Source organism: Pantoea sp. EEL5, from assembly GCF_049892805.1.
Classification (GTDB): Bacteria; Pseudomonadota; Gammaproteobacteria; order Enterobacterales; family Enterobacteriaceae; genus Pantoea; species Pantoea ananatis.
In genome coordinates this window covers 2,111,821-2,169,241 of sequence record NZ_JBNDNJ010000001.1, presented here as the reverse complement: position 1 = coordinate 2,169,241, position 57,421 = coordinate 2,111,821, and the positions used below count along the sequence as shown (strand labels likewise).

General features: G+C 55.5%; 52 protein-coding genes (2 of these 52 running past the window's edge). 40 read left to right on the top strand and 12 right to left on the bottom strand.

The features are described 5' to 3' along the window. On the bottom strand, positions 1-752 hold the 5' portion of the coding sequence (locus ACPXSQ_RS10120; protein ID WP_014594190.1) for a DMT family transporter. The gene continues 148 nt to the left of window position 1, outside the view; 752 of the gene's 900 nt are visible here — the first part of the coding sequence; the start codon lies at positions 750-752; its stop codon lies beyond the left edge, outside the window. A gap of 149 nt (positions 753-901) precedes the next feature. On the opposite strand from ACPXSQ_RS10120, the gene pdxB reads away from it, so the two are divergent. The 14 genes from pdxB (at position 902) to hisP (ending at position 14,226) form a co-directional block, all read left to right on the top strand. After that, a complete protein-coding gene (gene pdxB / locus ACPXSQ_RS10115) occupies positions 902-2,035 on the top strand; it encodes a 4-phosphoerythronate dehydrogenase PdxB (RefSeq protein WP_033775293.1) in 1,134 nt (377 codons plus the stop codon). 106 nt (positions 2,036-2,141) lie between these two features. Next, positions 2,142-3,152, top strand: a complete 1,011-nt coding sequence (locus tag ACPXSQ_RS10110; protein WP_014594188.1) for an aspartate-semialdehyde dehydrogenase — start codon at positions 2,142-2,144, stop codon at positions 3,150-3,152. Continuing rightward, complete coding sequence (gene truA / locus ACPXSQ_RS10105) at positions 3,152-3,955, top strand: tRNA pseudouridine(38-40) synthase TruA (RefSeq protein WP_013026548.1); 804 nt, start codon at positions 3,152-3,154, stop codon at positions 3,953-3,955. The genes ACPXSQ_RS10110 and truA overlap by 1 nt, the downstream gene beginning before the upstream one ends. 25 nt (positions 3,956-3,980) lie before the next feature. Further along, positions 3,981-4,631 carry a DedA family protein gene (locus ACPXSQ_RS10100; RefSeq protein ID WP_013026547.1) on the top strand — a complete coding sequence of 217 codons (651 nt, stop codon included), beginning with the start codon at positions 3,981-3,983 and terminating at the stop codon, positions 4,629-4,631. A 161-nt stretch (positions 4,632-4,792) separates the two neighbouring features. Further along, positions 4,793-5,707 carry an acetyl-CoA carboxylase, carboxyltransferase subunit beta gene (gene accD, locus ACPXSQ_RS10095; protein ID WP_013026546.1) on the top strand — a complete coding sequence of 305 codons (915 nt, stop codon included), beginning with the start codon at positions 4,793-4,795 and terminating at the stop codon, positions 5,705-5,707. Positions 5,708-5,798: 91 nt separating this feature from the next. After that, positions 5,799-7,067 carry a bifunctional tetrahydrofolate synthase/dihydrofolate synthase gene (folC, locus tag ACPXSQ_RS10090; protein WP_078828823.1) on the top strand — a complete coding sequence of 423 codons (1,269 nt, stop codon included), beginning with the start codon at positions 5,799-5,801 and terminating at the stop codon, positions 7,065-7,067. Beyond that, the gene (dedD, locus tag ACPXSQ_RS10085) at positions 7,057-7,848 is read left to right on the top strand and encodes a cell division protein DedD (RefSeq protein ID WP_015699833.1); all 792 of its coding nucleotides are present in this window, start codon (positions 7,057-7,059) and stop codon (positions 7,846-7,848) included. The genes folC and dedD overlap by 11 nt, the downstream gene beginning before the upstream one ends. A gap of 265 nt (positions 7,849-8,113) precedes the next feature. Next, positions 8,114-8,599 carry a colicin V production protein gene (gene cvpA / locus ACPXSQ_RS10080; protein ID WP_026021019.1) on the top strand — a complete coding sequence of 162 codons (486 nt, stop codon included), beginning with the start codon at positions 8,114-8,116 and terminating at the stop codon, positions 8,597-8,599. A 37-nt stretch (positions 8,600-8,636) separates the two neighbouring features. Next, the gene (gene purF / locus ACPXSQ_RS10075) at positions 8,637-10,154 is read left to right on the top strand and encodes an amidophosphoribosyltransferase (RefSeq protein WP_013026542.1); all 1,518 of its coding nucleotides are present in this window, start codon (positions 8,637-8,639) and stop codon (positions 10,152-10,154) included. A gap of 101 nt (positions 10,155-10,255) precedes the next feature. Continuing rightward, positions 10,256-10,825, top strand: coding sequence for a UbiX family flavin prenyltransferase (locus ACPXSQ_RS10070; protein ID WP_013026541.1), 570 nt, complete (start codon positions 10,256-10,258; stop codon positions 10,823-10,825). 270 nt (positions 10,826-11,095) lie between these two features. Next, a complete protein-coding gene (gene argT, locus ACPXSQ_RS10065) occupies positions 11,096-11,878 on the top strand; it encodes a lysine/arginine/ornithine ABC transporter substrate-binding protein ArgT (RefSeq protein ID WP_014594186.1) in 783 nt (260 codons plus the stop codon). Between the two features lie 166 nt (positions 11,879-12,044). Further along, entirely contained in the window at positions 12,045-12,731 is a 687-nt protein-coding gene (locus tag ACPXSQ_RS10060) for a histidine ABC transporter permease HisQ (protein WP_013026539.1), read from the top strand. Then, entirely contained in the window at positions 12,728-13,444 is a 717-nt protein-coding gene (locus ACPXSQ_RS10055) for an ABC transporter permease (protein WP_014594184.1), read from the top strand. The genes ACPXSQ_RS10060 and ACPXSQ_RS10055 overlap by 4 nt, the downstream gene beginning before the upstream one ends. An 8-nt stretch (positions 13,445-13,452) precedes the next feature. Continuing rightward, on the top strand, positions 13,453-14,226 hold the full coding sequence (gene hisP, locus ACPXSQ_RS10050; RefSeq protein WP_013026537.1) for a histidine ABC transporter ATP-binding protein HisP: 774 nt from the start codon (positions 13,453-13,455) through the stop codon (positions 14,224-14,226). A 5-nt stretch (positions 14,227-14,231) separates the two neighbouring features. Here hisP and ACPXSQ_RS10045 read toward each other — a convergent pair whose 3' ends face one another. Further along, positions 14,232-15,182 carry a sugar-binding transcriptional regulator gene (locus ACPXSQ_RS10045; RefSeq protein WP_210494233.1) on the bottom strand — a complete coding sequence of 317 codons (951 nt, stop codon included), beginning with the start codon at positions 15,180-15,182 and terminating at the stop codon, positions 14,232-14,234. 192 nt (positions 15,183-15,374) lie between these two features. On the opposite strand from ACPXSQ_RS10045, the gene dalD reads away from it, so the two are divergent. From dalD to ACPXSQ_RS10030, 3 genes are read left to right on the top strand one after another with little or no spacing between them, the layout of a single operon-like run. Then, positions 15,375-16,766, top strand: a complete 1,392-nt coding sequence (dalD, locus tag ACPXSQ_RS10040; protein WP_105082218.1) for a D-arabinitol 4-dehydrogenase — start codon at positions 15,375-15,377, stop codon at positions 16,764-16,766. A 9-nt stretch (positions 16,767-16,775) separates the two neighbouring features. Beyond that, on the top strand, positions 16,776-18,239 hold the full coding sequence (gene xylB, locus ACPXSQ_RS10035) for a xylulokinase (RefSeq protein ID WP_015699838.1): 1,464 nt from the start codon (positions 16,776-16,778) through the stop codon (positions 18,237-18,239). 34 nt (positions 18,240-18,273) lie between these two features. Beyond that, positions 18,274-19,554 (top strand): MFS transporter, encoded by a 1,281-nt coding sequence (locus ACPXSQ_RS10030; RefSeq protein WP_013026533.1) that lies wholly within the window; start codon positions 18,274-18,276, stop codon positions 19,552-19,554. Positions 19,555-19,587: 33 nt separating this feature from the next. Here the strand turns inward: ACPXSQ_RS10030 and ACPXSQ_RS10025 are convergent, their stop codons facing one another. Then, positions 19,588-20,487 carry a TIGR01777 family oxidoreductase gene (locus ACPXSQ_RS10025; protein ID WP_014594180.1) on the bottom strand — a complete coding sequence of 300 codons (900 nt, stop codon included), beginning with the start codon at positions 20,485-20,487 and terminating at the stop codon, positions 19,588-19,590. Positions 20,488-20,669: 182 nt separating this feature from the next. Here ACPXSQ_RS10025 and yfcF point away from each other — a divergent pair, with 182 nt between their 5' ends. Then, positions 20,670-21,311, top strand: coding sequence for a glutathione transferase (gene yfcF, locus ACPXSQ_RS10020; RefSeq protein WP_105082216.1), 642 nt, complete (start codon positions 20,670-20,672; stop codon positions 21,309-21,311). 110 nt (positions 21,312-21,421) lie between these two features. Further along, positions 21,422-21,946, top strand: coding sequence for an NUDIX hydrolase YfcD (yfcD, locus tag ACPXSQ_RS10015; protein WP_014594178.1), 525 nt, complete (start codon positions 21,422-21,424; stop codon positions 21,944-21,946). Between the two features lie 328 nt (positions 21,947-22,274). Here yfcD and ACPXSQ_RS10010 read toward each other — a convergent pair whose 3' ends face one another. The 4 genes from ACPXSQ_RS10010 to ACPXSQ_RS09995 form a co-directional block, all read right to left on the bottom strand. Next, complete coding sequence (locus ACPXSQ_RS10010) at positions 22,275-23,099, bottom strand: ABC transporter permease (protein ID WP_014605373.1); 825 nt, start codon at positions 23,097-23,099, stop codon at positions 22,275-22,277. Positions 23,100-23,109: 10 nt separating this feature from the next. After that, positions 23,110-24,375, bottom strand: a complete 1,266-nt coding sequence (locus tag ACPXSQ_RS10005) for an ABC transporter permease (RefSeq protein ID WP_426143554.1) — start codon at positions 24,373-24,375, stop codon at positions 23,110-23,112. A gap of 45 nt (positions 24,376-24,420) precedes the next feature. Continuing rightward, positions 24,421-25,446, bottom strand: a complete 1,026-nt coding sequence (locus ACPXSQ_RS10000; protein ID WP_013026527.1) for an ABC transporter substrate-binding protein — start codon at positions 25,444-25,446, stop codon at positions 24,421-24,423. Between the two features lie 116 nt (positions 25,447-25,562). Next, a complete protein-coding gene (locus ACPXSQ_RS09995) occupies positions 25,563-26,825 on the bottom strand; it encodes a 4-aminobutyrate--2-oxoglutarate transaminase (protein ID WP_238493774.1) in 1,263 nt (420 codons plus the stop codon). 118 nt (positions 26,826-26,943) lie between these two features. Between ACPXSQ_RS09995 and ACPXSQ_RS09990 the strand changes: the two genes are divergently transcribed. Continuing rightward, on the top strand, positions 26,944-28,437 hold the full coding sequence (locus ACPXSQ_RS09990) for a PLP-dependent aminotransferase family protein (protein WP_029569024.1): 1,494 nt from the start codon (positions 26,944-26,946) through the stop codon (positions 28,435-28,437). A gap of 265 nt (positions 28,438-28,702) precedes the next feature. Then, positions 28,703-29,788, top strand: a complete 1,086-nt coding sequence (locus tag ACPXSQ_RS09985; RefSeq protein ID WP_014605376.1) for an ABC transporter ATP-binding protein — start codon at positions 28,703-28,705, stop codon at positions 29,786-29,788. Between the two features lie 50 nt (positions 29,789-29,838). Here ACPXSQ_RS09985 and pta read toward each other — a convergent pair whose 3' ends face one another. Both pta and ackA read right to left on the bottom strand, forming a co-directional pair. Further along, positions 29,839-31,968, bottom strand: a complete 2,130-nt coding sequence (pta, locus tag ACPXSQ_RS09980) for a phosphate acetyltransferase (RefSeq protein WP_014594171.1) — start codon at positions 31,966-31,968, stop codon at positions 29,839-29,841. Between the two features lie 84 nt (positions 31,969-32,052). After that, complete coding sequence (gene ackA / locus ACPXSQ_RS09975) at positions 32,053-33,255, bottom strand: acetate kinase (protein ID WP_105077762.1); 1,203 nt, start codon at positions 33,253-33,255, stop codon at positions 32,053-32,055. Between the two features lie 333 nt (positions 33,256-33,588). Here ackA and yfbV point away from each other — a divergent pair, with 333 nt between their 5' ends. The 3 genes from yfbV to ACPXSQ_RS09960 all read left to right on the top strand — a co-directional run bounded on the left by yfbV (position 33,589) and on the right by ACPXSQ_RS09960 (position 35,349). Continuing rightward, positions 33,589-34,038, top strand: coding sequence for a terminus macrodomain insulation protein YfbV (yfbV, locus tag ACPXSQ_RS09970; protein ID WP_105080341.1), 450 nt, complete (start codon positions 33,589-33,591; stop codon positions 34,036-34,038). Positions 34,039-34,181: 143 nt separating this feature from the next. Then, positions 34,182-34,676, top strand: a complete 495-nt coding sequence (locus ACPXSQ_RS09965; protein WP_024472004.1) for a YfbU family protein — start codon at positions 34,182-34,184, stop codon at positions 34,674-34,676. A 13-nt stretch (positions 34,677-34,689) separates the two neighbouring features. After that, positions 34,690-35,349, top strand: coding sequence for a sugar phosphatase (locus ACPXSQ_RS09960; protein WP_028715404.1), 660 nt, complete (start codon positions 34,690-34,692; stop codon positions 35,347-35,349). 28 nt (positions 35,350-35,377) lie between these two features. On the opposite strand, the gene yfbR is transcribed toward ACPXSQ_RS09960, so the two are convergent. Together yfbR and ACPXSQ_RS09950 are read right to left on the bottom strand one after the other, a co-directional pair. Continuing rightward, positions 35,378-35,977 carry a 5'-deoxynucleotidase gene (gene yfbR, locus ACPXSQ_RS09955; RefSeq protein WP_013026517.1) on the bottom strand — a complete coding sequence of 200 codons (600 nt, stop codon included), beginning with the start codon at positions 35,975-35,977 and terminating at the stop codon, positions 35,378-35,380. Between the two features lie 70 nt (positions 35,978-36,047). Further along, entirely contained in the window at positions 36,048-37,265 is a 1,218-nt protein-coding gene (locus ACPXSQ_RS09950) for a pyridoxal phosphate-dependent aminotransferase (protein ID WP_014594167.1), read from the bottom strand. Between the two features lie 959 nt (positions 37,266-38,224). On the opposite strand from ACPXSQ_RS09950, the gene lrhA reads away from it, so the two are divergent. From lrhA to ACPXSQ_RS09870, 16 genes are all read left to right on the top strand, one after another. After that, on the top strand, positions 38,225-39,148 hold the full coding sequence (gene lrhA, locus ACPXSQ_RS09945) for a transcriptional regulator LrhA (RefSeq protein ID WP_013026515.1): 924 nt from the start codon (positions 38,225-38,227) through the stop codon (positions 39,146-39,148). Positions 39,149-39,786: 638 nt separating this feature from the next. Next, positions 39,787-40,230, top strand: coding sequence for an NADH-quinone oxidoreductase subunit A (locus ACPXSQ_RS09940; protein ID WP_013026514.1), 444 nt, complete (start codon positions 39,787-39,789; stop codon positions 40,228-40,230). Between the two features lie 15 nt (positions 40,231-40,245). Further along, complete coding sequence (locus tag ACPXSQ_RS09935) at positions 40,246-40,923, top strand: NuoB/complex I 20 kDa subunit family protein (protein ID WP_006120026.1); 678 nt, start codon at positions 40,246-40,248, stop codon at positions 40,921-40,923. A gap of 117 nt (positions 40,924-41,040) precedes the next feature. Continuing rightward, positions 41,041-42,840, top strand: coding sequence for an NADH-quinone oxidoreductase subunit C/D (nuoC, locus tag ACPXSQ_RS09930; protein WP_426143547.1), 1,800 nt, complete (start codon positions 41,041-41,043; stop codon positions 42,838-42,840). A 2-nt stretch (positions 42,841-42,842) separates the two neighbouring features. After that, on the top strand, positions 42,843-43,358 hold the full coding sequence (gene nuoE, locus ACPXSQ_RS09925) for an NADH-quinone oxidoreductase subunit NuoE (protein WP_013026512.1): 516 nt from the start codon (positions 42,843-42,845) through the stop codon (positions 43,356-43,358). Positions 43,359-43,360: 2 nt separating this feature from the next. Continuing rightward, entirely contained in the window at positions 43,361-44,701 is a 1,341-nt protein-coding gene (nuoF, locus tag ACPXSQ_RS09920) for an NADH-quinone oxidoreductase subunit NuoF (RefSeq protein ID WP_026021016.1), read from the top strand. A 111-nt stretch (positions 44,702-44,812) separates the two neighbouring features. Beyond that, positions 44,813-47,536, top strand: coding sequence for an NADH-quinone oxidoreductase subunit NuoG (gene nuoG, locus ACPXSQ_RS09915; RefSeq protein ID WP_426143544.1), 2,724 nt, complete (start codon positions 44,813-44,815; stop codon positions 47,534-47,536). After that, the gene (nuoH, locus tag ACPXSQ_RS09910; protein WP_013026509.1) at positions 47,533-48,510 is read left to right on the top strand and encodes an NADH-quinone oxidoreductase subunit NuoH; all 978 of its coding nucleotides are present in this window, start codon (positions 47,533-47,535) and stop codon (positions 48,508-48,510) included. Before nuoG ends, nuoH begins: the two co-directional genes overlap by 4 nt. Positions 48,511-48,521: 11 nt before the next feature. Then, positions 48,522-49,064, top strand: a complete 543-nt coding sequence (gene nuoI / locus ACPXSQ_RS09905; protein WP_013026508.1) for an NADH-quinone oxidoreductase subunit NuoI — start codon at positions 48,522-48,524, stop codon at positions 49,062-49,064. 10 nt (positions 49,065-49,074) lie between these two features. Next, positions 49,075-49,626 (top strand): NADH-quinone oxidoreductase subunit J, encoded by a 552-nt coding sequence (nuoJ, locus tag ACPXSQ_RS09900; protein ID WP_014605380.1) that lies wholly within the window; start codon positions 49,075-49,077, stop codon positions 49,624-49,626. Further along, entirely contained in the window at positions 49,623-49,925 is a 303-nt protein-coding gene (gene nuoK / locus ACPXSQ_RS09895; protein WP_013026506.1) for an NADH-quinone oxidoreductase subunit NuoK, read from the top strand. The genes nuoJ and nuoK overlap by 4 nt, the downstream gene beginning before the upstream one ends. After that, entirely contained in the window at positions 49,922-51,757 is a 1,836-nt protein-coding gene (nuoL, locus tag ACPXSQ_RS09890; protein WP_013026505.1) for an NADH-quinone oxidoreductase subunit L, read from the top strand. The genes nuoK and nuoL overlap by 4 nt, the downstream gene beginning before the upstream one ends. Positions 51,758-51,961: 204 nt before the next feature. Further along, the gene (gene nuoM, locus ACPXSQ_RS09885; protein ID WP_013026504.1) at positions 51,962-53,482 is read left to right on the top strand and encodes an NADH-quinone oxidoreductase subunit M; all 1,521 of its coding nucleotides are present in this window, start codon (positions 51,962-51,964) and stop codon (positions 53,480-53,482) included. Positions 53,483-53,488: 6 nt separating this feature from the next. Next, a complete protein-coding gene (gene nuoN / locus ACPXSQ_RS09880; RefSeq protein WP_013026503.1) occupies positions 53,489-54,946 on the top strand; it encodes an NADH-quinone oxidoreductase subunit NuoN in 1,458 nt (485 codons plus the stop codon). Between the two features lie 199 nt (positions 54,947-55,145). Continuing rightward, on the top strand, positions 55,146-56,069 hold the full coding sequence (locus ACPXSQ_RS09875; RefSeq protein ID WP_064352316.1) for an alpha/beta hydrolase: 924 nt from the start codon (positions 55,146-55,148) through the stop codon (positions 56,067-56,069). A gap of 40 nt (positions 56,070-56,109) precedes the next feature. Then, entirely contained in the window at positions 56,110-56,568 is a 459-nt protein-coding gene (locus ACPXSQ_RS09870; RefSeq protein ID WP_013026501.1) for a GNAT family N-acetyltransferase, read from the top strand. A gap of 89 nt (positions 56,569-56,657) precedes the next feature. Here the strand turns inward: ACPXSQ_RS09870 and ACPXSQ_RS09865 are convergent, their stop codons facing one another. Further along, positions 56,658-57,421 carry the 3' portion of a glucan biosynthesis protein D gene (locus tag ACPXSQ_RS09865; protein ID WP_064352318.1) on the bottom strand. Its footprint extends 895 nt past the window's final position, so the window shows 764 of its 1,659 coding nt (coding positions 896-1,659); the start codon falls outside the window, past its right edge — the gene reads right to left on this strand; the stop codon is at positions 56,658-56,660.

Sequence of the window (57,421 nt, the reverse complement as noted above, 5' to 3'; positions counted from 1 at the left end):
GTAAAAACCGGCGTCAAATTCATAAAGATGCTGGTGATGCTGGCACCTAATTTTTGCACGCCATGGATCCACAGCCAGGGGGCAAGAATCGAGGCAAACAGCCCGGCAAAAGCCACCAGCGGAAGGTTACGCGGCGTAAGCGCCACGTCCGGCGTCATCAGAAAGCCGGGTAACAGCAACAGAACGCCAAAGGCAATTTGCACATACAGGCTCTGCCAGACCGGCAGCGGAATTGACCAGCGTTTGGTCATCACGCCATAAAGCGCATAGCTGGCTGAGGCCGCCAGCATCATGGCTTCACCTGCTCCGATGCCGTGATGCAGCAACTGATCAAGATTGCCTGCGCTGACCAACCAGATTAAGCCACAAAAGGAGATCAGGCTGCCCGCCAGAATCCCCACGGTCGGGGCAATGCGCAGTATGACCACACTGAGCAATACCGTTAACAGTGGGATTAGCGCGGCGATAATACCCATAAACAGGGCGCTCACGCTGTGCGCGGCATAGTAGGCCAGACTTTGGTACAGCGCCATGCCCAGCAGACCCAGAACCATCAAGCGCAAGAGGTGCGGCCGGATCGTCTGCCATTGCCGTATCACACCCGGTAACACAAACGGGGTCAGGACCAGCAACGCCAGTAACCAGCGATAAAAAGAAATCGCCGCAGGCTCGATGGCACTCGCCGATAATTTATTAACGATAGCATTAACCGACCAAATTAAGACCGCAAACAGCGGGAACAAAAAGAACATAATATGACTCCAGCCTCAGACCCGCCGCAGTGTACGCCTGTGTTGCCCCTTTCTGCCAGCCTTAGCACTCACTGCACAGCGTGGTTAGGCTAACGCGGGGCTTTTGTGCCAAAATAGCGCCCTTAAATGCAACACACAGGAAAGCCGTGGTGAAAATTCTCGTCGATGAAAACATGCCCTATGCCCGTGAACTCTTTAGTCGCACGGGCGAGGTGGTCGCTGTCCCTGGCAGGCCGCTTCCTGAAGCCCAACTGGCCGATGCCGATGGCCTGATGGTGCGTTCCGTGACCCAGGTTAACGCTGCGCTACTGCAGGACAAGCCCGTAAAGTTTGTCGGCACGGCAACCGCGGGCACAGATCATATTGACGAAGACTGGCTTGAGCAGGCGGGCATTGCCTTCTCTGCCGCGCCGGGCTGTAACGCGATCGCCGTCGTAGAGTATGTTTTTTCTGCCTTGCTGCTGCTGGCGGAGCGCGACGGTTTTCAGTTGCGCGATCGCACGGTGGGCATTGTGGGCGTCGGTAACGTGGGCGGGCGATTGCAGAAACGCCTTGAAGCCTGGGGCGTGAAAACCCTGCTGTGCGATCCGCCGCGCGCTGACCGGGGTGACAAAGAGGATTTTCACTCGCTCGATGCGCTGGTGGAACAGGCCGATATTTTAACGTTTCATACGCCGCTGTTTAAATCTGGCCCCTACAAGAGCTGGCATCTGGCCGATGCCGCGCGGCTGATGGCCCTGAAGCCCAACGCCATTCTGATTAACGCCTGCCGCGGCCCGGTGGTGGATAACGCCGCGCTGCTGGAAGTCCTGAACATGCGTCACGATCTCAGCGTGGTGCTGGACGTCTGGGAACCTGAACCGGATCTCTCCCTGGCGCTGCTGGATAAGGTGGATATCGCGACGGCCCACATCGCCGGTTACACCCTGGAGGGCAAGGCGCGCGGCACCACCCAGGTTTTTGAGGCCTGGTGCGACTTTATTGGCCAACCGCAGCAGGTTCCGCTGAGTAGCCTGCTACCGACGCCGGAATTCAGCCAGATCAGCCTTAACGGGCCGCTCGATCAGCCAACGCTGAAACGGTTAGTGCATCTGGTGTATGATGTGCGCCGCGATGATGCGCCCCTGCGAAAAGTGGCGGCAAAACCGGGCGAGTTTGACCGCCTGCGCAAACAGTATGAAGAGCGTCGCGAATGGTCATCATTACAGGTTAACTGTGATAATGAAGCCACCGCTGAGCAGCTTATTCAGCTGGGCTTTAACGCCATATTATCCTCAACCTGATGGGTTCAGCCGGGTAACGCGCGGCTGAAGGTAGGGATAATTCTGAATCCCCGGGCGGTGACATCACCGCTTTCTGTTTTTATGTCATTGTCTGAGGTAAACCAACATGTCTGACGGCTGGAATATTGCGCTACTGGGCGCAACAGGCGCAGTAGGGAACGCTGTACTGGAACTACTGGCTCAACGCCAGTTCCCGGTTGGTGAATTGTATTTGCTGGCGAGCGACAACGGTGCCGGTGAAATCAAACGTTTTGAAGGACGTTCTGTGCGCGTTGAAGACGCGGCCGGGTTTGACTGGTCACAGGCGCAGCTGGCCTTTTTTGTCGCCGGTCGCGATGCATCAGAACGCTATGCCGAAGAGGCGGCGGGCGCGGGCTGTCTGGTGATCGACAGCAGCGAGCTGTTTGCCCTGTCACCGGACGTGCCGCTGGTGGTGCCGGATGTGAATCCACAGGTGCTGGCCGATTACCGTAATCGCAACATCATCAGCGTGGCGGATAATCTGGTGAGTCAACTGCTGACGGCAATCAAACCGCTGGTGGATGCGGCAGGTTTGGGCCGTTTACAGGTCACCAATCTGATCTCTGTCTCCACCCACGGCAAAGTGGCCGTGGATGCGCTGGCCGGTGAGAGTGCGCGTCTGCTGAACGGCGTGCCCGCTGACGAACACCACTTTGGCCGCCAGCTGGCCTTTAACCTTCTGCCGCAGCTGGCAGATAGCGAAGGCAGCGTAGAAAGCGAGCGCCGCCTGGTCGATCAGGTACGCAAAGTCCTGCAGGACGAGGGTTTGCCCGTGGCGGTCAGCAGCATTCAGGCGCCGGTATTTTATGGCAATGCGCAGATCGTACATATTGAAAACCTGCGCCCGCTGTCGGCGGAAGAGGCAAGGGCAGAGCTGGCGCTGGCTGCGGATATTCATCTGAGCGAAGAGGATGCGGTGCCGACGCCGGTTACCGATGCCTCGGGCAGCGATGAACTGAGCATTGGCTGTGTGCGTAACGACTACGGCATTCCTGAGCTGTTGCAGTTCTGGTCGGTGGCCGACAACGTCCGTTTCGGCGGTGCGCTGATGGCGGTGAAGACCGCTGAGAAGCTGGTTCAGGAGTACATGTACTGATGTCAGAAGGTCAGACACAAAAACTGGCACTGGGCATCGAGTACGACGGCAGCCGCTACTATGGCTGGCAACGTCAGCAGGAAGTGCGCAGCGTGCAGGAAAAGCTGGAACGGGCGCTGTCGAAAGTGGCCGACCATCCGGTCAGCGTGTTCTGTGCCGGCCGCACCGATGCCGGCGTACACGGCACCGGCCAGGTGGTGCATTTTGAAACCGTTGCGCAGCGCGCCGATGCCGCCTGGACGCTGGGCGTGAACGCCAATCTGCCAGACGATATCGCTGTACGTTGGGTCAAGGCGGTGCCGGACGACTTTCACGCGCGTTTTAGCGCAACCGCCAGGCGTTATCGCTATTTGATCTACAATCAGCGGCTCCGTCCGGCGATTCTGGGTAATGGCGTGACGCATTTTTACTATCCTCTGGATGTAGAAAAGATGCAGCGCGCCGGACAGTGCCTGCTGGGCGAGAATGATTTTACCTCTTTCCGCGCCGTGCAGTGTCAGTCGCGAACGCCGTGGCGCAACGTGATGCACCTGAACGTCACGCGCCACGGGCCTTATGTGATTGTCGATATTAAAGCCAATGCGTTTGTGCACCATATGGTGCGCAATATTGTCGGTAGTCTGATGGAAATTGGCTGCGGCAATCAGTCAGAATCCTGGATGGCGGAACTGCTGGCGGCTAAAGATCGCACGCTGGCGGCGGCAACGGCGAAAGCCGAAGGGCTTTATCTGGTTGCGGTGGATTATCCCGTGCATTTTGCTTTACCTCAGCCGGCGATGGGGCCATTGTTCCTCGCGGATTAATTAACCTTACGTACAAGGGATCGTTATGGAGTTTATCCATTTTGTGGTCGATTTTATTCTGCACATTGATGTGCATCTGGCCGAATTAGTCGCGCAGTATGGCATTTGGATCTACGCCATCCTGTTTCTGATTTTGTTCTGCGAAACGGGCTTAGTCGTCACGCCGTTTTTGCCGGGTGATTCACTGCTGTTCGTGGCAGGGGCGCTGGCCGCGTTGCCGGGTAACGATCTCAACGTGCATCTCATGGTGGCGCTGTTGGTCATTGCCGCTATTCTGGGGGACGCCGTGAACTACACCATCGGCAAACTCTTTGGCGAACGGCTGTTCAGCAACCCGAACTCGAAAATTTTCCGCCGCAGCTATCTGGATAAAACCCATGCCTTTTATGCCCGGCACGGTGGGAAAACCATTATCCTGGCGCGCTTCGTGCCCATCGTGCGGACCTTTGCGCCTTTCGTCGCCGGAATGGGACACATGTCCTACCGCCACTTCGCCCTGTTTAACGTCGCGGGCGCGCTGGCCTGGGTGCTGCTGTTTTCCTATGCGGGTTATCTGTTTGGCGATTTGCCCGTGGTACAGGAAAACCTTAAGCTGCTTATCCTCGGGATTATCGTGGTGTCGATTCTGCCAGGTGTGATTGAAATCTGGCGCCATCGCCGCCAGGCTAAGCAGTAAAATTATCCCTGAGTAGCCGCGTTGCTCAGGGGTAAGACCAGATTTTTATCCACAGTCTTAATTGGTTGTGGTTTAATGAGCGACATTTACCGTCTGCTGAAGCGGTTTTCAGCAGTATCAAGACGACTGGACCAGGTCAGTTTTAAACAGAAAGGTCATCAATGAGCTGGATTGAACGCATTCTTAATAAAAGCAACATTACGCCCACAAGTCGCGCCAGTATTCCGGAAGGAGTGTGGACGAAATGCGACAGCTGTGGCCAGGTACTTTATCGTGCCGAGCTGGAGCGTAATCTTGAGGTCTGCCCTAAGTGCGACCACCACATGCGCATGCATGCCCGTGAGCGCCTGGCGAGCCTGCTCGATCAGGGCACGCTGGTTGAGCTGGGCAGCGAGCTGGAACCCAAGGATCTGTTGAAGTTCCGGGATTCCAAAAAGTATAAAGATCGTCTGGTTGCTGCACAGAAAGCCACGAATGAGAAAGATGCGCTGATCGTGATGAAAGGTCAGCTGCACGGTATGCCGGTTGTGGCGGCCGCCTTTGAATTCGCCTTTATGGGCGGCTCAATGGGATCGGTGGTTGGCGCACGTTTCGTCCGGGCTGTTGAGCAGGCGCTGGAAGATAACTGCCCGCTGATCTGCTTCTCCGCCAGTGGCGGTGCGCGTATGCAGGAAGCGTTAATGTCGCTGATGCAGATGGCCAAAACCAGTGCCGCGCTGGCGAAAATGCAGGAACGCGGTCTGCCGTATATTTCGGTTTTGACCGACCCGACCATGGGCGGCGTGTCTGCCAGCTTTGCGATGCTGGGCGATCTGAATATTGCCGAACCTAAAGCCCTGATCGGCTTTGCGGGTCCACGTGTGATTGAGCAGACCGTTCGTGAAAAACTGCCGCCGGGCTTCCAGCGGAGTGAGTTTTTGATCGAGAAAGGGGCGATTGATATGATCATTCGTCGTCCGGAAATGCGCTATAAACTGGCGAGTCTGCTGGCAAAAATGATGAATCTGCCCGCACCGCTGCACGACGGTGAAGCGTTCGCACCTGCGACGAGCCATCCGGAGAGCAACGAGGCCTGACAGGAGACAGAAGGCGCGCAGGTCGCGCCTTCCACCAATGCACCGTATACCTTGCGGCTTTCATCGGGTATAAATTTGCAAAACGGGACATATGGACAATCTTCACCTTCCTCAAGCCACGTCGCCTTTGGCCACGTGGCTTTATTATCTTGAGCACCTCCACTCTCAGGCGATAGAACTGGGCCTGGATCGTATTCGCCAGGTGGCGCAAGGTCTGGACCTGCTCAAGCCTGCACCCTTCGTTTTTACCGTTGCGGGCACCAATGGCAAAGGTACCACCTGTCGCACCCTGGAAACCTTACTGATAGCAGCCGGCTATCGGGTTGGGGTTTACAGCTCGCCGCACCTTGTGCGCTACACCGAGCGCGTCCGGATTCAGGGGCAGGAACTCAGTGAAGCCCAACACAGCGCCAGTTTTGCCGATATTGAGGCCGGACGGGGTACGGTTTCTCTGACCTACTTTGAATTTGGCACGCTGTCGGCGCTTAACCTGTTTAAGCAGGCGGGGCTGGATGTCGTCATTCTGGAAGTCGGGTTGGGCGGTCGGCTGGACGCGACCAATATTGTCGATGCGGATGTCGCGGTGATTACCAGTATCGCGCTGGATCATACCGACTGGCTTGGCCCGGATCGTGACAGTATTGGCCGGGAAAAAGCCGGTGTCTTCCGCCAGGCGAAACCCGCCGTGGTCGGTGAACCTGATATGCCTGCCACAATTGCTCAGGTTGCCCGTGAAAAAGGTGCGCGGTTAATGCAGCACGGGCGCGACTGGCACTATCATCAGCAGGCAGAGAGCTGGTCGCTGCGCGATGCGCAAGGCGAGCTGCATGATTTACCGCTGCCTCAGGTGCCGTTGCCAAATGCGGCTACCGCACTGGTGGCGCTGCGCGCCTCCGGGCTGAACGTGAGCGATGCAATCATTCGTGCGCATCTGCCGCTGGCGATTTTACCGGGACGCTTTCAGACCATCAGCGAATCCCCACGGGTGATTCTGGACGTTGCCCACAATCCGCATGCGGCGACCTATCTGGCCTCGCGACTGGCTGCATTGCCGCAAAGCGGACGCGTCCATGCGGTTGTGGGGATGCTGCACGATAAAGACATTGCGGGCACTCTGGCGGCCCTGGCACCTCAGGTGGACTGCTGGTATTGCGCACCCTTGGCCGGTCCGCGCGGTGCCAGCGCGGAGCAGCTCATGGCGCACGTAACGTCCGCTCAGGCATTTGCGGATGTTGAACAGGCCTGGCACCAGGCGCGCCAGCAGGCGGAAGCGCAGGATATTATTCTGGTCTGCGGCTCTTTCCTGACGGTGGCGCAGGTTATGGAATCGATTGAAACGGAGAAAGGACGTGGCGAGTAAGTTTCAAAACCGTTTAGTCGGTACCGTTATTCTGGTGGCCGTCGGCGTGATCGTATTGCCGGGGCTGCTGGATGGTAAGAAAAAACATTATAAAGAAGAATTTGCCGCGATCCCGCTGGTGCCCAAACCCGATGACCAGCAGGACAGCGAAATGGTGCCGCCGGTGACGCAGTCGCTGCCTGCGCATCCGCCAGCAGGCGCAGGCAGTGCGGTCAGCCATTCTGATACGGATGATGATGCCGCCGCCGAGGGCAGCAGTCAGCCCGAGCAAAGTAGCGAACCGAGCGTGGTCTCACCGCCACCGGTCCATTCGTCTCCGGCCACGACAGCGCCGAAAGCCAGGCCGGTTGAGCCAACCCGACCCAAACAGGTTGAGCAGGCTAAACCGAAGTCGGTCGAGCAGACGCAGAGCAAACCGGTAGAAAAAACCAAACCGGTTGAGCAGGCTAAGCCTGTTGAAAAAACCAAACCGGCCGAGCAGTCGCAGCCTGCGGAAAAAACCGCGCCTGCGGAGCAGCCCAAAGAAACGCAGCCTGCCGGTCAGGCTTACGTTGTTCAGTTAGGCGCACTCAAGAACGCCAGCAAGGTTAACGAGATTGTGGCGAAACTGCGCCTGTCGGGTTACCGGGCCTATACCGTGCCGTCTACGCCCGTGCAGGGGCAAATCACCCGCATTTATGTGGGGCCGGATGCGTCAAAAGCGAAGATGCAGGCGGCCGTCGGCGAGCTGAAGAACGTTTCAGGCTTGAGCGGCGTGGTTAAGTCTTACAGCGCCCGCTAAAGCGCCGATTGGCGCTGCCGATAGAAATAACAGGCAGCGCCAATCGGGATGAGAACGGCAGTGCCTGACCCGGCTTAACGCTAAATTTCTGACAACTTTTCAGCCTGTTAGCGGGGTGAAAATGACACAGGCGAAGACGGATTTTTTCATCGCCTTTTTTATGGATGCAGAACCTGAAAACCTCTACGCAAACGTTTTCTTTTTCTGTTAGAATGCGCCCCGAACTGGAAGCAGGGGTGCAATGGCACTGGCGCTGGAAGAGTTCATGATCTGGATTGATTACGTCATTATTGCGGTAGTTGGTTTTTCGGCTTTGGTCAGCCTGGTTCGAGGGTTTGTCCGCGAAGCCTTATCTCTTGTTACCTGGGGATGCGCGTTTTTTGTCGCCAGTCATTACTATGCCTACCTTGCAGTCTGGTTCACAGGTTTTGACGACGAACTGGTTCGTAACGGAATCGCGATTGCGGTGCTGTTCATCGCGACCCTGATTGTGGGCGCAATCGTGAACTACGTTATCGGCTCGCTGGTTGAGAAAACTGGCCTGTCGGGAACCGATCGGGTATTAGGCGTTTGTTTCGGGGCATTGCGTGGTGTGCTCATCGTGGCCGCTCTGCTGTTCTTCCTGGATACATTCACGGGCTTTTCAAAGAGCCCGGACTGGCAGCAGTCTCAACTTATTCCCGAGTTCAGTTCTATAATCAGGTGGTTTTTTGACTACCTGAAAAGCACGTCGAGTTTTTTGCCCCGGTGAGACCACCGGGCGTACGGCTTAATGAGGAAATGACAACATGTGCGGTATTGTCGGTATCACCGGTTTCATGCCGGTCAACCAGTCGATCTATGACGCGTTAACGGTGCTCCAGCACCGTGGGCAGGATGCCGCAGGCATTTGTACCATCGATGCGCTGAACTGCTTCCGCCTGCGTAAGGCTAATGGTCTGGTCAGCGATGTTTTCGAAGCGCGTCATATGCAACGTTTACAAGGCAACATGGGGATTGGTCACGCACGCTATCCTACCGCGGGCAGCTCCAGCGCTTCTGAAGCCCAGCCATTCTACGTTAACTCGCCGTACGGTATTTCCCTTGCCCATAACGGTAACCTGACCAATGCCCACGAGCTGCGTAAGCAGCTGTTCGAAAAAGGCCGCCGTCACGTTAATACCACCTCCGATTCTGAAATCCTGTTGAATATCTTTGCGCAGGAACTGGATCGTTTTCAGCACTATCCGCTGGAAGCCGATAACGTGTTTGCCGCCATCGCTGCCGTCCACCAGCAGGTGCGTGGCGCCTATGCCGTGGTGGCGATGATCATCGGTCACGGCATGGTCGCCTTCCGCGATCCTAACGGCATTCGGCCACTGGTGCTGGGCAAACGCGTCATTGCCGATGGCCGTACCGAGTACATGGTCGCCTCCGAAAGCGTCGCGCTGGATACCCTGGGTTTTGAATTTATCCGTGACGTGGCACCGGGTGAAGCGGTTTACATCACTGAGCAGGGGCAGCTTTCAACCCGTCAGTGTGCCGAAAACCCAAAAAACAATCCTTGCCTGTTCGAATACGTCTATTTTGCGCGTCCGGACTCCTTCCTGGATAAGATTTCGGTCTACAGCGCCCGCGTGCGCATGGGCACCAAGCTGGGTCAGAAGATCGCCCGCGAGTGGGAAGATCTGGATATCGACGTGGTGATTCCCATTCCGGAAACCTCGATGGATACCGCGCTGGAAATCGCCCGCATCCTTGATAAGCCTTACCGTCAGGGATTTGTGAAAAACCGCTACGTGGGCCGCACCTTTATCATGCCGGGACAGCAACTGCGCCGCAGCGCCGTTCGCCGCAAGCTCAACGCTAACCGCGCTGAGTTTCGCGATAAGAACGTGCTGCTGATTGATGACTCAATTGTTCGTGGCACCACCTCCGAGCAGATTATCGAGATGGCGCGAGAGGCGGGCGCGAAAAAGGTCTATCTTGCGTCTGCCGCGCCGGAAGTGCGCTTTCCTAACGTCTACGGCATTGATATGCCCAGCGCGACCGAGCTGATTGCCCACGGCCGTGAAGTGGAAGAGATTCGCCAGATTATCAAAGCAGATGCGCTGATTTTCCAGGATCTCGATGACCTTATCGAAGCCGTACGTGAAGAGAACCCGGATATCGTGCAGTTTGAGTGCTCCGTCTTTAACGGCATCTACGTGACGAAAGACGTCGATCAGGGCTATCTTGAATATCTGGAATCCCTGCGTAACGACGATGCGAAAGCCATCGCCCGTCAAAACGAAGTCGAAAACCTCGAGCTGCATAACGAAGGGTAAGCGAACCTGAATGCAAAAAGGAGGGCGGGATTTATCCCGCCCTCTGTGTTTTCTGCCGGTCTGCGCTATTATGGTGCACTTTGCCACTGCAAGGTTGAACGATGAAACGACTCATTATTGGTATTTCGGGCGCAAGCGGCGTGATCTATGGCGTCCGGCTATTGCAGGTCTTGCAGCAGATCAGCGACGTGGAAACCCATCTGATCATCAGCCATGCGGCACGTCAGACGCTGAGCCTGGAAAGCGACTACAGCCTGCGAGACGTCCAGGCGCTGGCCGACGTGGTTCATGACGTGCGGGACATTGCCGCCAGTATCTCCTCCGGGTCGTTCAAAACGTTGGGCATGGTGATCCTGCCGTGCTCAATGAAAACCCTGTCCGGTATTGTTCACAGCTACAGCGACTCGCTGCTGACGCGCGCAGCAGACGTGGTGCTGAAAGAGCAGCGTAAACTGGTCCTGTGCGTACGTGAAACCCCGCTGCATATTGGTCATCTGCGCATGATGACGACCGCGGCCGAACTGGGGGCCATCATCATGCCGCCGGTGCCGGCGTTTTACCACCGTCCAACCACTATCGAGCAGCTTGTCGATCAGACCGTTAATCGGGTCATTGATCAGTTTGATATTGAACTACCGCAGGACTTGTTTGTGCGCTGGCAAGGTGCATGAGCGTGTTCTTTCGCACTTCTTTGGTGCAGAAACGCGGGAGCGATCACTGTTCCTGCATTTCTTGAACTAAAAGTTCACAACATCGCTTTTTCTCTGCGACATCACTGATATATTCCTTTCACAAACCCAGTCTTTTCGTCACCAAACGGGCGGCTGGGCAGACGGCAAAACTGCAGAACTGGCATGAAACATGCACAGGAAAAGGCAGTGTTCGTCGCAAACACACATCATGCATCACATAACAATAAGCAATTTACTTGAGGGTAATCTATGAAGAAGCGTGTTCTGGCTCTTTCTTTAATGTTGGGCCTGTCCAGTGCGGCCAGCGTATTTGCAGCAGTACCGACCTCGATTCGTGTCGGCACTGACCCAACATATCCGCCGTTTGAGTCGAAAAACGCGCAAGGACAGCTGGTTGGTTTTGATATCGACCTGGCTAACGAAATCTGTAAACGTATCCAGACCAAGTGTACCTATGTAGAAAGCGATTTTGATGCGCTGATTCCGTCGCTGAAAGCGAAGAAAATCGATGCCATCATCTCCTCGCTGTCCATCACCGCTAAACGTCAGGAAGAGATTGCGTTCTCAGACAAACTGTATGCCGCTAACGCACGCTTAGTCGCGCCGAAAGGATCAAAAATCGAGCCGACGCCTGAGGCGCTGAAAGGCAAAAACATCGGCGTGCTGCAGGGCACTACTCAGGAAACCTACGCGAATGAGTACTGGCGTCCAAAAGGCGTAACCGTAACGCCTTATGCCAACCAGGATCTGGTCTATCAGGATCTGACCGCTGGCCGCATTGACGCCGCCTTCCAGGACGAAGTTCAGGCCGCCGAAGGCTTCCTGAAACAGCCTGTCGGTAAAAGCTATGCGTTTGCAGGTCCGGCCGTGAAAGACGATAAAATCTTCGGTGTCGGAACCGGTATGGGATTACGTAAAGACGATACCGAGTTGAAAGCGGCCATCGATAAAGCATTTGAATCAATGCGTAAAGACGGTACCTACGACAAAATTGCGAAGAAATACTTTAATTTCAACGTGTACGGTGACTGATCTGTCGTCTTCGCCTCTGTTGTTCGCATAACAGAATAAGCCCTGGGTTGTCCCGATCCCTCTGGTCGGAGCAACCCTGTGTCATCGGCTATGCGAGAACAGAAGCTGCGCTGCCCGTCTGCACGACGGCGCAGCGTCGTTTCCACCCCACGACAGGACCTTTTCCATGTTGTATGGCTACTCTGATGTCATTTTAAAAGGCACGCTGGTCACGCTTGAGCTCGCCCTGAGCTCGGTGCTGCTGGCGGTGATCCTGGGTCTGATTGGCGCAGGCGCGAAGCTGTCGCGCAATCGCCTGCTGTCACTGATTTTTGAGGGCTACACGACGCTGATTCGTGGCGTGCCCGACCTCGTTCTGATGCTGCTGATTTTCTACGGCCTGCAGATCGCTCTCAACCATCTCACCGATGCGCTTGGCCTGACCCAGTTCGATATCGATCCCATGGTGGCCGGCATCATCACCCTGGGCTTTATCTATGGCGCCTATTTTACCGAAACCTTCCGTGGCGCCTTTATGGCGGTGCCAAAAGGGCAGATTGAAGCCGCCACGGCGTTTGGTTTTACCGGTTCGCAGGTTTTCCGCCGTATCCTGTTCCCGGCGATGATGCGCTACGCGCTGCCCGGCATCGGTAATAACTGGCAGGTGATCCTGAAAGCCACGGCGCTGGTTTCCCTGTTGGGGCTGGAGGATGTGGTAAAAGCCACGCAGCTGGCAGGTAAAAGCACCTGGCAGCCGTTTTATTTTGCTATCGTGGCGGGCGTGATTTATCTGGTCTTTACCACCTTGTCTAACGGCATTCTCTGGTGGCTCAATCGCCGCTACACGGTCGGCGTGAAGAGGGCGGAGCTATGATCGAGATTATTCACGAATATTGGAAGTCGCTGCTCTGGACAGACGGTTATCGCTTCACAGGCGTGGCGATTACGCTATGGCTGCTGATTGTCTCGGTCGTACTGGGCGGCTGCATGGCCGTGTTGCTGGCGATTGCGCGTGTATCACCCAATCGTTTTATCAGCCTGCCGGTGTGGCTCTTTACCTATGTGTTTCGCGGTACGCCACTCTATGTGCAACTGCTGGTGTTCTATTCCGGCATGTATACGCTGGAAATCGTGAAAGGCACAGAGCTACTGAATGCGTTTTTCCGCAGCGGCCTGAACTGTACGCTACTGGCATTTACCCTTAATACCTGCGCTTACACCACGGAAATTTTTGCCGGGGCGATTCGTGCCGTGCCACACGGTGAAATCGAAGCGGCGCGAGCCTATGGCTTCTCGACCTTTAAACTGTATCGCTGCATTATTTTGCCTTCTGCACTGCGCACGGCCTTACCGGTTTACAGCAACGAAGTCATACTCATGCTGCACTCTACCGCACTGGCCTTTACCGCAACCGTGCCTGATTTGCTGAAAATCGCCAGGGACATTAACGCGGCAACCTATCAGCCCTTTACCGCGTTCGGCATTGCGGCCGTGTTATACCTGATTATTTCTTACGTGCTGATTAGCCTGTTTCGTCTTGCGGAACGTCGTTGGCTGGCGCACGTGAAACCTTCTTCATCGCATTGAGTAAGACTATGGCTGATAACAAATTAAGCGTCACCGACCTGCATAAACGTTACGGTGAACATGAAGTATTAAAAGGTGTGTCATTGAACGCCAATGCGGGCGATGTCATCAGTATTATTGGCTCGTCGGGTTCCGGGAAAAGTACCTTTCTGCGCTGTATTAACTTCCTCGAAAAGCCGAGTGAAGGCACCATTGTGGTCAACAAGACCGCTATTACCCTGGTACGCGATACGGACGGCCAGCTGAAGGTGGCAGACAAGGAGCAGCTGCGCCTGCTTCGTACCCGTCTGACCATGGTCTTTCAGCATTTCAACCTGTGGAGCCACATGACGGTGCTGGAAAACGTTATGGAAGCGCCGATTCAGGTGCTGGGCCTGAGTAAAGCGCAGGCACGTGAGCGCGCGATTACCTATTTGAACAAGGTCGGCATCGACGAGCGCGCGCAGGGAAAATATCCCGTCCATCTCTCGGGAGGGCAGCAGCAGCGCGTCTCCATTGCCCGCGCGCTGGCGATGGAGCCGGAAGTGCTGTTATTTGATGAGCCCACCTCAGCCCTGGATCCTGAGCTGGTCGGCGAAGTGCTGCGTATTATGCAGAAGCTGGCCGAAGAGGGGAAAACCATGGTGGTGGTCACGCACGAAATGGAATTTGCCCGTCACGTCTCCAGCCACGTCATTTTCCTGCATCAGGGGAAAATTGAGGAGCAGGGGCCACCGGCTGAATTATTTGGTCAGCCCAAGAGCCCGCGCTTACAGCAGTTTCTGAAGGGATCGCTTAAGTAGGCAAGCTATCGGTTATTCAGCAGGCGCACGGCGGTGGCTTCATCGGTCACCAGGCCCGATATCCAGCCGCCGTTCACCGCCGCCTGAATAGCGGCATATTTCCGCTCCCCGCCCGCAAAGCCGATGATATTGCGCGTCGTCTGGCTTTCCAGCGCCACGCTGGTTAACAGCGCATCGGTTTCCCCTGACACGCGTTCGCCCTGCTGATTGAAGAAATGACCGAGCATTTCCCCGACCACGCCGCGCGCATTCAGCGCCTGCACCTGGCTGTCTGTGATAAAGCCTTCGGCATGGAGCGGGCAGCCGGGATTGACCTCCCCAATTCCCAAAAAGGTGACGTGGGCCTGTCGTGCACGGTTGACCACGCGCTGATAGACCTGATGCTGGCACCACATCTGCTTATCGTCTGGGCTGTCGGCGAACAGCGGGGCGGGAATGAAGAAATACTTGCCCTGCATTTTTTCAGACAGCTTAAGCGGCACGTCGTAGCGGGTGCCTGAATCGTCGCGGGCGATGGCCCCAATCATGGAAACACACTGATGCTGCGGTCGTTCAACCCAGGGAAGCGCATCAATAATGGCACGCAGGGTTTTTCCCGAACCGATGCCAAACACCTGCGGCTCGTCGTTATTGATAAACTGCGACATCACCTCTGCGCCTTCTACCGCCAGCATTTGCTGTATGGCATTGTCGTCCAGATCGCCGGAAGGCACCACGCGGCAGTGCTGCAGGCCAAATTTCTCCTGCACGTCGTGCGCCAGACGCAGGCAGTGCGTCACGGGGTGGGCGATCTTAACGCTGACCATGCCCATTTCACGCGCCCCGGAAATCAAACGCTGGGCCACCTGGCGCGACAATCCCAGTGCCCGGGCGATCTCCTGCTGTGTTAACCCAGCGACGTAATACATCCAGGCGGCACGCGCCGCCAACTCCTGTTTCTTCTCTTCTTTGTTCATTGCGCCATTCCCTTCTCTGCGGATCGCCATTTTATCGCGCAATCTGTTTAAAAGCCTATCAGGGCAAAAGCTCAATTAACGGGCCAATGTCTTAAATGTGAAATTAATCACAGAACCTTGACGTTACCTCTGATTAACATATGTGCATCGGGCAAATGCCCTTAATTTAAACAAATGCCTAAAGAGGTCATGATGACACCATCAGTTTGGATGCATATCGGCGCAGGCTCTTTCCATCGTGCCCATCAGGCATGGTATCTGCACCGCCTGATGCAGCAGGGCGACAGCCGCTGGCATATCGCGCTGGGCAATATCCGCGATGACGCAACGCCGTTGCTGACGCAGCTAACCGCCCAGCAAGGGGAATATGTGCTGGAGACGGTCACGCCTGAGGGCGAGCGTCACTACGAGACCATTACCTCCATTCGGCAAATTCTGCCGTGGGACAAAGAGATCAGCGCGCTGGTGCAGCAGGGCGCCGATCCATGCACCCGGGTAATCGCCTTCACCGTGACCGAAGCGGGTTACTATTTAACACCGGAACATGAGCTTGACCTGCAGCAGCCCGATATTCAGGCGGATCTGAATGGCGAGGCGCGAACCTTGTATGGCGCGCTGGCGCGTATCTTGACGGCACGTGTCGCCAACGGTGGGGCGCCCGTGACCCTGTTGAACTGCGACAATCTGCGCCACAACGGTGAGCGTTTCCGTCAGGGTTTTTTGGCCTTCCTTGCGGCAAAAGGGGCAGGTGAGCTGGCCGCCTGGGTGCGTGACAACACCACCTCGCCGAATACCATGGTGGATCGAATCACCCCGCGTCCCACGCCTGACGTCGCGGAGCGCGTTCAGGCGGCAACCGGTAAAGATGATGCGGTGCCGGTGATGGCGGAGTCCTTTATCCAGTGGGTGATCGAAGACGATTTTATTGCCGGGCGTCCGGCGCTGGAGCAGGTGGGCGTCGAGCTGGTCGAGTCGGTGTTGCCCTGGGAAGAAGCCAAGATTCGTATTCTTAACGCCACCCACAGCGCCATTGCCTGGGCGGGCACGCTTATCGGTTTGCTTTACATTGATGAAAGCACCCGGCAGAAAGCCATCCACCAGATGGCATGGGAATATGTCTCACAGGATGTCATACCTTCACTTTCACCCAGCCCGCTCAACCTGGCGGAGTATCGGGATGTTGTTCTGTCCCGCTTTAGCAATCCGTGGATAAAAGATACCAACCAACGGGTGGCGGCTGACGGTCTGTCAAAAATTCCCGCCATGGTGACGCCGACGCTGCGGGAATGCTATCAGCGCGGCACGCCGCCTGCGGCCAGCCTTGTGCTCCCGGCGCTGTTCTATCTGTTTTTGCAACGCTGGGCCAGTGGCGAGCTGCCTTATGACTATCAGGATGGCGTGCTGCAACCTGAAGTGGTTCAGCAGTGGTTTGCCCATGCCGATCCGTTACAGGCTTACATGACCCAGACGTCCCTGTTTGCTGAGCTGGCCACATCACAGGATTTTCATGCGCGGCTTAGCACTACCGTCGCCGGGCTGGAAACGTGGCAAGTCCAGCCAGAACAACCGCTGGCCGTAGTTTAGGGGGCGAATATGTATCTGGGTATCGATATCGGCACCTCTGAGCTTAAAGCACTGATCGTGAATGCGCAGGGCGAGATCGTGGCATCGGAACATGCCGCCCTGGCCGTGCAGCGCCCCCATCCGCACTGGGCAGAGCAGGACCCGCATGACTGGTGGCGCGCCTGCCATCAGGTCATCACGCGTCTGCGTCAGCAGGCACCTCTGGCCTGGTCTGCGATAGAGGCGATTGGGCTGTCAGGACAAATGCACGGAGCGGTGCTGCTGGATGAGCAGGGTGAAGTTTTACGGCCCTGCATTCTGTGGAATGACACACGCAGCGCGGCAGAATGCCACTGGCTGGGTCAGCATCATCCCGAAATCATGCACATTAGCAGCAATATGATCATGCCGGGCTTCACGGCCCCAAAGCTGTGCTGGGTGGCCCGGCACGAGCCTGACTGCTTTCGTCGCATTAGCAAAGTGTTATTGCCAAAAGATTACCTGCGCTGGCGCCTGACAGGGCGCTTTGTCACCGATCCCTCGGATGCCGCGGGCACCTTATGGCTGGACGTCGCCAAACGCGACTGGTCAGCGGCACTGCTGGCCGCAACGGGAATGCGTCGTGACCAGATGCCTGCACTCGTCGAAGGGAATGCCGTCAGCGGCACGTTACGGCCGGCGATTGCCGACGAATGGGGGCTCTCCTCGTCGGTCATCATTGCAGGCGGCGGCGGGGATAATGCCACCTCGGCGGTTGGCGTGGGCGCCGTGAATCCTGGCGATGCGTTTATTTCACTTGGCACCTCTGGCGTCATCTTTGTGGTTAATGACCGGCTGCAGGCCGATCCGCAGTCAGGCGTGCACGCTTTCTGCCATGCGCTGCCTGACCGCTGGCACCAGATGAGCGTCATGCTCAGCGCCGCAAGCTGCCTGCGCTGGCTGTGCCAGTTGCTCTCGGTCAGTGAAAACCAACTGCTGGAAGAGATTGCTGCGCTGGGTCCGGCACAAAAACAGCAGGCCCCGCTTTTCTTGCCTTATCTCTCTGGAGAACGTACCCCGCACAACGATCCTGATGCGACGGGCGCGTTTTTTTATCTGCGGCACGAAACCCAGCGTGCCTTACTAGGCTATGCGGTGCTCGAAGGCGTAACCTTTGGCCTGGCCGACGGCCTGACCGTCTTAGGGGAAGGACGGCGTGCCATTACCCAGTTCAGCCTGACCGGCGGCGGCGCGCGCAGCAGCCTGTGGGCGCAGCTGATCGCCGATGTGCTGGCGCTGCCTGTCGTGACGCATCCCGCCAGCGCATCCGGTGCACTGGGCGCGGCGCGCCTGGCCTGGCTGGCTGCGGGCGGTGATGAAGCGCAGGTGTGTCTTAAACCCCCGATACAGGCGCGCTTCCTGCCCAATCCTGAGGTTCGTCAGGGACTGCAGCAACGGCTGGCTCAGTTCCGTGAGCTTTACCGTCAACACTCTCAGTCCCGTTCGCTGGCCTGATTAACCTGTAACCAAACAGAGAAGGACGATCGTCATGCACTCTACTGCGTACTGGTTTGGCTTGCCCAAACATCTGATCTGGGGATTTGTCGCCATCGCTGTTTTTATGGCAGGTGACGGTTTCGAGATGGCGTTCCTGTCACGTCATATTACCGATATGGGATTCACGCCGGGGCAGTCGGCGCTGGTGTTTACCTTTTACGGTTTAGCGGTGGCGCTGGCCGCCTGGGCATCCGGTGTGGTGGCGGAGCTGATTACGCCGCAGCGCGCTATGCTGATCGGTTTTATCTTGTGGGTTGTCATGCATGCCCTGTTTATGAGCCTGGGGCTCGGGATGCGCAATTATCCTCTTATGCTGCTGTTTTACGGTATCCGTGGCCTGGCCTATCCGCTGTTTATCTACTCATTTATGTTGCTGCTGGTGCAGGTGCTGCCACGGGAACGGCTGGCGGCTGCCACGGGCTGGTTCTGGGCGATGTATTCGGTGGGCATCGGCGTGGTCGGGAGCTATCTGCCCAGCCTGATCATTCCTTCTATTGGTGAAACCGGCACGCTCTGGCTGGCGATTGGCTGGGTAACCTGTGGCGGCTTGCTGGCCTATTTTAGCCTGCGCAACGTGCCGGTCGATCGTTCTCGCGTCAACTTACCCCTGCGGGAAAAAATGACGGAAATGTCGCGTGCGGTGACTATCCTGTTCACCAACCAGCATGTGTTTTACGCCTGTCTGATCCGCATTATTAATACGCTGTCGCTGTTTGGCTTTGCCATCATTATGCCGCTGCTGTTTGTGGATCGGCTTGGGTTTACGCTGTCAGAGTGGTTGCAGATTTGGGCGGTGTTCTTTTTTGTCACCATTTTTACCAATATCTTCTGGGGCATCATGGGTGAACGTATTGGCTGGATTCGCCAGGTGCGCTGGTTTGGCTGCCTCGGCATGGCGATCTCCAGCCTGGCGTTCTATTACCTGCCTGTCTATGCCGGTCACAATTTCCTGGTCGCCCTGATTCCTGCCGTGATGCTGGGCATTTTCGTGGCGGCCTTTGTGCCCATGACGGCGGTTTTCCCTACGCTGGAGCCCCATCATCAGGGCGCGGCCGTCTCGGTGTATAACCTGTCTGCAGGCATGAGCAATTTTGTTGCGCCCGCCATCGCCTCCATGATGCTGCCGTTCTTTGATATCGTCGGCGTGGTGTGGGCTTACACCTGCCTGTATGTGTTTGCCGGTGTGCTGACGTTTATCATCCGCGTACCGCAACCGAATCACGGCGCGCTGCGTTCCACGGTGAAGTCGAAAACCGCGGTCACCTCTCAGTAAAAAAGGGAAGGGGAGCAAGTGCTCCCCTGATCCTCAGCTTTTCACCACATCCTGTAATGCATTCTGCAGCTCATACCAGCGGAAGCGAAAACCCGACGCCTCCAGCCGTTTTGGCAGCACATGTTGCCCACCCAGCACCAGTACAGACGATTCTCCCATCATCAGCTTGATGGCACTGGCGGGCGTGCGCATGAAAGCCGGGCGGTGCATCACCTCACCCAGGGTAGCGGCAAACTGCTCATTGCGCACGGCGTAGGGCGCAACCATGTTAAAAGGGCCGCTACAGGCATCATCGTCGAGCAGCCACAGAATGCCGCTGACCATGTCATCAATGTGGATCCACGGCATATACTGTTTGCCGCTGCCAATCGGGCCACCAATTCCCAGCTTAAACGGCAGCTTCATTTTACTCAACGCGCCGCCTTCTCGCGTCAGCACCACGCCGGTACGCAGCAGGCAGACGCGGGTGCGCTCACTCTGCGCGGACAGCGCCAGCTGTTCCCAACGGGCGCAAAGTTCGTGGGTGAACTCGTTCTGTCCTGGATCGTCCTCGGTTAATACCACGTCGCCCGTGTTGCCATAAAAGCCCGTTGCCGATCCCGAAATCAAGACGCGCGGTGGCGTGGTACTGGCGTTAATCAGGGAGGCAATGCGCTCCGTTATCTGCCAGCGGCTCTCGCACAGCTGCCGTTTGTGGGCCTCTGTCCAGCGTTTATCCGCGATGGGTTCACCGGCCAGGTTGATAACGGCATCCACGCCATCCAGCGAGTGCTGTTGCGCCAGGCCTGACCAGAGCGCGATATCTTCCCCCAGCATGTCTCGTGCAGCGGCAACGTCGCGCGTGACCACGCTGACCGTGTCGCCACGCTGTTGCAGACGTGGAATAAGATGGCGGCCAATAAGCCCGGTTCCACCGGTAATTAAGATATGCATAGTGCGGCTCCGTCTGAATTTTTATTTTTTGCTTACTTCATCATAGAAGAGTCGTACCCGTGTGGCGTGAGCCGCTTCGTAATTTAGTCAGTTGAGCGCAAACATCGGACCAGCGCCTGGTTGTTTTCAGAAATAAAAATCGGTAAAGATGATGCACCCCTGTCAGCTATTTGAGGTAGCAGATGAATTACCCCTCCATCACCCTGTGGTCAGATTCATCTTTCTTTAGTCCTTATGTCATGTCGGCTTATGTTGCGCTCAGCGAAAAAGGGGTGCCTTTTAGCGTAAAGCGTATCGATTTATCGCAAAACCAGCAGCGTGCTGAGGCCTATCGCGATCTGTCGTTAACCTGCCGTGTCCCGACCTTACAGATCGATGACTTTATGCTGAGTGAATCATCGGCCATCTGCGAATACCTCGAAGAGCGTTTTGCTGCCCCTGAATTTGAACGCCTCTATCCCAAAGATCGCGAGAAACGCGCCCGCGCCCGGCAAATTCAGGCCTGGCTGCGCAGCGATCTGATGCCCATTCGCCAGGAGCGCCCTACCGAGGTGTTATTTGCCGGTGAGCGCTTTGCGCCCTTGTCGCCTGCAGCCGTTGAGGCCGCCGAAAAACTGATTGCCGCTGTTCAGCGCCTGTTGCCAGAACGTCAGCAAAATTTATTTGGTGAGTGGTGCATTGCAGATACCGATTTGGCTGTCATGCTTAATCGACTGGCGCTGCATGGCGATACCTTGCCTGCACGTTTGCAGCACTATGCTGAGTTTCAATGGCAGCGGGCATCAGTACAGTTATGGCTAACGGAAAGCGGCAAAAATCGCTAGCGATCGGCGCTTGCTCAAGTTGTCATAAGTGATTACCTTACGACACACTATGATATAGGTGTGGCAAACAGCGCGTGCATAAAGACACGCTAAACAGGAAAGGGTTACGGATGGTGGATCAAACTGCTGGTGGCGAAATCGAATGGGTCGATATCGTAAGCGAAGAGAATGAAGTCGTTGCACAGGCCACGCGTGCGCAGATGCGCGCGCAATGCTTACGTCACCGCGCGACCTATATCGTGGTTCATGACGGTATGGGGAAAATACTGGTTCAGCGCCGTACTGAAATCAAAGATTTTATGCCAGGCAAACTGGATGCGACGGCTGGCGGCGTAGTGCAGAGTGGCGAAGACATGCTTGAATCGGCGCGGCGTGAAGCCGAAGAGGAGCTGGGCATTGCGGATGTGCCTTTTGCAGAACATGGCAAATTCTATTTTGAAGATGAGCATTGCCGCGTCTGGGGGGGATTATTCAGCTGTGTGTCGCACGGTCCTTTTGCTATGCAGGAAGAAGAAGTGGATGAAATTTTCTGGATGACCCCGGATGAAATCACCGCCCGCTGTGATGAGTTTACCGATGATTCACTCAAAGCCTTATCCCTGTGGCTGAGCCGCAACAACGAAAACAGTCACTGATACCTTCTGTTAGCTTTGCGGGCGGTCGTGGCCGTTCGCAAAGCGGGCACACGGCGTTGATCGCCGCCTCATTCGCCTGATGATCAACTTCCCGCCTTTAGTGGAACGCCGTTTGCGCTCAACGACGTGGCGCGTGCCGTAGAACATGCGGCACAGCATGCTGGCCCGTTTCAACAAACTGTGGTGGTACCGCCCGTTCAGCGCCTGACGTGATTTTGCCCATGACCAGGCTGACAGAGGCTGGGTGCGCACTATCCAGATCAGACAACCGCCCACACGTTAACAATGTGGGCGGTTTAACAACCTGAACCGGTTTCCTGAATGTTATCTAAACCGGCTGTGGCTGGCGCATCTTTTCCCCGCGCCGCCGCAGGACTTCCATGACGATCAGTAACAGGAGCGAAGCCGCAATCATAATTGTGGCGGCGGCCGCGATAGTGGGATCGAGGTTTTCACGAATACCGGCAAACATCTGAATCGGCAGCGTCCGCTGCGTTGGGCTGGCAAGAAACAGCGTCACGACAACTTCATCAAATGAGGTGGCAAACGCGAACAGTGCCCCGGAAAAAACGCCCGGTGCAATCAGCGGCAGGGTGACTTTTCGAAACGCCAGCAGCGGAGAGGCACCGAGGCTGGCAGCGGCCCGCGTCAGATTGGTGTCGTAGCTTTTCAGTACGGCGACCACCGTGATCACCACAAAAGGAACGCCCAACAGGGCATGGGCTAACACCAGCCCGAGGTAGCTGTTCAGCAGTGACAGTTTGGCAAAGAAGAAAAACATGCCAACGGCGATGATCACGACGGGTGCCACCATGGGAGAGATAATGATTGCCATCACCAGACCTTTGCCGCGAAACTCGCCGCGCACCAGGCCCATGGCGGCCAGCACGCCCAGTACGCTAGCCAGTAGCGTGGCTAGCGGCGCAACCAGCAGGCTGTTCATTAACGCACCTATCCACTCCTTCGAGTGAAAAAAGGCCTCGTACCAGCGCAGCGAAAAGCCACTTAGCGGATAGCTCAGAAACGAACTTTCGTTAAACGACAGCGGCACAATGACCAGAACAGGCACAATCAAAAACAGCAGTGCCGCTGCGCCGTAAAAATTAAACAGGTAACGCCAGACCCGCAGCAACGTCGAACCTTGTTGTTTCATCATTTGCTCCTTAACGTACTGCCGCCTCGGATGACGTCCGGGTGACACGTGAATACACCACATACAGCAACGTCACGATAATCAGCAACTGGCTCCCCAGGGCGGCGGCCATGCCCCAGTTCATGGTGCTGTTGGTAAAAAAGGCGACAAAGTAGCTGACCATTTGATCGTCCGGCCCGCCCAACAGCGCTGGCGTAACGTAATAGCCAATCGCCATCATGAACACCAGCAGCGCGCCTGCGGTAATCCCGGCATAGGTCTGCGGGACATAGACGCGCCAGAAGGCCACAAAGGGATGGGCACCCAGCGACACGGCCGCCCGGACATAGCTGGGAGAAATCCCTTTCATGACGGCATACAAGGGCAGCACGATGAAGGGCAGCAGGATATGCGTCATAGAGATGTACACGCCGACCCGGTTGAACACCAGCGTGAGCGGACTGTCGATGAGCCCTGTCGCCATCAGCGTCCGGTTAATTAATCCTCCTGACTGCAGCAGGACAATCCAGCTGGCGGTACGCACGATCAATGAGGTCCAGAAGGGCAACAGCACCATAATCATTAGCAGGTTGGCGCGGTTGGACGGCTGTTTCGCCAGCCAGTAGGCCAGCGGATAGCCCAGGCCCACGCACAGCAAGGTGACCACGGTCGCCATCCACAGCGTACGTAGCAGAACGTTCACATAAAGCGCCTGATCGGGGGACTGCGCGACGATGTCGCCGGTCTTTGCATCAACCTTGTGGTCAAACACTGACAGCAGGTAATAGCTGGTATAGGGTTTGGCTACGCGCTTGAGGGTTTGCCAGGTAGACAGCTCGCCCCACAGGGGCTGCTTATCAATGAGGGTGGCTTTGACGTTAACCCCATCCTCGGGGGCCTGGCGGGGCACGGCCAGGATCAGGCGACGAAACGCATTGTCTTCATAACTCAATCGCTTCGCAATGCCAGAGATCTGGCCCTGCTCGCGCGCCGCGCTGACTTCCTTCGCCAGCGTGGCAAACAGGCTTTCATCCGGCAGCGCCTTGCCGTTCCATTTAGCCAGGACCTGGCTGGTTTGCGGAAGTGCGTCGTGAAGCTCAGGGTTATTGACGCTCATACTGAGGATAGAGCCGATGGGGAACAAAAAGCACACCACGACGAAAATCAGTAACGGGGCAACTAAAAACAGGGAGCGTTGTGTTTTTAACCAACCTGCCCGGTTAAATTGCTGGCGCAGACTGAACGCGCCTTCCGTACGTCTGACGGGCGCTGAATTCATCACGGGGTTTTGACTCATGCCGATCTCCTGAAAGGGGGCTGCCGGAGCGGGTCCGGCAGCGGGTTATTTCGCGGCCCAGGCGTTAAAACGCTGTTCCAGCTCTTCGCCATGTTCCAGCCAGAATGTGGCGTTAACCTGAACGGCTTTGGCCATGTTTTCCGGTGCCGTTGGCAACTGAGCCAGACGATCGGCCGTCAGCAGTTTGCCTGCCTTGATATTGGCGGGGCCATAAGGAATATTTTCGGCATACACTTTTTGGTTCTCGGGCTGCAGCGAGAAGGCGATAAATTTCTCTGCCAGCGCTTTGTGCTTTGAGCCTTTCACAATCGCCCAGTTATCGAAGTCGTACAGGTTACCGTCCCAGACGATTTTGAAATTATGACCTTCTGCCTGAGCGGTGCCGATGCGGCCGTTATAGGCCGATGCCAGCGTCACGTCGCCTGAAACCAGCCACTGCAGGGGCTGCGCGCCCGATTCCCACCACTGAATATTCGGCTTTAGCTCATCCAGTTTCCTGAAGGCACGATCGACGCCCGCCGGGGTTGCCAGCACCTTGTAAACGTCTTCGCGCTTCACGCCGTCCGCCATCAGCGCGATTTCCAGCGTGTATTTCGCGCTCTTACGCAGGGCGCGTTTGCCGGGGAATTTTTTCACATCCCAAAAATCTGCCCAACTGGTGGGGGCGGTTTTGAGCTTGTTGCCATCGTAGGTCAGTACGGTAGACCAGACGAAGAAGCCCGCACCACATTCGCTCACGCTCCCCTTGGCAAAGTCGGCTTTGTTGCCTAACTTGCTCCAGTCCAGGGTTTCAAACAGCCCTTCTTCACAGCCCCGCTCCAGTTCCGGGGTTTCCAGTTCTACAACATCCCAGCCGACCTGTTTGGTTTCAACCATGGCGCGGATGCGTGCCATTTCGCCGTTATATTCACCGGCTTCAATGCTGTCCTTCCCCGAGGCCATGAAAGGCTTATAAAACGCTTTATCCTGTGCGTCCTTGTTGGTGCCCCCAAAGGACACCACCGTAAGATTTTCGGCCTGTGCCTGGATGGCCACCGCTGCCAGAACCAGTGCCGCTATGTTTTTCATCATCCCCGAACTCCTGAATTATTATGTTCAGGCAGATTCCTCTGCCCGGTGTTTGCTTTGCAATCATGATGCCAGGGGCTGACCCGCAGCGGAACGTGCGGCGCGTCAGCCCGCGAAACCTAATACTTACCCAGGATACGGTTCAGCAGATTCAGTGCCGTGCGGAACTGCGCGTCCGGAATGGTGAGAGGGTAGAGGAAACGAATAACGTTGCCGTGTACGCCGCAGGTGAGCAGCAGCAGCCCTTCGTCCAGCGCCTCTTGCTGAATAGCTTTGGCGATGTCTGCGCTGGGTTGCCCTTCGCTGTTGGTGAATTCAGCCGCGATCATAGAACCGCGACCGCGCACCTCTGCCAGCGCACTACAGCCTGCGCCCTGCAGCGTTTCCGTCAGTTGCCCGCCTAACAGCAGGGCGCGCTCGCTCAGGTTTTCATCGCGAATGACCTCCAGCACGGCCAGCGCAGCGGCAATGGCCGGCGGGCTTCCTGCATAGGTGCCACCCAGGCCGCCGGGCAGGGGCGCATCCATTACGTCAGCCCGTCCTGAAACCGCCGATAGCGGCATACCGCCCGCCAGGCTTTTTGCCATGGTGATCAGGTCTGGCTGCACGTCAGGATAGTATTCACTGGCAAACAGCTTGCCGGTGCGGGCAAAACCACTTTGGATTTCATCGGCGATCAGCAGAATGCCATGTTGATCGCACAGCGTGCGCAGGGCGGTCACAAACGCTGGCGGCGCGACATTGAAGCCGCCTTCACCTTGAATGGGTTCATAGATAATGGCCGCAACCTGTTGCGGGCTGATATCGCAGCGGAAAATGGTTTGTAAACTCTCCAGCGCGTCATCGACGCTACAGCCATGCAGTGCATTCGGGTAGCGGGCGTGAAATACTGAGCTGGCAAAGGGGCCGAAACCGGTTTTGTAGGGGACCACTTTGCCCGTCAGCGACATCGTCATGTTGGTGCGGCCGTGAAAGGCCCCCGTAAAGGCGATGACGCCGGGACGGCCGGTTGCCGCGCGGGCAATTTTGACCGCGTTCTCAACGGCTTCTGCGCCGGTGGAGAAAAAAGTGGTCTTGGCGGGGCCGCTTACCGGCACCAGCGCATTCAGTTTTTCCGCCAGGGCAATATAATTTTCGTAAGGCACAACCTGAAACGCGGTGTGGGTAAAATGATCGAGCTGTTCTTTGATGGCGGCGATCACTTTGGGATGACGATGTCCGGTATTCAGCACGGCAATGCCTGCGCTGAAATCGATAATTTCACGGCCCTGGTGATCCCATAACGTAGCGTTTTCTGCTTTCACCGCATAGAAATCGCACATCACGCCCACGCCGCGCGGCGTAGCATTGAGACGACGGACCTGCACTTCACTGTTACTCATAACGCGACCTCATGGTGTTTGTTGCCATATTGTTACAGTGGAATCTGCCTCCTTGCTTTTTAGCGTTTTCAGGGTTTTATAATCCAGAGCCAGTTTTTTTTATTTTGAGGTACCAATTTTGCGAAGCTTACTCGGTGACCTGCTTGCACAACGTTTGGCCTCGCTTTCCGGCGGTACGCTGAATAAGCGATTGTATGATGTCTTGCAGGCAGCGATTCAGGACGGATCCATTGCCACCGCGACGCGACTGCCCGCCAGCCGCGACCTTGCTCGCGAACTTTCTGTCTCACGTAATACCGTGCTGGCAGTCTATGAACAGCTTCAGTCTGAGGGCTATGTACAAACCCGCACCGGAAGCGGCACCTTCGTCAGTACCGTGCTGCCGGAACAGGTGCCGGGTGAGCCGCTGATCAGGCCCGTCACGCCGCCGATGAAACCCGTCAGACTGTCGCGACGGGGTTCACGCCTGCTGGCGAGCAGCGGTGCCGGGAGCCATCAGTGGGGGGCATTTATGCCCGGTGTGCCGGACGTAAGCCATATGCCGCACGACATCTGGCGCAAAATTCAGCTCCGCCTGAGCCGACGGCTGCCGGTTGAAAACCTGAGCTATGCCAGCCACGGCGGCTGTGTTGAGTTACAACAGGCGCTGGCGGATTACCTGCGGGTGATCCGTTCGGTGAACTGCACCCCCGAACAGGTACTGATCACCGCCGGAACCCATCAGTCGCTGGATCTGCTGGCGAAAATGCTTTGCGATCCGGGAGACAGGGCCATCGTCGAAGAGCCGGGATACTGGGGGATCCGCAATGTGCTGGCGGTGAACGGCGTCACGCTGATCCCCACGCAGGTTGACGATCAGGGGCTGGTTTTGCCGCCCGAGCAGCCAGACAGCCCGGTGCCTCGCCTGATCTGTGTGACGCCTTCTCACCAGTATCCTCTCGGGGCGGTCATGAGCCTGCAGCGGCGCCATGAATTACTGGAGCGCGCAAAAAGCAGCGGCAGTTGGGTGGTTGAAGATGACTACGATGGCGAGTTCCGCTTTACCGGAAGTCCCATTCCTGCGCTACAGGGCCTGGCGGCGGATGCCCCAGTGATTTATCTGGGCACCTTCAGTAAAACCTTGTATCCCGGCATCCGGCTCAGCTACATGGTGGTGCCTAAATCCCTGGCGGCACGGATGAAAATGGCGCACTCCGAGCTGTATCGCGGCGGCTACGGGTTAGTACAACTCACGCTGGCGGAGTTTATTCGGGAAGGGCACTATGCGGCCCACGTACGACGCATGCGGCAGATTTACAGCCGCCGTCGTGCTGCGCTGGTGGAGGTGATTAGCACATCGCTGGGCGCCGACTGGATAGTGCATCACAGCAATGCGGGGTTGCATCTGGTTCTCAGGCTGCCGGACAGCATTGACGATGTGGCCTTTAGCGCAGAGCTGGAACAGTGCGGTGTATTAACACGTCCCCTGTCGTCCTATTATCTTCGGGGCACGCCGCAGCGCGGATTGCTGCTGGGTTATGCCTGTGTTGACGAAGCCGCCATTCCCGCCGCGTTCGCGCCTATCCTGACCCGGTTGCAACATCACCTGCAGGTGGCGTCTGTCTCGCCGTGATGCACCATCAGTGCGCATCCCTGGTATTGCCTGATTCTGTGATAACTGTCACGTTAATTTAATGTTAAATTTAAAAAGACAATAAAATACAATGGCCTGCAAAGTAAATTTGTAAGCCATTTCTTTTTAGATTGTCAAATTCTGCTTGTGCAAATCAAATGCGTTGTGGTAGTGCTAAAAAAAGGCCCGACAGGATTCGCACGTCAAAAGGATGATGCATGAATCGTGCCGAAACCCTTTTTCATCCTGTTTACGAGATTACGCCATGAGAAATTTTGTCAGTTTTCGGAATATCAAAAAGAGCTACGACGGCGACAAGCTGGTGGTGCGCAACCTCAATCTGGATGTGGCAGAAGGCGAGTTTTTGACCCTGTTAGGGCCGTCAGGCTCCGGGAAAACGACCAGCCTCATGATGCTGGCAGGATTTGAAACGCCCACCGATGGCGAGATACTGCTGCGTGATAAACCTTTGCACACGTTGCCGCCGCATCAGCGTGATATCGGTATGGTATTCCAGAACTACGCGCTTTTTCCCCACATGACGGTGGCCGAAAATCTGGCGTTTCCTTTGTCGATTCGCCGTTTGAGCAAGGCCGATATTGCCCAGCGAGTTAAGCGGGTGCTGGATATGATTAAACTCACTTCGCTGGCAGACCGTTATCCCGCACAGATGTCTGGCGGCCAGCAGCAGCGGGTGGCCCTGGCGCGGGCGCTGGTATTTGAACCTAAACTGATCCTGATGGACGAACCGCTGGGGGCGCTGGATAAACAGCTGCGTGAACACATGCAGATGGAAATTAAGCAGCTGCATAACATGCTCGGGCTGACCATTGTTTACGTCACTCACGATCAAAGCGAAGCCATGACCATGTCTGACCGGGTGGCGGTCTTTAACGACGGCATGATTCAGCAAATGGACAGCCCGAATAAGCTTTATGAACAGCCCGACAACGCCTTCGTGGCGCAGTTTATTGGCGAGAATAACAGCCTGCTGGCAACCCAGTCAGGGCAGCAGGGTGATTACTATCAGGTGACGCTGGATAACGGTATTCAGCTGGATGCGCTGAAGGTGCGGCCCAGTTCTCCGGGCAAGAAAATACAGCTCAGTATCCGCCCTGAACGCATCAACGTAAATGCAGCCAAACCGGGCGATCAGTCGGTCCAGGCCCGAATCCAGCAGTTTATCTATCTGGGTGACCACGTGAGAATGCTGACGGAAGTTGCTGGTCAGGGAAACTTTATGGTGAAAATGGCCTCATCGGAGGTCTCACCCGGCTGGACGGCGGGCAGTGAAGTGACCTTGTCCTGGCAACCTCAGCACCTGCGCGCGCTCGACGTTACGCTGCAATAGGCATAAAAAAAGAGCATGCAGTCTGCATGCTCTTGTTCAACGGGAAGGGATTAACCTTCAGCCTGCTGCGACTGAATCGCCGTCAGGGCAATGGTGTAGACGATATCGTCTACCAGTGCGCCGCGTGACAGGTCGTTGACCGGCTTACGCATGCCCTGCAGCATTGGCCCGATTGAAATCAGGTCAGCGGAACGCTGCACCGCTTTGTAGGTGGTGTTACCGGTGTTGAGATCCGGGAAAATAAAGACCGTTGCGCGTCCGGCAACCTGCGAGTTGGGCGCCTTGGATTTTGCCACGTCTTCCATAATCGCCGCGTCGTACTGCAACGGCCCATCAATCACCAGATCCGGGCGTTTTTCCTGCGCAAGACGCGTGGCTTCACGCACTTTCTCCACGTCGCTACCGGCACCTGAATTACCGGTTGAGTAGGAAATCATGGCGACGCGTGGATCGATGCCGAAGGCTTTCGCTGAATCGGCAGACTGAATGGCAATTTCTGCCAGCTGTTCAGCCGTTGGATCGGGGTTGATCGCGCAGTCGCCGTAGACCAGCACCTGCTCTGGCAGCAGCATAAAGAACACGGATGACACCAGTGAGCTGTTGGGCGCGGTTTTGATCAGCTGTAACGGCGGACGAATGGTGTTGGCCGTGGTATGTACCGCGCCCGAGACCAATCCGTCAACTTCCCCGCTTTCCAGCATCATGGTGCCCAGCACCACGTTATCTTCCAGCTGTTCCTGCGCAACCACCTCGGTCATGCCTTTGCTTTTGCGCAGCTCGACCAGACGCGGAACATAGTTCTGACGCACCACTTCAGGATCGACTATCTCAATGCCTTTACCCAGCTCAACGCCCTGGGCTGCCGCAACGCGCTGGATTTCATCCGGATTGCCCAGCAGGACACAGGTCGCAATGCCGCGGTCGGCACAGATTGCTGCGGCTTTAACGGTACGGGGTTCATCCCCTTCCGGCAGAACAATGCGCTTGCCAGCCTTGCGAGCCAGTTCGGTTAACTGATAGCGGAAAGCCGGCGGCGACAGGCGGCGACTGCGCTCAGACGTGGCGGTCAGCGACTCGATCCAGTCCGCGTTAATGTAACTTGCGACGTATTCCTGGACTTTTTCAATGCGCTGCGTGTCATCAACCGGTACTTCGAGGTTAAAGCTTTGCAGGCTGAGCGAGGTCTGCCAGGTATTGGTTTTGACCATGAAGACCGGCAGGCCAGTCTGGAAGGCGCGATCGCACAGTTTGGCGATGCGCTCGTCAATTTCATAGTTACCGGTTAAAAGAATGGCACCGATCTCAATACCGTTCATCGCGGCCAGACAGGCGGCAACCAGCACGTCAGGGCGGTCAGCCGAGGTGACCAGCAGCGAGCCCGGGCGGAAATGCTCAAGCATGTGCGGGATGCTGCGTGCGCAGAAGGTCACTGATTTGACACGGCGGGTCTGAATTTCACCTTCGTTAATAATCCGGGCGTTCAGGTGGCGGCACATATCAATGGCGCGGGTCGCAATCAGGTCGAAGCTCCACGGCACACAACCCAAAATGGGCAAGGGACTGTTGGCAAACAGCTGGTCAGGATTGATATTCGCGATGCTGGCCTTCGATGAGTCATCGAAAATTTCAGACAGATCAGGGCGCGTACGGCCCTGCTCATCAACGGGCGCGTTCAGCTTGTTGATGATCACACCGGTGATGCTTTTATTCTTCGAACCGCCAAAGCTGCTTTGTGTCAGTTCAATACGCTCTTTGAGCTGTGCGGGAGAATCGTTACCCAGCGCGGTCACGAAGACGATTTCAGCGTTTAACGTTTTGGCGATTTCATAGTTCAGCGCGCTGGCAAACTGGTGCTTACGCGTAGGCACCAGGCCTTCAACCAGAACTACTTCAGCATCCTGCGCATTGGCGTGGTAGCGGGCAATAATTTCTTCCATCAGCACGTCTTGCTGATTAGAACCCAGCAGCGATTCCACACGGGACATCGGCAGCGGCTCTGCGGCCGGGATGCCTGAACTCTTGCGCACAATGCTGGTGGTCTGGTCAGGTGCATTGCCGCCCGCACGCGGTTGTGCAATGGGTTTGAAAACGCTCAGTCGAACGCCTTTACGTTCCATGGCGCGAATAACGCCAAGGCTAACGCTGGTCAGACCGACGCTGGTGCCGGTCGGAATGAGCATAATTGTACGTGACACGATTGAACCTCTCAGATTTCACTGGGTGTCAAAACAACGCCGTCAGCCGGAGCTGACGACGAAAGGGGATCAGGCGGTAAGGCGAGCGGCATCTCGGGCAATCACTAACTCTTCGTTAGTGGGGATCACCACTGCCGGGCGAGTGCCTTCTTTGTTGATAAAACCTGACTTGCCAAAGCGAGCCGCCAGGTTGCGCTCGTGGTCAATGTCAAAGCCCAGCAGCGCCAGCTTGTCCAGGGTCAGCTCACGCACCATCGCCGCATTTTCACCGATACCGCCGGTGAAGACCACGCCATCGAGACGACCGTCCATCAGCGCGGTATAGCTGCCAATGTATTTGGCCAGACGGTGGCAGAAGACATCCATTGCGCGTTTAGCATCGTCTTTGGTGGCGTAGTTGTCTTCAACATAACGGCAGTCGCTGGTGACTTCGGTCAGCCCTAACAGCCCCGACTCTTTCGTCAGCATCTTGTTAATGGCATCGACGCTCATGCCCAGCGTGTCGTGCAGGAAGAAGATAATGGCCGGATCGATATCGCCGCTGCGGGTCCCCATGACCAGGCCTTCCAGCGGGGTCAGGCCCATAGACGTATCCACACACTCACCGTTACGGATAGCAGAAACAGACCCGCCGTTACCGAGATGACAGGTAATGATGTTCAGCGTTTCTAGCGGCTTATTCAGCATTTTTGCCGCTTCGTGGGTGACATAGTAGTGGCTGGTACCGTGCGCACCGTAGCGGCGCACGCCGTGCTCTTTATACAGGGCATACGGCAGCGCATAAAGGTAGGACTCTTCCGGCATTGTCTGATGGAAAGCCGTGTCAAAAACCGCCACATTCTTGTCAGACAAGTGCGGGAAGTTTTTCATGGCTTCATCAATGCCAATCAGGCCCGCTGGGTTATGCAGTGGTGCAAAAGATGATGCATCTTTGATACCCTGCACAACAGACTGAGAAATGACCACTGACTGCGTAAGTTTTTCGCCGCCGTGAACAATACGGTGACCTATTGCAGCGATTTGTGCTGAAAGCTCTGGTTTTTGTGCCAGAATTGTTTTAACAATGAAATTCAGCGCTTCGCTGTGGGCCGCGCCAGCACCTAAAGGTGCTTCCTGCTTCTGACCATCAAGTTTCCATTTGATCCGTGCTTCGGGCAGGTGGAAGCATTCAGCCAGACCCGAGAGGAATTCTTCACCGCTGGTGGGATTAAGGATGGCAAACTTGAGAGAAGAGCTGCCGCAATTCAGAACCAGTACTAACTTACTCGACATGGAAGTACCTATTTGTTAAAAGTGGCTAAAAATAACGCAATCAGACTTACAGCGTAGCCCATCGACGCAGCCAGATTAATGACAGAAGTCATACCCAGGTCAAAATAGTGCGTTTTATGCAAAAAAAATTGAGTCTTTACGCATAAATTTGAAATTTCGCTTAAAACGGGCCTTGTCGTCTCTGTTACAAGGGAAGTTGCGGCAGTGACGCTGTTAAAACGGCGTCAGAATAGCCGGAGTCACCTTTAAAGACAAAAATATTTGAAGGATGTTACGTAAAGTTGTGTGGTTATAATTATTTTTCAAAAAATACAGTATTAGTTGAGGCGAGCCATGGCGAATGAATCTTACACCGGCTGGTTCCGGATGTTTCAACGCGGACAGCATTATATGAAGACCTGGCCCAACGATAAACGCCTGGCACCGGTCTTTCCTGAGAACCGTGTATCGACGGCTACGCGCTTTGCGATTCGCTTTATGCCGCCGCTGGCGGTCTTTACGCTCACATGGCAGATAGCGATGGGTGGGCAATTGGGCCCGGCAGTGGCAACGGCTCTCTTTGCCTGTAGTTTGCCTATGCAGGGATTATGGTGGCTGGGTAAGCGATCCGTCACCCCATTGCCGCCCACGCTGCTGCGCTGGTTCCATGAAGTGCGCACGAAGCTGGAAGCCGCAGGTCAGGCGATCGCACCGGTTGAAGGCAAACCAACTTACCAGGCACTGGCCGATCTGCTTAAGCGCGCCTTTAAACAGTTGGACCGCACCTTTCTGGACGATCTTTAACCCGCACCGTGCAGAAATTATTGCACGCAAACCTGCGGTTAAATCAATGAAAAGCGATGTGGCTACGCCCGCATCGCTTCCCCTGTGTAATTATCTTTCCATCGTATAAAACCTGAACAGCCCGCGGGCTGGAGGACAAGATGATGGAAATGACCCACGCGCAACGTTTGATCCTGACTAACCAGTACAAAATCATGGCAATGCTGGAACCGGAGAACGCCGAACGTTTTCGTCGCTACCAGACTATCATTGAGCGTGGCTATGGCCTGCAAATGCGGGAACTGGACAAAGAGTTTGGCAAGCTCCCCGAAGAGACCTGCCGGACGCTTATCGACATTATGGAAATGCACCACGCGCTACAGGTCTCCTGGGCTAATCTCAAGACCCAAGGCGATATCGACCCACGACGTCTGGCGTTTCTGGGGTTTGATGCCGCCACGGAATCCCGCTATCTCGGTTATGTGCGGTTTATGGTGAACATCGAAGGGCGCTATACCCATTTTGATGCGGGAACGCATGGCTTTAATGCGCAAACGCCGATGTGGGAAAAGTATCAACGTATGCTGGCTTTGTGGCAGACTTGTCCTCGCCAATACCATTTAAGCGTAAACGAGATTGCGCAAATCATTAACGCCTGATGAGGAGTGACGCGTGGAGTACAGTGGTTTTTTATTTGATTTAGATGGCACCTTAGTGGATTCGCTACCCGCGGTTGAACGCGCCTGGAGCAACTGGGGTGCACGTCATGGCATTGCGGCTGATGAGATTCTGGACTTCATTCACGGAAAGCAGGCGATTACTTCACTGCGCCACTTTATGGCGGGCCAGTCAGAAGCGGTAATCCAGGCCGAGTTTCTGGCGCTGGAAAAAACGGAAGCAGAAGACACGGACGGCGTGCGGGCGCTGCCAGGCGCAAAAGCGTTGCTCACGCAGCTGAATGCGTTGCAAATCCCCTGGGCGATTGTCACCTCCGGCTCCGTGCCGGTGGCGCATGCGCGTCACAAAGCAGCAGGTTTACCTCAGCCTGCCGTGTTTATTACGGCCGAACAGGTGGCGAAGGGCAAGCCAGAACCCGATCCTTACTTACTGGGTGCAGAAAGGTTAAAGCTGTCGCCAGCCGACTGCGTAGTGGTAGAAGATGCGCCGGCCGGCGTGATCGCCGGGTTAGCTGCGGGCTGTGCCGTGATCGCCGCGAATGCGCCTGATGATACGCCACGCATTGACGAAGTGGCGCTGCGCCTGACTTCACTGGAATCGCTGGTGGTCACCAAACGTTCGACGGGCAAGTTTGCGTTTCACCATCAAGGCTAGGTAAAAGGGCGGCGTGAAGCCGCCATTGTCAGAGCGGCGTGTCCTGCGAGATTTCGTCCAGAGACAGGCTAAAGCTGGGAATGAATACCTCCACGAAATAGCTCATTTCGGGCGAACGACGCTGATTCAGGGTTTTTTCCAGCCGCGCTTTTGCTAACAAAAACTCATTATTCCCGGCCGACAGCTCTTCCAGGCATTTTACGTAGGCACAGATCGCATCGGCTTGTTTCACGACGGCTTTTTCTTCCTCACTGTGCAGATGCTCATCAATCAGCGGACGGTAAACATCCTGCAACTCGTCCGGCAGCATCTCAATCAACTTCTGCTGCGCGATTTTCTCAATCTTTTTGTATTCGTGGGCGATCTGCGCGTTGTAGTACTTCACCGGCGTGGGTAAGTCTCCGGTCAGCACTTCACTGGCGTCGTGATACAGCGCCATCATGGCGATGCGCTCGGCATTAAGGTTGCCGTTAAACTTCTTATTTTTAATGATGGCCAGCGCGTGGGCAACCATCGCGACCTGCAAACTGTGTTCAGAGACGTTCTCGGTGCGCACGTTGCGCATCAGCGGCCAGCGGTTGATGAGTTTGAGACGGGAAAGGTGGGCGAAGAAATGGCTCTGAGTCATGGTAATTCCTGTTTGCGACAGGGGAGAGGCGTGCTCTCCCCGAAATCACATCAGTATAGGCGCATCCGGACTACTGGCGGTAGCCTTGCAGAAAACGGCCAAACTTATTGATCGCCATTTCCAGATCGTCGACGCGCGGCAGCGTCACGATGCGCAGATGATCGGGCCACGGCCAGTTAAACGCCGTTCCCTGAACCAGTAGCACTTTCTCCTGTAGCAGGAAATCCAGCACCATTTTCTGATCGTCGTGGATATTGAATTTTTTGGCATCAATACGCGGGAACATATAAAGCGCGCCCTGCGGCTTCACACAGCTCACGCCGGGAATATCGTTGATCAGTTCCCATGCGCGCTGACGCTGTTCATAGAGCCGCCCGCCAGGCACAATAAATTCACTAATGCTCTGATAGCCGCCCAACGCAGTCTGAATGGCATGCTGCGCGGGGACGTTGGCACACAGACGCATGGATGCCAGCATCTCCAGCCCTTCGATATAACCTTTAGCATGCTTTTTGGGGCCGTTTAGCACCATCCAGCCCTGGCGGAAACCCGCTACGCGATAGGTTTTAGACAGGCCGTTAAAGGTTACGGTCAGCAAGTCCGGCGCCAGTGCAGCAATAGAGTGATGCTGTGCGTCGTCGTACAGAATTTTATCGTAGATCTCGTCAGCGAAAATAATCAGGTTATGCTGGCGGGCAATCTCAACGACTTCCATCAACAGTGCTTTGCTGTAAACCGCACCGGTTGGATTATTGGGATTGATAATCACGATGCCGCGCGTGCGTGGCGTAATTTTACTGCGGATATCATCCAGATCCGGGAACCAGCCTGCGGACTCATCACACAGGTAGTGCACGGCTTTGCCGCTTGAGAGCGACACGGCCGCGGTCCACAGCGGGTAGTCAGGTGCCGGCACCAGCATTTCATCACCGCTGTTCAGCAGCGCCTGCATGGCCTGGACGATGAGTTCAGAAACACCGTTACCGATATAGATGTCTTCCACCGTGACGTCGCGCATGTCACGCGCCTGGTAGTGCTGCATGATGGCTTTACGAGCAGAATACAATCCTTTGGAGTCACAGTATCCCTGTGCGCTGGGAAGGTTACGGATGACATCAACCAGAATCTCGTCCGGCGCTTCGAAGCCAAAGGGGGCCGGATTGCCGATGTTCAACTTAAGAACTTTATTACCTTCTTCTTCAAGGCGTTTAGCCTCTTTTAAAACCGGTCCACGAATGTCGTAACAGACATTGTCCAGTTTGCCGGATTTATCAATTTGAAAAGTCATTGTGGCCGCCTTAATGTGCAGAATCCTTGTGCCTGCCGCTGAAAACAAACCTGCACAATGTACTCTCCTCAGGCCGACAAAAGAAGGGCAGGGCGCGGTTTTGGCGTGTTCAGCATCTTTGTCTCCAGCCAGACGATGGAATGCGTATTGGTTATCAAGCAGGCCGGTTGTAACGTTTGTTTTTTTGAGTTTTATTAGTTTATTATGCTGCGATTAAAAATTGAGCGCTGGGTAATGTCTGCTTTTATTTTGCCGATAATGAACCTGAAGGCCGTAAAACAATCTGAGAATCTGTGATGCGTCATGAGTGAAATAGTTTAATTATGCTTTATTGATGCATAAAATTTGCACGCAAAAAGCGGCCTCAACTCAGAGTAACCTGAAAAAAAACGATGGTGCATAATGTTAACTGTCTTATATCAAAGGTTTTTTATAAGATTTTCAGGGCCGGGAGAGACAACCGGGAGCATCATCAATGCATGTTTCATCGCTGAAAAGTCGTATTTCCTGTTTTCAGGCAGGTTACGTCCGCTCAGGACATTCTCGAAGGGATGTAAGATGCTATTTGATCAAAATATGCAATGCTTTTCACAAAAACATTTCCATTTTGCGGTCAAAAATGATTAAGTATAATTTACTATTTGATGAGATTAAACGCTGCGTACCGTTAGCGTATTACAGACCCGTTTACCCCTGCCTGAGGGCACTTTGGGGGTAGGAAAAGACAACTACACAGCTTCCCGCATTTTTGCATCCAGTGCCTTCGGTACAGAAGTTGTCTCTGTCTTCAGGACCCGGTTTCCCTGTTTTGCAGGGAAGTACCGTCTTCCTCCGTAAGTAAATTTTATGTCGGCCCTTTGCCGGGACGTCATGAAGCATCATTACCGCTTATCGCTTTGATAAGCTTGTAATAACACCAGGATAGTAGTTCTTAAAAATCTAATAAGTGAAGAAAAAACATGACTAATGCAAATCGTCCGATACTCAATCTCGATCTCGATCTGCTCCGGACTTTTGTTGCTGTAGCTGACCTGAACACCTTTGCAGCCGCTGCTGCTGCGGTGTGCAGAACGCAATCGGCAGTGAGTCAGCAGATGCAACGTCTGGAACAACTGGTCGGTAAAGAGTTGTTTGCCAGACATGGCCGCAACAAGTTGTTAACTGAACACGGCATTCAGCTTCTGGGCTATGCCAGGAAAATCCTGCGTTTTAACGATGAAGCCTGTACTTCACTGATGTACAGCAACATCCAGGGTGTACTGACGATTGGCGCTTCTGACGATACCTCAGATACCATTCTGCCGTTCCTGTTAAACCGCGTGACCTCTGTCTATCCAAAACTGGCGATTGATGTTCGCGTGAAACGCAATCCGTTCATGATGGAAATGCTGAATCAGGGCGAAGTTGACTTAGTCGTCACGACGTCAAGCCCGGGTAACTTTACCCATCAGGTTCTGCGTACCTCTCCGACCCTGTGGTATTGCGCGGCGGATTATGTGTTCCAGCGTGGAGAAGCTATTCCACTGGTACTGCTTGATGAACCCAGTCCGTATCGTGATATGGCGATTGATCATCTCAACGAAGCCGGTATCCCGTGGCGTATCTCTTACGTTGCATCAACCCTGGCGGCCGTTCGTGCGGCAGTCAAAGCAGGATTGGGTGTAACGGCGCGTCCGGTAGAAATGATGAGCCCGGAACTGCGCGTGATGGGCGCAGCAGAAGGCTTGCCGGTTTTACCGGATACACAGTATCTGCTGTGCCGTAATGCCGACAGCGACAACGAGCTGGCGCTGGCCATCTTTAATGCTATGCAGTCCACGCACGATCCGTACAACATGGTGGCCAACGCTGACGGCACGCTGTTGCTGGATGACGAAGAGTAACATTTTCACGCTGTCGCAAAAAAAACGTCATTCACCGGTAAGATAATGGCTGTAAACAGGCCTCTTGTTCTGTAAAAAGAACAGGAGGCTTTTTTTTGACCTTTTTCCTGCGAAATAAAAACCCGCACGGAGACGCTGAGTTTATCGCCTGCCCGCAAGCATTTCAGGGCGATGTAAATGGCGGGCGAGAGGCAAAATGTAAAATATTTGATTCGAATCAGTCTGATAACTGCTGAAATTTAACACAAAAAAGATAATTCTGTGTTCTGGATCAACAAAATAGCCATTCCCAAGGGAAGGAAAACCCCCGAAATCCTGTCAAAATATGAGGGTTAATTGCACGATCCATGCGCGCAAATACCCGCTACACTAAAATTACCCTTACAGACTGAAGCGATTTAGCTGGAAACACGCGCATCATATGTTAATAATATGATGCAGGTGTAAAATAAAGTTTGGATACTTTTGTCAAAGTTGACAAAAGGTTATAGAAAGGAGTAAAAAACCCCATAAAATTGCTGCTTATTGCAGAGTAACAGCAAAATTTGTAAGGTTTTTATCCTTCCCTTTGAATCGATGTGGTGAGTTTGCTGCCAGAACCCGAGCAGGATGCCCGCGCCACTTTTGATGAGTAAGCAATGAGTATGTCAACTACCACCGAAATCATCGCTCAGCATTGGGCATTCGTCGTATTTATCGTCATCGCTTTTGGCCTCTGTGCGTTCATGTTAACCGGAGGCTGGCTGCTTGGCGGCAGAGCGCGTGCCCGTTACAAAGACACACCTTTTGAGTCCGGCATTGAATCCGTCGGTGACACTCACCTCCGCTTATCAGCAAAATTCTACCTGGTAGCGATGTTCTTCGTTATCTTCGACGTAGAAGCTCTCTTTTTATACGCATGGGCGACCTCTATTCGTGAAAGCGGCTGGGTCGGCTTTGTGGAAGCCGCAATTTTCATTTTGGTGCTCCTGGCGGGCCTGGTTTATCTGGTGCGCATTGGCGCGTTGGACTGGACGCCTGCACGCCGGCGAATCGTGGTTAAAACGCCCACGGTAAGTCACACCAATCCTCATAAGCAGTAAAAGAGAGGCAATAAGATGGACTATACGCTCACCCGCATAGACCCAAACGGTGGTGAGAACGACCGTTACCCTCTGCAAAAGCAGGAAATCGTCAGCGATCCGCTGGAGCAGCACGTTCATCGCAGCGTCTACATGGGCAAGCTCGAACACGCCCTGCACGACATGGTGAACTGGGGACGTAAAAACTCCCTGTGGCCTTACAACTTTGGTCTTTCATGCTGCTACGTTGAGATGACCACCTCCTTCACCGCCGTGCACGACGTCGCGCGTTTCGGTGCAGAGGTTATGCGCGCATCGCCACGTCAGGCCGACTTCATGGTCATTGCCGGTACGCCGTTTACCAAAATGGCCCCGGTAATTCAGCGTTTGTACGATCAGATGCTGGAGCCGAAATGGGTGATTTCCATGGGTGCCTGTGCCAACTCAGGCGGCATGTACGATATCTATTCTGTCGTGCAGGGCGTTGATAAGTTTCTGCCGGTTGACGTGTATATCCCGGGTTGCCCGCCGCGCCCTGAAGCTTACATGCAGGCACTGCTGCTGCTGCAGGAATCCATTGGCAAAGAGCGCCGTCCCCTTTCGTGGGTGGTCGGAGACCAGGGCGTTTACCGTGCCAATATGCAGTCTGAGCGTGAACGTAAGCGTGGCGAACGTATTGCAGTAACCAACCTGCGTACACCAGACGAAGTTTAAGTTAACCGTATGGATGGAATCAGTGCCTGCAGCAGACAACACCACAAATTAATGCATGGCACCATCCTGACGCCTTCATTTGAGCGCCTGTTATCAGGCCGGAATGGTGAGTAACGTATGACAGATTTGACCACGCAAGATCTCGCTCAGCCGCTATGGCAAACCCGGGATCACCTGGATGACCCGGTGATCGGCGAGCTGCGTAATCGTTTTGGGCCGGATGCCTTTACCGTTCAGGCGACCCGCACCGGTATTCCGGTTGTTTGGGTAAAGCGTGAACAGCTGCTGGAAATCATTACATTCCTGCGAAAACTTCCTAAGCCGTACGTCATGCTGTATGACCTGCATGGCATGGACGAACGCTTACGTACCCACCGCGCCGGTTTACCTGCCGCGGATTTTTCCGTTTTCTACCACCTACTCTCGATTGAACGCAATCGCGACATCATGCTCAAGGTGGCTTTATCTGAAAACGATATGCATGTGCCGACCATCACCAATATTTTCGCCAATGCCAACTGGTATGAGCGCGAAACCTGGGAGATGTTTGGTATCACCTTTGATGGTCATCCGCATCTGACGCGCATTATGATGCCGCAGACCTGGGAAGGGCATCCGCTGCGCAAGGACTATCCTGCGCGTGCGACCGAATTCGATCCTTTCACGCTGACGAAGCAGAAAGAAGATCTGGAAATGGAAGCGCTGACGTTCAAGCCGGAAGACTGGGGCATGAAACGCAGCACCGCCAACGAAGATTTCATGTTCCTCAACCTCGGTCCAAACCACCCGTCAGCGCACGGTGCTTTCCGCATCATTTTGCAGCTGGATGGGGAAGAGATCGTCGATTGCGTCCCGGATATTGGTTATCACCACCGTGGCGCAGAGAAAATGGGCGAACGTCAGTCCTGGCACAGCTACATTCCTTACACCGACCGTATTGAGTACCTTGGTGGCTGCGTTAACGAAATGCCTTACGTACTGGCCGTTGAGAAACTGGCTGGTATCGTGGTGCCTGACCGCGTGAATGTTATTCGCGTCATGCTCTCTGAGCTTTTCCGCATCAACAGTCACCTGCTGTACATCTCAACCTTTATTCAGGACGTTGGCGCAATGACGCCGGTGTTCTTTGCCTTTACCGACCGTCAGAAAATTTATGATGTGGTTGAGGCGATTACCGGTTTCCGTATGCACCCGGCCTGGTTCCGTATTGGCGGTGTGGCACACAACCTGCCGAAAGGCTGGGAGCGCCTGCTGCGTGACTTCCTGGACTGGATGCCAAAGCGCCTGAAAGAGTACGACAAAGCGGCGCTGCGCAACACCGTTCTGATGGGCCGTTCGCAAGGTGTGGCAGCCTACAATATGGAAGAAGCGCTGGCCTGGGGCACAACCGGTGCTGCCCTGCGCGCCACCGGTCTCGATTTTGACGTGCGTAAATGGCGTCCCTATTCAGGCTATGAAAACTTCGACTTCGAAGTGCCCGTGGGTGCCGGTATCAGCGATGCCTACACGCGCGTACAGCTGAAAATGGAAGAGATGTGGCAGTCGCTGCGTATTCTGGAACAGTGCCTGAACAACATGCCGGAAGGGCCGTTTAAAGCCGATCATCCGCTGACAACCCCGCCGCCAAAAGAGCGCACGCTGCAGCACATTGAAACCCTGATCACTCACTTCCTGCAGGTGTCATGGGGCCCGGTTATGCCGGCCAATGAATCCTTCCAGATGATTGAGGCGACCAAAGGGATTAACAGTTACTACCTGACCAGTGATGGCAGCACGATGAGTTATCGCACACGTGTGCGTACGCCGAGCTTCCCGCACCTGCAGCAGATTCCTTCGGTAATCCGTGGCAGCCTGGTATCCGATTTAATCGTGTACCTCGGTAGTATCGACTTTGTTATGTCAGACGTGGACCGCTAATTATGCACGATCAACACATTGCTATTAAAACGATCGACCCTAACGAGGTCTTCGTGCTGAGTGCGGAAGAGCACCATGCGATTGAGCACGAAAAACACCATTACGAAGATGCACGCGCCGCGTCAATTGAAGCGCTGAAAATCGTACAGAAACAACGTGGCTGGGTACCAGACGGCGCGATTCATGCGATTGCCGACGTTCTGGGCATTCCCGCCAGTGACGTAGAAGGTGTGGCAACGTTCTACAGCCAGATTTTCCGCCAGCCGGTTGGCCGCCACGTGATCCGCTACTGCGACAGCGTGGTCTGTCACATTACCGGTTTTCAGGGCATTCAGGCTGCGCTGGAAGAAAACCTCAATATCAAGCCCGGCCAGACCACGACCGACGGCCGCTTTACGTTGCTGCCGACCTGTTGTCTGGGTAACTGCGATAAAGGCCCAACCATGATGGTGGATGAAGATACGCACGTTCATCTGACGCCGGAAGGCATCGCCTCTTTGCTGGAGCAGTATCAATGACAATTAAACAGATCATTCGTACTGCCGAAACCCATCCACTGACGTGGCGCATGCGCGACGATCAGCAGCCGGTATGGCTGGATGAGTACCGCAGCAAAAACGGCTACGCCGGTGCGGAAAAAGCACTGAAGGGCATGGCACCCGACGAGATCGTGGCGCTGGTGAAAGATTCCGGCCTGAAGGGACGCGGTGGTGCAGGCTTCTCTACCGGTTTGAAGTGGAGCCTGATGCCGAAAGACGAATCCATGAACATCCGTTACCTGCTGTGTAACGCCGATGAAATGGAGCCGGGCACCTATAAAGACCGCCTGTTGATGGAGCAGATGCCGCATCAGTTGGTTGAAGGCATGCTGATCAGTGCGTTTGCCCTGAAAGCCTACCGTGGCTACATCTTCCTGCGTGGCGAATACATTGAAGCGGCGGTGCATCTGCGCCGTGCCATCGCTGAAGCGACCGAAGCCGGGTTACTGGGTAAAAATATCCTGGGCTCAGGGTTCGATTTCGAACTCATCGTCCACACCGGCGCAGGCCGCTATATTTGCGGTGAAGAAACCGCACTGATTAACTCGCTGGAAGGACGCCGTGCTAACCCACGTTCTAAGCCGCCTTTCCCGGCGAGCGCGGGCGTTTGGGGTAAGCCGACCTGCGTGAACAACGTTGAAACGCTGTCAAACGTGCCGGCTATTTTGGCAAACGGCGTTGAGTGGTATCAGGGCCTGTCTAAGAGCGACGATGCGGGTACCAAGCTGATGGGCTTCTCGGGTCGGGTGAAAAACCCTGGCGTCTGGGAACTGCCGTTCGGTATCACGGCCCGTGAAATCCTGGAAGACTATGCCGGCGGCATGCGCGATGGTCTGCGCTTTAAAGCCTGGCAGCCGGGCGGGGCGGGAACAGATTTCCTGACGGAACAGCATCTGGATCTGCCGATGGAGTTCGCCAGCATCGGTAAAGCGGGCAGCCGTCTGGGTACGGCGCTGGCCATGGCCGTGGACCATGAAATCAATATGGTTTCACTGGTGCGCAATCTCGAAGAGTTCTTTGCCCGTGAATCCTGCGGCTGGTGTACGCCATGCCGCGATGGTTTGCCGTGGAGCGTGAAGATCCTGCGCGCGCTGGAGCAGAAAAAAGGCCAGCCGGGGGATATCGAAACCCTGGAGCAGCTTTGCCGCCAGCTCGGCCCGGGCAAGACGTTCTGCGCCCACGCACCCGGTGCAGTCGAACCGCTGCAAAGCGCCATTAAATATTTCCGTGAAGAGTTTGAAGCCGGTATCGCGCCGCAGGTGTTTGGTAATACCCGATCGATCGGTGGTATTCAGCCAAACCTGCTGAAAGCGCGCTGGTAATTCGCCGTTATCCACGGGAGCTGGCCCTGTGCCGCCGTTCCTGCTGCAGTGTGCAGGAACAAGAATTTGATTAACGCTCGTTTATGACGAGCCTTACGGAAGCATGTCACTATGGCTACAATCCATGTAGACGGTAAAGAATATGATGTGAACGGAGCGGACAACCTGCTACAGGCATGTCTGTCTCTGGGCCTTGATATTCCTTATTTTTGCTGGCATCCGGCGCTGGGAAGCGTGGGTGCCTGCCGCCAGTGTGCGGTAAAGCAATTCCAGAACGCTGAAGATACCCGCGGCCGCCTTGTCATGTCCTGTATGACGCCGGCGTCTGACGGCACCTTCATCTCTATTGATGATGGCGAAGCAAAAGAGTTCCGTGAAAGCGTGGTTGAGTGGTTAATGACCAACCACCCGCACGACTGTCCGGTATGCGAAGAGGGCGGTAACTGTCATCTGCAAGATATGACGGTAATGACCGGCCACAGCTTCCGCCGCTATCGCTTCACCAAACGCACCCACCGTAATCAGGACCTTGGCCCGTTCATTTCGCATGAGATGAACCGCTGTATCGCCTGCTACCGCTGTGTGCGGTATTACAAAGATTATGCTGACGGTACCGATCTGGGCGTTTATGGCGCGCATGACAACGTTTACTTCGGCCGCCCGGAAGACGGCACGCTGGAAAGCGAGTTTTCCGGCAACCTGGTTGAAATCTGCCCAACCGGCGTATTTACCGATAAAACCCACTCTGAACGCTATAACCGTAAATGGGATATGCAGTTCGCGCCCAGCATCTGTCAGCAGTGCAGCGTGGGCTGTAACACCAGTCCGGGTGAGCGCTATGGCGAGCTGCGCCGCATCGAAAACCGTTACAATGGCAGCGTTAACCACTACTTCCTGTGTGACCGTGGTCGCTTTGGTTACGGTTACGTCAATCTGAAGGACCGCCCTCACCATCCGGTACAGCTGCGCGGCAGCGATCGCGTGACGCTGAATGCGGAGCAAGCGGTGAACGTCGGGGCAGACGTGCTGCGCCAGGCGAAACGCGTGATTGGTATCGGCTCGCCACGTGCCAGCGTCGAGAGCAACTTTGCGCTGCGTGAACTGGTCGGGGCCGAAAACTTCTCTACCGGTATGCCTGCCGGTGAGCAGGAACGCCTTGAACTATTGTTAAAAGTGCTGCGTGACGGCGGAATTTATACGCCATCGCTGCGTGAAATTGAAAGCTACGATGCAGTGCTGGTGCTGGGGGAAGATTTGACCCAGGTTGGCGCGCGCGTGGCCCTGTCTGTGCGCCAGGCTGTGAAAGGTAAGGCCCGTGAAATGGCCGCTGCGCAGAAAGTCGCAGACTGGCAAATCGCGGCCATCATGAATATCGGTCAGCACGCTAAGCATCCGCTCTTTGTCACCAACGTCGATGAAACGCGTCTCGATGATATTGCCGCGTGGAGCTATCGTGCCCCAGTGGAAGATCAGGCACGTCTTGGATTTGCCATCGCCAATGCGCTGGACGAAACCGCCCCGGCCGTAAGCGATTTCGACGCTGCGCTGAACGGCAAGCTGGATGTCGTCGTGCAGGCGCTGGCCGGCGCTAAAAAACCGCTGATCGTTTCCGGTGTTCACTCAGGCAGCACTGCCATGATTGAAGCGGCCGCGAACGTGGCGAAAGCGCTGAAAGCGCGCGGCGCAGACGTCGGTATCACCTTACTGGCAGGCCATGCGAACAGCATGGGGCTGGGCCTGATGGGCGGAAATACCCTGGACCAGGCGCTAGAACAACTGCAAAGCGGCGAAGCCGATGCGGTCGTGGTACTGGAAAACGATCTCTATCGCCATGCGCCAAAAGCGCAGGTGGATGCAGCGCTGAATCAGGCCGCTAACGTGATCGTCGTTGATCATCAACGCACCGCCACGCTGGAGAAAGCCGGACTGGTTTTGTCCGCGGCCAGCTTCGCGGAAAGCGACGGCACCTCAATCAACCACGAAGGGCGCGCACAGCGTTTCTTCCAGGTGTACGATCCTGCCTATTATGACAACAGCATCGTGATGCTGGAAAGCTGGCGCTGGTTGCATTCGCTGCACAGCGCGCTGGAAAGCCGCCACGTTGACTGGACGCAGCTGGATCACGTCATTGATGCCGTGGTTGCCAGTATGCCACAGCTGAAGGGCATTAAAGAGGCGGCACCGGATGCCAGCTTCCGTATCCGTGGTCAGAAACTGGCGCGTTCACCGCATCGTGCCAGTGGCCGTACCGCCGCGCGCGCCAACATCAGCGTGCACGAGCCGCGTCAGCCGCAGGATCAGGACACGATGTTTGCCTTCTCAATGGAAGGGAATAACCAGCCGAACGCACCGCGTTCGCAGATCCCCTTTGCCTGGGCGCCAGGCTGGAACTCACCTCAGGCATGGAACAAATTCCAGGATGAAGTGGGCGGTAAACTGCGTCACGGCGATCCCGGCGTGCGTCTGTTCGAAGCCAGCGACGCACAGTTAGCCTGGTTCAGCAGCGTACCTGGCGCGTATACCACTAACGGTCAGTTCCGCGTCGCGCCTTACTATCAGCTATTCGGTAGTGAAGAGATGACGCAGCGCGCGCCGGTGATCCAACAGCGTATGTCGGCACCCACTCTGGTCCTGAACCCGGAGGATGCGGCTAAGCTGGGCGTGAACAGTGGCGCGTCTGTGGAATTAACCTGTGCCGGTGAAACCGTACGCTTGCCTGTGCGTTTCTCCGCGTCGCTGCAGGCAGGGCAGGTGGGGCTTCCACTCGGTCTGCCGGGCGTACCGCCATTCCTGGCGAATGCAAAAATTGATTCTCTGCAGGAGGCGGCGCAATGAGCTGGTTAACTCCAGGTGTTATCGACATTCTGATCGCCGTGGGTAAAGCGCTGGTGATTCTGCTGGTCGTGGTGGGCTGCGGTGCGTTTATGAGCTTCGCCGAGCGTCGTCTGCTCGGCCTGTTCCAGAACCGCTATGGACCGAACCGCGTGGGCTGGGGCGGATCCTTGCAGCTGGTTGCTGACATGATCAAGATGTTCTTTAAAGAGGACTGGGTTCCCCCGTTCACCGACCGCTTTATCTTTACCCTGGCGCCGGTCATCGCCTTCGTGTCACTGCTGCTGGCATTTGCCATCGTGCCGGTTTCGCCGACCTGGGTCGTCACCGACCTGAACATCGGGCTGCTGTTCTTCCTGATGATGGCGGGCCTGGCGGTCTATGCCGTACTGTTTGCCGGCTGGGCGAGTAATAACAAATACTCGCTGTTAGGTGCCATGCGCGCCTCTGCGCAGACGCTGAGTTACGAAGTGTTTCTGGGACTGTCGCTGATGGGCGTAGTGGCGCAGGCGGGATCGTTCAACATGACCGATATCGTCAACAGCCAGACGCACCTGTGGAACATCATCCCGCAGTTCTTTGGTTTTCTGACCTTCTGTATTGCGGGCGTCGCGGTCTGTCACCGTCATCCTTTTGACCAGCCAGAAGCTGAGCAAGAGCTGGCCGACGGTTACCACATTGAATATGCCGGGATGAAATTCGGCCTGTTCTTTGTGGGCGAATACGTCGCGATTACCACCGTCTCAGCACTGATTGTGACGCTGTTCTTCGGGGGCTGGCATGGGCCTTTCCTGCCGCCTTTCATCTGGTTCGCCCTGAAAACGGCGTTCTTTATGATGATGTTCATCCTGATTCGTGCTGCGCTTCCGCGTCCACGCTATGACCAGGTGCTGTCGTTCGGCTGGAAAGTGTGTCTGCCGTTGACGCTGTTGAACCTGCTGGCGACCGCCGCAGTGATTCTGTACACAGCGCAGTAAGGGGTAAACAAATGACATTAAAAGATATTGTCGTAGGCTTCGGCACGACAGTTCGCAGTATCTGGATGATAGGCATGCACGCCTTCGCGAAACGCGAAACCCAGATGTATCCGGAAGAGCCAGTCTACCTGCCACCGCGCTATCGTGGTCGTATCGTTTTGACGCGCGATCCCGATGGGGCAGAGCGTTGCGTTGCCTGTAACCTGTGTGCAGTAGCCTGTCCGGTAGGCTGTATTTCACTGCAAAAGGCCGAAACCAAAGACGGTCGCTGGTATCCAGAGTTCTTCCGTATTAACTTCTCACGCTGCATTTTCTGCGGCCTGTGCGAAGAGGCCTGCCCAACCACCGCTATCCAGCTGACGCCGGATTTCGAGCTGGGCGAGTTCAAGCGTCAGGATCTGGTGTATGAAAAAGACGATCTGTTGATCTCGGGGCCGGGTAAATATCCGGAGTACAACTTCTACCGCATGGCAGGTATGGCGATTGACGGTAAAGATAAAGGTGACGCTGAAAATGAAGCGAAACCCATCGACGTCAAAGGCTTATTACCTTAAGGAGCAAGGCATGGAATTTGCGTTTTATCTTTGCGGACTGGTGGCGGTGGTGACGACGTTACGCGTCATTACCCACACTAATCCGGTACATGCGTTGCTGTACCTGATCGTTTCGCTGTTATCGGTGGCGGGTGTCTTTTTCTCCCTGGGTGCCTACTTTGCCGGTGCGCTGGAAATCATCGTGTATGCCGGTGCCATCATGGTGCTGTTCGTGTTCGTCGTGATGATGCTCAACCTGGGCAAGGCCACGGAGAAACAGGAACGCGAATGGCTCAGCCCGTCCCTGTGGATCGGTCCCGGTCTGGTGTCCTTTCTGCTACTGGCGGTCATGATTTACGCCATCATGACGGCACAGGATCAGGGCATTGACGGTAAAATCATCGACGCGAAAGCGGTCGGTATTAGCCTGTTTGGCCCGTATGTCCTGGCGGTTGAACTGGCATCAATGCTGCTGTTGGCCGGTCTGGTTGTTGCCTTCCATCTGGGACGTGAAGAGCGCCAGGGTGAAGTCCTGAGCAACCGTTCAAACGATGCCGCGCAGGCGAATAAGGAGCAAGCATGATCCCGTTACAACATGGATTGATTTTGGCCGCGGTGCTGTTCGTTCTTGGCCTGACCTCGCTGGTACTGCGCCGCAACCTGCTGTTTATGCTGATCAGCCTTGAAATTATGATCAACGCCGCGGCGCTGGCGCTGGTCGTTGCGGGCAGCTACTGGGGACAGGCCGATGGTCAGGTGATGTATATTCTGGCAATCAGCCTCGCCGCAGCGGAAGCCAGTATCGGTCTGGCCCTGCTGCTTCAGCTCTATCGTCGTCGTCAGACGCTGAACATTGATATTGTGAGCGAGATGCGCGGATGAACCTTCTCTATTTAACTGTCTTGTTTCCGCTGATCGGCTTTTTGCTGTTAGCGTTTTCCCGTGGTCGCTGGTCAGAGAATCTGTCGGCGACGGTCGGAATGGGTTCGGTAGGGTTAGCCGCACTAACCACCCTGTATGTTGGCGTTGACTTCTTTGCTAACGGGCAGCAGGTATTCACCCAGGCGCTGTGGACCTGGATTCACGTGGGCAATTTTAACATTCAGGTCAATCTGACTCTGGATGGCCTCTCGCTTACCATGCTGTCGGTGGTTACCGGCGTCGGTTTCCTGATCCATATGTTCGCCTCCTGGTATATGCGCGGAGAAGAGGGCTATTCACGCTTCTTCGCTTATACCAACCTGTTTATCGCCAGCATGGTGGTTCTGGTGCTGGCGGATAACCTGATGCTGATGTATCTGGGCTGGGAAGGGGTAGGGCTGTGTTCTTACCTCCTGATCGGCTTCTACTACAGCAATCCGGAAAACGGCAAAGCGGCGATGAAAGCCTTTATCATCACCCGCGTCGGCGATGTGTTTCTGGCCTTTGCGCTGTTCATCCTTTACAACGAACTGGGTACGCTCAACTTCCGCGAGATGGTTGAGCTGGCACCGGCACACTTTGCGGCGGACAATCACATGCTGCAGTGGGCTACCCTGATGCTGTTAGGCGGTGCGGTCGGTAAATCGGCCCAGTTGCCCTTACAGACCTGGCTGGCCGATGCAATGGCAGGCCCGACACCGGTATCGGCACTGATTCACGCCGCGACCATGGTAACGGCAGGGGTTTACCTGATTGCCCGCACGCATGGCCTGTTCCTGCTGACGCCTGAGGTGCTGCATCTGGTCGGCATTATCGGTGCCATTACCCTGGTGCTGGCAGGCTTTGCTGCCCTGGTTCAGACGGACATCAAACGCGTTCTTGCTTACTCCACCATGAGCCAGATTGGCTACATGTTCCTGGCGCTGGGCGTACAGGCGTGGGATGCCGCGATTTTCCACCTGATGACCCACGCCTTCTTTAAAGCCCTGCTGTTCCTGTCTTCAGGTTCGGTTATTCTGGCCTGCCACCACGAGCAGAACATCTTTAAGATGGGCGGACTGCGTAAGAGCATCCCGCTGGTTTACACCTGCTTCCTGGTGGGCGGCGCCGCGCTGGCGGCACTGCCACTGATTACCGCCGGTTTCTACAGTAAAGATGAAATCCTGTTTGGTGCGCTGGCGAACGGTCATCTTAACCTGATGGTAGCGGGCCTGGTGGGTGCATTCCTGACCTCAATTTATACCTTCCGCATGATCTTCATCGTGTTCCACGGTGAAGAGAAGATTCATGCTCATGCGGGTAAAGGCATTACCCATCATCTGCCGCTGCTGGTGCTGCTGGTGCTCTCCACCTTCGTTGGCGCACTGATTACCCCACCACTGGCGGGCGTTTTGCCGGCGAATGAGTTTGGTGAAAACGGTAAAGTGACGCTGGAGATTGCATCGGGTCTGGTCGCGGTTTCCGGCATCGTGATTGCAGCCGCACTTTGGCTGGGCAAACGTCAGCTGGTGACCCGTATTGCCAACAGCGCACCGGGCCGCTTCTTCGGCACCTGGTGGTTCGCCGCCTGGGGCTTCGACTGGCTCTACGACAAGGTGTTTGTCAAACCGTACCTGGGCATTGCGTGGCTGTTAAAACGCGATCCGCTCAACGGCCTGATGAACCTCCCTGCGTTGCTTTCACGTATCGCCAATAAAGGTCTGGTGGTCAGTGAAAACGGTTATCTGCGCTGGTACGTGGCGTCGATGAGCGTGGGTGCCGTCGTGGTTCTGGCCCTGTTGCTGGTAATTTAAAGATTGATGAGCGGGGTGAGTTCGCTTACCCCAGTTAAGAATGTCCAAATAACCGAGTAATGAGCGCAATCGTCGCAGCCAGTTTCATAACCGCCAGCGCACAGCAACCGGAGCGTACTGAAGTACGTGAGGATTGCGAGCACTGCCGGGAATGAAAATGGTAAGTAAGATAGCTCATAAAAGGCCATAAAAGGGAAGTATGCCGTGTTATTACCTTGGCTAATTTTCATACCCTTCTTCGGTGGTTTTATCTGCTGGCTCGCCGAGCGCTTCGGCGCGAAAGTGCCACGCTGGATTGCACTGATCACCATGGGGCTGACGTTGGCGCTTTCACTGCAGCTGTGGTTGCAGGGAGGCTATTCACTGACGCAGGCAGCGGGTATTCCGCAGTGGCAATCGAGCTTCTCAGTACCCTGGATCCCCCGTTTCGGCATTAATTTCCATTTAGCGCTTGATGGCCTTTCGCTATTAATGGTGGTGCTGACCGGGCTGCTCGGTTTGATGGCCGTGCTGTGTTCGTGGAACGAGATCGAGAAGTATCAGGGATTCTTCCATCTTAACCTGATGTGGATTCTGGGCGGCGTTATCGGTGTGTTCCTTGCCATCGACATGTTCCTGTTCTTCTTCTTCTGGGAAATGATGCTGGTGCCGATGTACTTCCTCATCGCACTGTGGGGACATAAAGCCTCGGACGGGAAAACCCGTATCACCGCGGCCACCAAATTCTTTATCTATACCCAGGCATCAGGTCTGGTGATGTTAATTGCGATTCTGGCGCTGGTGTTTGTCCACTACAACGCGACCGGCGTCTGGACGTTCAACTACGAGCAGTTGCTGAAAACGCCCATGTCGCACACCGTCGAATATCTGCTGATGCTGGGCTTCTTTATCGCGTTTGCGGTGAAAATGCCGGTGGTGCCGCTTCACGGCTGGTTACCCGATGCGCACAGTCAGGCGCCGACAGCAGGTTCTGTGGACCTGGCGGGTATTTTGCTGAAAACTGCGGCCTATGGTTTGCTGCGTTTCAGCCTGCCGCTGTTCCCCAATGCATCCGCTGAGTTTGCCCCTATCGCGATGTGGTTAGGTATCATCGGTATCTTCTACGGCGCCTGGATGGCCTTCTCACAGACGGATATTAAACGCCTGATTGCCTACACCTCGATTTCCCACATGGGCTTTGTGCTGATTGCGATTTACACCGGCAGCCAGCTGGCCATTCAGGGCGCGGTGATACAGATGATTGCGCACGGCCTGTCTGCGGCGGCCCTGTTTATCCTGTGTGGTCAGCTGTATGAGCGCCTGCACACGCGTGATATGCGTCAGATGGGCGGTCTGTGGTCGCGCATCAAATGGATTCCGGGTTTATCACTGTTCTTTGCTGTCGCCAACCTGGGGATGCCGGGCACCGGTAACTTCGTGGGTGAGTTTATGATCCTCACCGGCAGCTTCCAGGTCGTTCCTGTCATTATTGTGATTGCGACCTTTGGTCTGGTTTTCGCTTCGGTTTATTCGCTGGTAATGATGCAGCGTGCCTACTACGGCGAAGCGAAATCTAAAGATCCACTGCCGGGAATGTCGGCACGTGAATTCCTGACCATTGGCGTGCTCGTGGTTCTGCTGGTGCTGTTGGGTATTTATCCCCAGCCGATTCTGGATACCTCACATGCTGCAATGAGCAATATTCAGCAGTGGTTTACCGCTTCAATTTCAACTACAAGGCCGTAATTCGCCATGACAATAACTCCTCAACAATTGATCGCGTTGCTGCCGCTGTTAATCGTCGGATTGACGGTGGTGGTTGTGATGCTGTCCATTGCCTGGCGACGCAACCACTTTGTTAACGCCACGCTAACAGTGGTTGGCCTGAACCTGGCTCTGCTGTCGCTATATTTTGTGGGCCAGGTCGGGGCGATGGACGTCACGCCGCTGCTGCGCGTTGATGCTTACTCGATGTTCTATACCGCACTGGTGATGCTGGCCAGCCTGGCAACCTGTACGTTTGCCTATCCATGGCTGGCGACTTTCCCGGATAACAAGGACGAGTTTTATCTGTTGGTCCTGATTGCCGCACTGGGCGGTATCGTGCTGTCAGCGTCTAACCACCTGGCATCGCTGTTTATCGGAATTGAACTGCTGTCACTGCCGCTGTTTGGTTTGATTGGTTACGCGTTCCGTCAGAAACGTTCGCTGGAAGCGGCCCTGAAATACACTATCCTGTCGGCGGCGGCATCGTCCTTCCTGCTGTTTGGTATTGCGCTGATTTACGCTGACTCTGGCAACCTGGGCTTCGTCAGCCTGGGCAAAAGCCTGACTGACAGCATGATTCAGGCGCCACTGTTGCTGGTGGGCCTGGGAATGCTGATTATTGGTCTGGGCTTTAAGCTGTCGCTGGTGCCGTTCCACCTGTGGACGCCAGACGTGTATCAGGGGGCACCGGCTCCGGTATCAACGTTCCTGGCCACGGCCAGTAAAATCGCCATCTTCGGTGTCGTCATGCGCTTGTTCATGTATGCGCCGGTGACCGACAGCGAAGCGGTGCGAACGGTATTGGGTATCATCGCCTTCGTTTCCATCCTGTTCGGTAACCTGATGGCGATCTCGCAGAGCAACATTAAGCGCCTGTTGGGTTACTCCTCCATCGCGCATCTGGGTTATTTGCTGGTGGCGCTGATTGCGGTGAAAGATCATCAGCTGTCGCTGGAAACCTCTGGGGTTTACCTGGCCGGTTACCTGTTCAGCAGCCTGGGTGCCTTTGGTGTCGTGAGCCTGATGTCGAGCCCTTATCGCGGTCCGGATGCGGATTCACTTTACTCGTATCGCGGTCTGTTCTGGCGTCGTCCGGTTCTGTCTGCGGTGATGACGGTGATGATGCTGTCGCTGGCCGGTATTCCAATGACGCTGGGCTTTATCGGTAAGTTCTACGTGATTGCCTCTGGCGTGAGTGCGCACCTGTGGTGGTTGACCGGTGCGGTGGTGGTGGGGAGTGCTATCGGCCTGTACTACTATCTGCGCGTGACCGTGAGCCTGTACCTGAGCCCACCAGAACTGCTTAACCGTGATACGCCTGATAACTGGGCCTTCACCGCGGGCGGCGTGGTGGTACTGATTTCAGCGATTCTGGTACTGCTGTTAGGTGTTTATCCGCAGCCGTTAATCAGACTGGTACAGATGGCTCAGCCCCTGATGTAATCGTCGATTGTCATACTGAATCAGGCCCTCGGGCCTGATTTTTTTGTCTGAAATCTGCCTACTGCACCACGCAGCGACTTAACCGCACGACCGGTGACGACGCAAGGGTTTCTGCTGCCCTAAAAAAATACGTTATCTTCATTCTGTCTCCCTATTTTTCTGCTGCAATGTCCTCTGGCTTGTTACAGGAGCATGGCCTATGGAGCGCCGTCATTTTTTATTAGGCTTCACCGCTGCGCTGATAGTCGCAAAGAGCACGCTGTCGTGGGCATCCCAGCCGGAAATCTCACACACGGTGATTCCGCTCTGGCCTGGCACGCCACCCGGCGGCGGCGGCCCTGTCGGTGCCGTTAAGACCTCATCTTCGGGCGCACAGCGCAATATCGCGGTGCCGACGCTGACAGTGATCAAACCGAACATGCCCAACGGCCATGTTGTTCTGATAGCCGGCGGCGGGGGGTACAAACGGATAGAAATGGCGAAAGAAGCCTGGCCTGCGGCACGCTGGTTAACGGCACGCGGCTATACGGCGGCGATTCTGCGCTACCGGCTTCCCGGCGAGGGCTGGGCAGCGGGCAACATAGTCGCGCTGCAGGACGCCCAGCGCGCGCTGCGGCTGTTACGGCCGCAGGCAAAGCGGCTCTCGGTGCTGGGTTTTTCCGCGGGTGGGCACTTACTCGGAATGGCTGTGACGCGCCAAGACTTTCAAAGCTATGCAGCCCTTGATGCGTTGGACAGTGCGCCAGCTTATGCTGACGGGGCGGCGCTGATCTATCCGGTGATCACCCTGGAAGCGCCCTATACGCACACCGCAACGCACCGTATGTTGGTGGGAACGCATGCGACGGCGGCAGAGGATGCAGCCTGGTCGGTTCAGAATTACGTGTCATCGACATCGCCTCCCTTTTTTCTGGTCCAGGCCGAAGACGATCCGGTTTCCGATCCCCATAACACCCTGATCATGGCCAGCGCCTGCCAACAGCATCAGGTTGACGTCGAGCTGGTGCGCTATCTCACGGGCGGGCATGGCTTTGGTATGGGAAAACCCGGCACGCCGACCATGGCCTGGCCTCAACATTATCTTCACTGGCTGCAGAAAGGCCGGCGCGGTAAAGTGATGTGATGCCTCCCGGGCAGGCGGCCCATTTTAGTAAGGATAAGACATGCATATCAGTTGGCTGGATCTTCAGCATCAAGCCTTAAGCGTTCCGCAGCTCTACGCGGCGCTGGCTTTACGCTGTGAGGTATTCGTCGTGGAGCAGCAGTGCGCCTATCTGGACGTCGATGGCCTGGATTTGCAGGGCGAGAATCGTCACATTCTCGGCATGGCGCAGGGGGACCTGCTGGCCTACGCGCGCATATTGTCACCCGATCGCGCGGGGGCAGAGGTGAAAATCGGACGCGTGCTCATATCTAGTAAGGCTCGTGGCCTGAACTTAGGCAACCAGCTGATGACACAGGCAATCGCCAGTTGTGAGCAGCACTGGCCGGGGCATTCACAGTTTCTCTCTGCTCAGGCGCATCTTGAGGCGTTCTACCAGCGACATGGCTTTATCACGGTCAGCGACAGCTATCTTGAGGACGGTATTCCCCATATCGATATGCGCAGAGCAGGGCAGTAAAGCGCCGCTAACGGCTCAGATGCCCTGTGGGGCAAAAAAAATGCATCCCGGCGGTTGGCCTGAGATGCATTTCACGTGAGAGGGAAGCGTTAGCTTACGGTCATCTGGCGATCGTCAACGTATTTACGCTGGTCCGGCGGCGGTGGCACATACTGATAGAGCCAGGTCTCACTCAGGGTTTCGTCTTTGGTGCGCAGGAACAGGCGCATCTCGACGGGCTGTACGCTGTCGCTGTTGGGATACCAGTCGAACAGGATGCGGTAACCTTTTATCGGTTCGACATACAGGATCTCTACCTGTTTAAAGGTGCCTGAGGAAACCGTAATCACCGGTTCAATGCCTTTCGGTGCGGCTGCCTGCAAGTCGCCGCCGATAAAGTCCACAGCGAAACGGCGGCACCAGACATCCGGGAAGTGCTCGCCCGGCGCCCAGCCTTCGGGGAAACCACCAATGCCGGTGCGGGTCGCATCTACGCGGGCCAGATCGCTCTGAACGGGCGGCAGGGCGCTCCAGTAAAGCTTGTAGGCAAAATTGTATTCGCTACCGGCTTTGATCGGCTCTGCGGGCTGCCAGAAGCAGACGATGTTATCAAGCGTTTCGCCGGTGGTTGGAATTTCCATCAGGTTAATGGCGCCTTTGCCCCATTTGCCTACCGGTTCCACCCACAGGCTTGGGCGTTTGTTATACCAGCCAATCACGTCCTGATAGTTCTCAAAGTCATGGTCTAGCTGGAGCAGGCCAAAGCCGCGCGGGTTTTCGTCTTCGTAGGCGTTGAACTGCAGGCGCTGAGGATTATTTAACGGCCGGGCAATCCATTCACCTTTGCCGCTCCACATCGCTAGGCGATCGGAGT

Bases quoted from the DNA above. Each gene is read 5' to 3' on its own strand.
- ACPXSQ_RS10110 (WP_014594188.1), top strand. From the start codon at position 2,142: ATGTCTGACGGCTGGAATATTGCGCTACTGGGCGCAACAGGCGCAGTA.
- truA (WP_013026548.1), top strand. From the start codon at position 3,152: ATGTCAGAAGGTCAGACACAAAAACTGGCACTGGGCATCGAGTACGAC.
- ACPXSQ_RS10100 (WP_013026547.1), top strand. From the start codon at position 3,981: ATGGAGTTTATCCATTTTGTGGTCGATTTTATTCTGCACATTGATGTG.
- accD (WP_013026546.1), top strand. From the start codon at position 4,793: ATGAGCTGGATTGAACGCATTCTTAATAAAAGCAACATTACGCCCACA.
- folC (WP_078828823.1), top strand. From the start codon at position 5,799: ATGGACAATCTTCACCTTCCTCAAGCCACGTCGCCTTTGGCCACGTGG.
- cvpA (WP_026021019.1), top strand. From the start codon at position 8,114: ATGATCTGGATTGATTACGTCATTATTGCGGTAGTTGGTTTTTCGGCT.
- purF (WP_013026542.1), top strand. From the start codon at position 8,637: ATGTGCGGTATTGTCGGTATCACCGGTTTCATGCCGGTCAACCAGTCG.
- ACPXSQ_RS10070 (WP_013026541.1), top strand. From the start codon at position 10,256: ATGAAACGACTCATTATTGGTATTTCGGGCGCAAGCGGCGTGATCTAT.
- argT (WP_014594186.1), top strand. From the start codon at position 11,096: ATGAAGAAGCGTGTTCTGGCTCTTTCTTTAATGTTGGGCCTGTCCAGT.
- ACPXSQ_RS10060 (WP_013026539.1), top strand. From the start codon at position 12,045: ATGTTGTATGGCTACTCTGATGTCATTTTAAAAGGCACGCTGGTCACG.
- ACPXSQ_RS10055 (WP_014594184.1), top strand. From the start codon at position 12,728: ATGATCGAGATTATTCACGAATATTGGAAGTCGCTGCTCTGGACAGAC.
- hisP (WP_013026537.1), top strand. From the start codon at position 13,453: ATGGCTGATAACAAATTAAGCGTCACCGACCTGCATAAACGTTACGGT.
- ACPXSQ_RS10045 (WP_210494233.1), bottom strand. From the start codon at position 15,182: ATGAACAAAGAAGAGAAGAAACAGGAGTTGGCGGCGCGTGCCGCCTGG.
- dalD (WP_105082218.1), top strand. From the start codon at position 15,375: ATGACACCATCAGTTTGGATGCATATCGGCGCAGGCTCTTTCCATCGT.
- xylB (WP_015699838.1), top strand. From the start codon at position 16,776: ATGTATCTGGGTATCGATATCGGCACCTCTGAGCTTAAAGCACTGATC.
- ACPXSQ_RS10030 (WP_013026533.1), top strand. From the start codon at position 18,274: ATGCACTCTACTGCGTACTGGTTTGGCTTGCCCAAACATCTGATCTGG.
- ACPXSQ_RS10025 (WP_014594180.1), bottom strand. From the start codon at position 20,487: ATGCATATCTTAATTACCGGTGGAACCGGGCTTATTGGCCGCCATCTT.
- yfcF (WP_105082216.1), top strand. From the start codon at position 20,670: ATGAATTACCCCTCCATCACCCTGTGGTCAGATTCATCTTTCTTTAGT.
- yfcD (WP_014594178.1), top strand. From the start codon at position 21,422: ATGGTGGATCAAACTGCTGGTGGCGAAATCGAATGGGTCGATATCGTA.
- ACPXSQ_RS10010 (WP_014605373.1), bottom strand. From the start codon at position 23,099: ATGAAACAACAAGGTTCGACGTTGCTGCGGGTCTGGCGTTACCTGTTT.
- ACPXSQ_RS10005 (WP_426143554.1), bottom strand. From the start codon at position 24,375: ATGAGTCAAAACCCCGTGATGAATTCAGCGCCCGTCAGACGTACGGAA.
- ACPXSQ_RS10000 (WP_013026527.1), bottom strand. From the start codon at position 25,446: ATGATGAAAAACATAGCGGCACTGGTTCTGGCAGCGGTGGCCATCCAG.
- ACPXSQ_RS09995 (WP_238493774.1), bottom strand. From the start codon at position 26,825: ATGAGTAACAGTGAAGTGCAGGTCCGTCGTCTCAATGCTACGCCGCGC.
- ACPXSQ_RS09985 (WP_014605376.1), top strand. From the start codon at position 28,703: ATGAGAAATTTTGTCAGTTTTCGGAATATCAAAAAGAGCTACGACGGC.
- pta (WP_014594171.1), bottom strand. From the start codon at position 31,968: ATGCTCATTCCGACCGGCACCAGCGTCGGTCTGACCAGCGTTAGCCTT.
- ackA (WP_105077762.1), bottom strand. From the start codon at position 33,255: ATGTCGAGTAAGTTAGTACTGGTTCTGAATTGCGGCAGCTCTTCTCTC.
- yfbV (WP_105080341.1), top strand. From the start codon at position 33,589: ATGGCGAATGAATCTTACACCGGCTGGTTCCGGATGTTTCAACGCGGA.
- ACPXSQ_RS09965 (WP_024472004.1), top strand. From the start codon at position 34,182: ATGGAAATGACCCACGCGCAACGTTTGATCCTGACTAACCAGTACAAA.
- yfbR (WP_013026517.1), bottom strand. From the start codon at position 35,977: ATGACTCAGAGCCATTTCTTCGCCCACCTTTCCCGTCTCAAACTCATC.
- ACPXSQ_RS09950 (WP_014594167.1), bottom strand. From the start codon at position 37,265: ATGACTTTTCAAATTGATAAATCCGGCAAACTGGACAATGTCTGTTAC.
- lrhA (WP_013026515.1), top strand. From the start codon at position 38,225: ATGACTAATGCAAATCGTCCGATACTCAATCTCGATCTCGATCTGCTC.
- ACPXSQ_RS09940 (WP_013026514.1), top strand. From the start codon at position 39,787: ATGAGTATGTCAACTACCACCGAAATCATCGCTCAGCATTGGGCATTC.
- ACPXSQ_RS09935 (WP_006120026.1), top strand. From the start codon at position 40,246: ATGGACTATACGCTCACCCGCATAGACCCAAACGGTGGTGAGAACGAC.
- nuoC (WP_426143547.1), top strand. From the start codon at position 41,041: ATGACAGATTTGACCACGCAAGATCTCGCTCAGCCGCTATGGCAAACC.
- nuoE (WP_013026512.1), top strand. From the start codon at position 42,843: ATGCACGATCAACACATTGCTATTAAAACGATCGACCCTAACGAGGTC.
- nuoG (WP_426143544.1), top strand. From the start codon at position 44,813: ATGGCTACAATCCATGTAGACGGTAAAGAATATGATGTGAACGGAGCG.
- nuoH (WP_013026509.1), top strand. From the start codon at position 47,533: ATGAGCTGGTTAACTCCAGGTGTTATCGACATTCTGATCGCCGTGGGT.
- nuoI (WP_013026508.1), top strand. From the start codon at position 48,522: ATGACATTAAAAGATATTGTCGTAGGCTTCGGCACGACAGTTCGCAGT.
- nuoJ (WP_014605380.1), top strand. From the start codon at position 49,075: ATGGAATTTGCGTTTTATCTTTGCGGACTGGTGGCGGTGGTGACGACG.
- nuoK (WP_013026506.1), top strand. From the start codon at position 49,623: ATGATCCCGTTACAACATGGATTGATTTTGGCCGCGGTGCTGTTCGTT.
- nuoL (WP_013026505.1), top strand. From the start codon at position 49,922: ATGAACCTTCTCTATTTAACTGTCTTGTTTCCGCTGATCGGCTTTTTG.
- nuoN (WP_013026503.1), top strand. From the start codon at position 53,489: ATGACAATAACTCCTCAACAATTGATCGCGTTGCTGCCGCTGTTAATC.
- ACPXSQ_RS09875 (WP_064352316.1), top strand. From the start codon at position 55,146: ATGGAGCGCCGTCATTTTTTATTAGGCTTCACCGCTGCGCTGATAGTC.
- ACPXSQ_RS09870 (WP_013026501.1), top strand. From the start codon at position 56,110: ATGCATATCAGTTGGCTGGATCTTCAGCATCAAGCCTTAAGCGTTCCG.